The organism is Catonella sp. (assembly GCF_057250765.1).
In genome coordinates this window covers 1-57,671 of sequence record NZ_DBHIEC010000014.1, presented here as the reverse complement: position 1 = coordinate 57,671, position 57,671 = coordinate 1, and the positions used below count along the sequence as shown (strand labels likewise).

Here is a 57,671-nt window from a genome sequence, read left to right as displayed (position 1 = left end):
TGTTCTATACTCATATCTTCACATTCGTTTTTCGTTATAAATATAGGCGAATTAGTGATATTCATCTTTTCTTCTATATTCGGGAATTTATTTTTTAACTCTGATACAGGCCTTTTATTTATCATGGTAACATCCTTTATCATATCAATTTTAACCTGCAATGAACCATTTTTTTAACAGTATCTTCTTGCCTTTACTATTTATCATGTAAAACCTTCCGGTTTCGTCTCCATTATTTGCTCCAAATTTACTTGTAAATACTATCAAGTTATTGCCACAGAGTGCCATCTGTTCTATCTTTTCTCCTTTAAAAACCGCTATAGTTTTATAATGGAATTTCCCATTCTTATAACTTCCCTCCAATACTTTATTTTCATTACCAATTTTAAATCTCTTATTCCTTTTCAAATCATATTCACCAGAAGGAATAATTTTTTCTATGACATTATTGTTACTTAGATCATAACAATTCTTATATGGAACAGAATATTTTGTATAGTAGATTTTGCTTCCCCATTTCCCTATATCATATATTTCATGTGTTTCTTTACTTATTAGCTTCTTTTTATTATTACCATCCAAAGTCATACGATATATTCCCGTAGATATAAAAATATTACCCACACCTTCTTCATTTATCAGTTTGCCTCCTATATAGTAAATGTATTTCCCAATTATTAATGGAGACCCTCCTAATGTCAGCTTCTTAATATTTTTACCATCTTTATCCATTTTAAATATAGAGGGTTTATAGTTCATGCTGCTAGGCTCTGCGTAAGAAAAATAAATTTTGTTTCCATGTATGCTAAGGTTTCTAACCCCAGTCTTCTCTGAGATAACAACCTCTTTGCCCGTCTTTAAATTTCTCTTAATTAAGCCAAAACTCCAGTCAGGACTATAATATAGATATTTGCCATCTGTTACCGAATTGTAATAAAAATCCACAATAGGAGAGCCATCCACTGCCTTGCGGCCTTTTTCAGCTCCCTCTGCTATAATCGGAATAAAGAATCCACTCATCAGAATTAAAACCATAAATACACTTATAACTTTTACTTTCATTTTGTTCATAGTATCACCTCTCATATGTTTTATTTACTTTATGCTGTAGGAATAGAAAATTGCTTCATCATTCTCTCGAACACGCTAACCTTCTATCTTCACCCCCTTAATTGGTCTTAAAAACTCCTCTGGCGCAATGTACAACTTCTCCAGTATTGGAATCAGATCAATGTATTCCTCTTCACTTTCTTTATTATGTTTATACTTAGCCATAACAACAAGATAGCCTTTATCCCATTCCTTTATCGCAGTGTATTTTTCTAACGAATACGGTGCTTTAAATCTTATTACACTATCTCCATAACGAAATATTGTAAATTCTCCCTCATTACTTAGAAGTGCATAATCAAATTGCATAGCGACCTCCCTAACAATCAAACTACTTATCGTAATTTTATCACTATATTGTCATAAAGTATATAACTAACTGCAAAAAACAAGTGATTTGTGAATACTTTGCAAGATAAATTACACATGTCAAAATCCCCCGCCAAAATATTTCATTTCAGCAGGGGATAATTATTCAAATAAGCCTAAATCACACCATTTATGCCATTAGGCCAAATTACATAAGCTTAAGATAAAGGCTCTTGATGTCCTCAAAGGTAAATTCCTTTGAAAAGAAAATGTCCATACCAAATCTATCTCTCCCCTAGCAACCAATCCCTGGCATTTATTATTTTGATGCCTTCTATGTCTCTTTGCGGATCATCGTCTAGAGTAAGTATTACTTTGGGGTAATCATCCTGTAGCATTTGGAGAGGTCTTATTTCTCTTTCCAATGTGGCTTTATCTCTTACAGTCAATGCAACCTGATAGTAATGATTGCCATCTTGATTCTGTGCAACGAAGTCCACTTCAAATGAGTCTACTTTGCCTATGTAGACATCATAACCTCTGCGAAGGAGTTCAAGATAAATTATATTTTCAAGAATATGACCTGCATCCATAGCACGCTTGCCAAGAAGCATATATCGAAGTCCTATATCAACTACATAATATTTGTCTAATGTTTTTAGATATTGTTTTCCCTTTATATCATATCTTTTGGCCTGATAAATAACATAGGACTCTTTAAGGGATGTAAGATATTTTTCTATCGTCTTAGAGTCAATCTTTCTGCCATCAGAAGTCATAGTATCCGCTATTTTTTTTATAGAAAGGGGATTGCCAATGTTATCAAAGATGAATTTTAAAACACTTTGCAACATCATTGAATCTGTTACCTGTTTTCGATTCATAATATCCTTGATTACAATCGTATTATAAATACTTTCCAAGTAATCTCTAACTATATTAAGGTTGGTGCCAAGCTCTAATACAAAGGGGAATGAACTCGTTGACAAGTAGTCTGTGTATTTTGTTGTGGCGTCATTTCCATCCCTTGCAATGCAGTATTCCTTAAATGAGAGTGGCAGCATCTCAATCTGTATATATCTTCCTGATATAAGTGTGGCTATCTCACTTGAGAGCATGTAGGCATTAGAGCCTGTCACATACAAGTCTACACCAGAATTTAACTGTAGGCTGTCAAGCACTTTAGGAAATTTATCTACATTTTGAATCTCATCTAGGAAAATATATGTCTTAACATCTTTTTTCAAACATTTTTTAATATATTTATTTAGACTTCTATAATCGGTTAAGTCCTCATATTCTAAATCCTCAAAATTAATAAAAATTATTTGAGATTCCTTAACACCCTGTTCTATGAGCCAATCCCTAAACTGAAGTAACAATGTGGATTTCCCGCATCTTCTGATTCCTGTTACAATCTTAATTATATTCTTATCCTTAAGCACCTTTAGCTTATCTAAATACTCTTCTCTAATTATCACTTTGCCACCTCCTCTCAATAAATAATAACACTACATTTCTATTTTGTAAAGTCTTTGGAATTAATTCCGAAAATAAGCTTAATTATTTAATTTATTGGATTTAATTCCGAATTTACTACAGGCTGAGCTTCGTGGTTGCCACAAAGTACTACAAGGAGATTTGAAACCATAGTTGCCTGCTGCCTCTGAAGCATAGCAGACGCTATTTCAGGAGCATAAGCCAGATAGGTAATCCTTGCCTCCACTATTTCAAGTCCTGCTATATTCACCTTTTCCTGAACTGCATTTTAATTCAAAAAAATCCCCCACCAAAACATTTCATTTCAGTAGGGGACAATTATTCATAATAAGCCTAAATCATATCATTTATTCCATTACGCTAAATTACTTGAGCTTTAGATACAGATTCTTGATATCCTCAAAGGTAGATTCCTTTGAAAAGAAAATGTCCATACCAAAAGCGGAATGTTTCTGTCCTCATTGACTATAGATAAGAGTGTTGCATTTTACCCAAAACCATTAGCTTTGTACGTTGACTTTGATTAGCAATAATAATATCATCAAAAATAAATATTTCAAAATCATTTACTAAGGTTTGACGCAATATGTTAGAGCAAAATCTTAATTAAATTTTTAGTAGGAGGCAATATGAGAGAATCAAAACTTTTCAGTATTTTACCTGAATATATATGTACGCCTGATGGGATGGCTATAGACAGACATGGAAATCTTGTACTTTCCTGTCCGAATTATGCCGAAGATAACTTGTCCGGAGTTGTTGTACGCCTTGATAAAGAAGGAAATGTAACAAAATGGTTTGATGTTCCGGTTCATCCTGAAACAGGCATAGCCCGCAATATGGGTATAGCCTTTGATGACGATTGGAATGTATATTTATGTGATAATCAAGGTTGGAGTGAACATCCTGATCTTATATATAAAGGACGTGTACTCAAGCTAAAGGTTACGGATGACGGAGAAATTTTGGAGACTACTGTGGTGGCATATGGGATGGAACATCCAAACGGTATCCGCATAAAAGATGGGTATATGTATGTTACACAAAGCTATCTCCATCCTGTGAAGCGTGAGGACGGCAAGCTGGTAAGCTGTGTTTATAGATTTAGAACAGATGAACATGATATACATATAAGCAATACTCTGAAAGATGAAAATATCTTTGCAACCTTTGTAACTGAAAATCCTGATTGTCAGTATGGAGCTGACGGTATTGTATTTGGGCCTGACGGCGCTCTATATGTAGGTAATTTTGGTGATGGTGCGGTATACCGTCTGACTTTCAAAGAAGATGGAAGCCTTGCTGAAAATAAAATATTTGCACAGGATGCTAAAAATTTGCAGAGTACGGATGGTATGATTTTTGATGATAACGGAAATCTTTATATTGCCGACTTCTCTGCAAATGCTATTGCAAAGGTAACTCCTGACGGCAAGGTGGAGCGTATTGCTGAAAGCCCTGACTGCACCGGAGTGGATGGAGGACTTGATCAGCCGGGAGAACCTATAGTATGGGATGGTAGAATTATAGTTTCATGCTTTGACCTTGTTACCGGTCCGGATAAGGTAAATGCTAAGCATGAAATGCCTGCTACACTTGTACAACTGGAGCTATAGAATAAAGTAATACACTAAAAACAATAGTCCATTCCACTATCCGATAAAATACTTCAGACTAAGATACGTACAAAATTAATCCCTATCAAAACCTGATATATTTTCTTTCAGTTTTGATAGGGATAAATTATTTTTTATGTAAATTCGAGCAAAATATTATCTTATAAGTAATTACATAAGCTTAAGATAAAGATTCTTAATATCCTCAAATGTAGGCTCCTTTGGATTTCCCGGTCTGCAGGCATCATCCATAGCGGACTGGGTAAGGAAGTCAAGGTCCTCAGGCTTTACTATAGCCTTGAGGTCAGCAGGGATGCCTACATCTTTAGAAAGCTGCTTTACTGCCTCTACTGCTGCCTTTCTATACTCTTCCTGACTCATCTTCTCTACGCCTTCAACGCCCATTGCGATGGCTACATCTTTTAACTTCTCTCCTGTAGCCTCTGCGTTGTACTCCATTACCGTAGGGAGGAGGATGGCATTAGCAACTCCGTGAGGTGTATCATATACAGCACCTAAGGAATGTGCCATAGAATGAACTATGCCAAGACCGCAGTTAGAGAAGCCCATACCGGTAAGATACTGGCCAAGTGCCATACCCTCTCTGCCTTCCTTTGTATTCTCAACAGCTCCTCTAAGGCTCTTCGCAATAAGCTCGATAGCCTTTAAGTTGAACATATCTGTAATTGTATTTGCACCAAGAGTCGTATAACCCTCGATAGCGTGTGTAAGTGCATCCATACCTGTTGAAGCAGTAAGTCCCTTAGGCATTGAGCTCATCATCTCAGGGTCTACAAATGCAACCACAGGGATATCGTGTGGGTCTACACATACGAATTTACGCTTCTTTTCTACATCTGTAATAACATAGTTGATAGTAACCTCTGCTGCTGTACCTGCTGTTGTAGGAACTGCAAATATAGGTACACAAGGGTTTTTAGTCGCTGAAAGTCCCTCAAGGCTTCTTACATCTTCAAACTCAGGATTGGTGATGATGATACCTATAGCCTTAGCTGTATCCATAGAAGAACCGCCGCCGATAGCTATGATATAATCAGCTCCTGCCTTCTTAAATGCAGCTACTCCGCCCTGTACATTTTCGATTGTCGGATTTGGCTGTATTTCAGAGTAAATCTCAAAGTCCATATTTTCAGCCTTAAGCAAGTCTGTTACCTTGCTTGTAACATTGAACTTGATAAGATCAGGATCTGAACATACAAAAGCCTTCCCAAAGCCTCTGTTCTTAGCCTCTACAGTAATCTCCTTGATTGCACCTGCTCCATGATAAGAAGTCTCGTTCAATACAATTTTGTTCGCCATCTTTTTTTCCTCCATTTTCTCAGACCTTAGTCTGTAACTACACCCTTCTGCAACATTATATTTGCATATAGAGCCTTTTCAGAAGTTGCTATTATGAGATAAGAGGTCTTAGCCTCCTCATAAAACTGAAATCTTTCGATGAAACCAATGGTTTTTTTGCCACGCTCATCGTATTTTGCCACTATCTCCTCAAACTCCTTCCATATAGGGGTTTCTACAGTATCTCCAGGTACCTTCTCCATAAGAGAAACAGACTTTTCAGTATAGGTGTCAAGCGGAAATAGCTTTAGTATAGCATCTAGTACCTCTGGTACTCCATGTCCGTCAAGCCTTATTACCTTAGCATTTTTGCCCATGGTATGAGCCGGGAAATTGCCGTCTGATATTACAAGTCTGTCAGAATGTCCCATTTCGCAGAGTGCCGCCAAAAGCTCAGGCGATAGTATCTTAGGAATATTTTTTAACATATCTTCTTCCTTCCTAATAATCAATTGTTTGTGAATGTTTTAACACATAATCCTTACATAAGGGGGTGCCTAAGTATAAGACACCCCTTGTTGTTATTATTTTACCACATATTTACTCATATAAGCAAGGCTTAATATCGTCTGCGTCCATATTGTCAGCGTTGTACCACTTAGCACCTGTATCTACATCTGATACACTCTTGCCATCAGCTGCTTCTACAGCAAGTTTAACTGCCTGGTAACCAATCTGTACAGGATCCTGTGTTACAGCACCTGCAAATGTCTTAGCTCTAACTGCATCAAGAAGCTTCTTTCCTGCATCAAAACCAACTGCGATTACCTTGTCAGCGCCTAGCTTATCAAGACCTTCGTTAGCTGTGATTATAGCATTTGCTGCAAACTCATTAGAACCGTAAATAGCTATAAGATCTTTCTTCTCAAGTATAGCAGAAGCAACTGCAGCTGCATCTACATCCTTAACTTCTGCAGGGATACCTACATCGATAACTACCTTAGCTCCAGCCTTCTCATTCTTTAAGCTGTCATGTCCCTCTACTGATACATTGTCTGCACCGCAAAGCTCTGTCATCTTCTCAACAAATCCCTTTGTTCTCTCAACGATGGACTGTGAGTTGGACTCTTGCGCTACTACACCGATTCTTACCGGCTCTTTAGCAGCCTTAATCTTTGACTCGATTAACTTATAAAGCTCTTCTGCTGCCAAAGCGCCAGCTACTGCGTTGTTTGTAGAAGCATTAGCCTTGATAGCGCCTTCTGGAGCATCAGGTACACCTGAGTCAAATCCGATAATAGGGATGCCTGCTTCCATAGCTGACTGGATGGATGAGATACTTGCCTTAGTGTCAAGGGCTGCAAGACAGATAGCTGTAGGCTTTTTAGCTATAGCAGTGTTTAAGTATTCTACCTGCTGTGCAATAGCTGATTCATTGTCAGGTCCCTGGAAGGTAACCTCAACACCAAACTCCTTAGCAGCGTTCTGTGTACCAAGCTCAACTGCTTTCCAGAACTGATGCTGGAAGCCCTTTGCGATAACGTCAATGTGCTTTGAACCGCCATCTGTTGTTGTACTTGCTGCTGCACTTGACTTTGCTGAGCTAGCGGTACTTGTTGTGCTTGTAGCGCTTGACTTTGCACTGGTAGCTGACTTTGTTGAAGTAGTTTTGTTACCGCTTCCGCCACAGGCTGTAAGCGCTGATACTACCATAACTGTGCTAAGAAGTGCCGCCATAAGTTTCCTTGTTTTCATCTGTTTTCCTCCTTTATTGTATTAATCCAAATTTTCACACCCTTTAATATTTGAGTGATTTGGAATTAATAGGTTCTAAGTTATTACTGACTATTTTCCTCTCTTTCTGTTAAGTACATCCATATATACCGCAAAGATAAGGATGATACCTGTGATGAAGAGCTGATAATGCGACTGTACTCCTATATAAGGGAAACCAATCTTTAACACTGTCATAATGAAGACACCTACTATAGTTCCAAGTATGGTACCTACACCACCTGCAAGAGATGTACCACCGATAACTACACCTGCGATTGCATCAAGCTCAAAACCATTACCTGTATTTGGCTGTGCTGTTGTAAATACCGCTACATAAGCAATACCTGCAAGTGCTGCGAATAAGCCTGAGAATACATAGGCAAGTGTCTCATACTTAACTACGTTGATACCTGAAAGTCTTGTAGCTTCTTTGTTTGATCCGATTGAAAGGATGTAGCGTCCTGTCTTTGTTTTATTTAAGATAAGAGCCATAACTACCGCAATCACCGCAAGAAGCACAAAACCTGTAGGGAAATTCTTAGGTAAGATTCCACCGTCCTTTGTTATCATAAAGAACTCTCTAAACCAAGCTCCTGCTGAATCTCCCTGTGGGAAAGATATTGTCTTAGTTCCTGATACGATTGAGCCAAGACCTCTTGACATCATCATCGTACCGAGGGTGGCTATAAATGCCGGCAATCCCATTTTCGCAACCATCAGTCCGTTGAGAAGTCCAAAAAATGCACCACTTAAAAGGATCACAAGAAGTACGATACCCATTGGAACACCCTTTTCCATAAGGGTTCCACCTATGAGGGCTGAACAGATTGCTATTGTACCTATTGAGAGGTCTATGCCTCCGGTTCCGATAACAAAGGTAACACCAATTGCCATAAATGCCACATAATATGCAGATTTTGCAATATTGGTAAAAGTTGTTATCTGTAAAAATTTATCAGGTGTAATGGCTGCAAATGCTATACAAATAAGTACCAGTGCAGCTATAACTATTGTACGCTGATTAGAAAATATTTTTTTAATATCCATGGTTACTCTCCCCTTAACGTTTTGTAGCAGACTGCATAATGACTTCCTGATTCGCCTCTGCGATATCCAAAATTCCTGTAATTCTTCCTTCGCACATTACAATTACCCTATCGCTCATACGAAGTACCTCAGGAAGCTCTGAGGATATCATTATTATGGATTTTCCTTCTTTTGCGAGGCTTTCCATAAGTGCATAGATTTCACTCTTAGCACCCACGTCTATACCTCTTGTAGGCTCGTCAAAAATAAGGATATCAGAGTTTTTCACCAACCATTTAGCTATAACCACCTTCTGTTGATTGCCGCCGGAAAGCTTCTTAACTAGCTGTGATACGCTAGGAGTCTTTGTCTTAAGGCTCTCTACATATTTCCTCGAAACTTCCTTGCTCTTTGCCTTATCTATGAAAAATCCCTTTACAAAGTTGTTTAACGAAGAAATAACTGTATTTTCCTCTACTGACTTATCAACTATAAGACCATAGCGCTTTCTATCCTCAGAGAGATAGCCTATACCATGTGCTACTGCATCCTGCGGAGTGTTTATAGCGACTTCCTTGCCATTTATAAATATCTTGCCGGAATCCTTTTTATCTGCACCAAAGATAAGTCTGGCAACCTCTGTACGGCCTGCTCCCATAAGGCCTGAGAAGCCAAGTATTTCACCTTTTCTAAGCTCGAAGCTTACATCCTTAACCGCCTTACCTCTGTTTAGGTTCTCGCATTTAAGCACTACAGGCGCATCTTTTGCTACATTTGAAGCTGTCTTAGGCTCGCCAAATATGGCTCTACCTACCATCAGCTTGATGATATCATCCTTGCAGCATTCTTTTGTAATGAGGGTTCCTACATATTCACCATCTCTCATTACTATAACTCTGTCTGATATAACATTGATCTCATCCATTCTGTGAGATATGTAAACCATGCCGGTTCCCTGCTTTTTCAAGTCTCTTATTACCTTAAAAAGTTCCTCTATCTCAGAGTCTGTAAGAGCTGCAGTAGGCTCATCAAAGATAATTACCTTAGCCTTTGAAGATATTGCTTTTGCAATCTCCACCATCTGCTGCTTTCCTACAGTCAGATTACCGATTTTTTCAGCAGGATTGATGTCTATCTTCAATACCTTGAATAACTCTCTGGCCTTCTCATTCATCTTCTTATCGTCTATTAAAAATCCATTCATTTCTTCGCGTCCAATAAAAAGATTCTGAGCTACTGTCAGGTCGTTCATCATGTTAAGCTCCTGATGAACAATGGAGATTCCTGCTTCCTCAGATTCAGCAGGTCCCTTAAAACAGACCTCCTGTCCCATATACTGTATTTCACCGGAATCTTTTGAATATATACCGGTCAAAATCTTCATAAGAGTAGATTTGCCGGCTCCATTTTCTCCCATCAGGGCAACTACCTCACCCGCCTTTAGGTCTAGTGCTGCATTTTTAAGTGCTGCAACGCCTGAGAAGGATTTGGTAATTCCTTTCATTGAAAGTATTAAATCACCCATATTAACTCCTTAGCAAAAGCTATTCTCTTATACTCTTCTTCTGTCCGTAAGTCTTAAACTTCTCAGCCATAAGTGTCATCTCTTCAGGCGGAAGTACAACAGGATTGCCTATACTTCTTGCCTTTACATAGACTTCTGAGCAGTACTCAATCTCTTCAACTATGTTAAATGCATTGAGGAGGTCATTTGCTCCTGCAAGCACTCCGTGGTTGGCAAGGATAACTGCCTTTCTATCTTCCATTGCCTTACAAGCATTTACAGCAAGTTCGTGTGAACCGTAGGTTGCGTATTCTGCACATCTAACTGTAGGTCCTGCTACTGCTATCATATAGTGAGTTGCAGGAAGCTCTTCCCTGAGGCATGCCAGTACAGTTGTGTACATAACATGTGCGTGGATAACTGCATCTATGTCATCCCTTGTCCTATAAGGCATAAGGTGCATTTCCCATTCTGAAGAAGGTGTGCGTGTGCCCTCTATTGTCTTTCCGTCCAGGTCGATTATTACTATATCCTCAGGCTGAATCTCAAAGAAGTCAATTCCTGAAGGAGTAATAGCCACCATCTTGTTCTCTCTATCAAATACGCTTAAGTTTCCGCCTGTTCCCTTGGTAAGTCCGGCAGTCACCAGCTTCTTACCATATTTCACAAGCTCCTCTCTAGCTTTTTCCATTAACATAACATCATCCTCCGCTGGTCATAAGACCGCTTCTATTTTCTTTTTAGCGTTTGCTATCAAAGCTTTTGACAGCAAACGCCATTTATCTCTTATATCATAAACATCGTTTTATCTGTAGAGCGGTCCGTAATAAGCACAAGCTCTGAAATCCTGGCTCTCTAAATCTGTAGTTCCAAATCCATTAAATGAATGTGGTCTGAAGATTCTATCCTCAGTTACATTGTGGAAAGCAACAGGAATTCTAAGCATAGAAGCAAGAGTTATAAGTCTGTCACCTACGTGGCCATGAACTGTTGCTCCGTGGTTAGCACCCCACTTAGCCATTACATTGTAAACGCTGTCTGCTGACTTGGTTGAAAGATTTGGTGCAAACCAGGTTGTTGGCCAGCTTCTGTCTGTTCTCTCATCGAGTACCTTATGTACATCATCTTCAAGTACACAGGTATAACCCTCAATTATCTGCAAGGTAGGTCCTACACCCTCAACAATATTTGTTCTAATCATAGTAACAGGCATCTCCGCTGCTGTCTTAAAGTGCGATGAGAAGCCGCCTCCTCTGAAGTACTCATAGTTCGCTCTGCACCAGTCAGTAGCCTCTGTAAGAGCCTTGATATCCTCATCTGTAAGGTTCCACCACTCCTTCATGCAGCCTTCGCCCTTTTCATTCTTAGCTGCAGCTGAACCGTCCAAGCAGCTTGCTCCTGAGTTAATAAGGTGCATAATACCGTTTGCGGCCTTACCTGTAAGTTTCTTTCCTGTTACTCTCTCAACAGACTCAGGTGACCAATATGTTCTTACATCACTAAAGATTGCTGCTTTATTGGTTACAAGCCATCCAAGCATCATAGATACACCGTTAAGTGTGTCATTCTCAGTTGCAAATGGAATAGGCTCTCTCTTGCCATTCCAGTCAAAGCCTGAAGCTGTAATAGCCTCTGTAAAGTCAGCATTTGGAAGCCAGTCTGTCCACATTCTCTGTCCCTGGAAACCGCCTGCTATAGCATTTCTACCAAGTGACTCCTCGTGCCAGCCGATTTCTGCAAGCTTTGGATTGCCCTTAAGAATGTCTCTTACTACAAGTGCATGCTTCACGCAGAACTCCCACTGCTTCTCCTCAGGTATCCATCTGGATTTCTTAATAATCTCAGGGAAATCCTTTCCTGCATTGGTATTGTAGCCCTCTTTGCAGTTCTCACGAACCCACTTAAGAGCTCTCTCATATTCTTCGTGGTCGTAGATTTCAAGCTCGATTCTTCTTAGAATCTCAGTCATGTCTACCCACTCAGTTCTCATTCCGAGATATTTCTGGAAGAAATCTACATTTACAACTGAACCAGCAATACCCATAGATACTGAACCAAGGTTTACATAGGACTTATTCTTCATAAGGCCCACTGCAATTGCGCCTCTTGCAAAGTCAAGTATCTTCTTCTTTACATCTTCTGTAATAGTCTCATCATTCTTGTCCTGAACTTCGTGCCCATAAATTGAAAATGCAGGAAGTCCTCTCTGTGCATAAGCAGCCATAACTGCTGCAAGATAAACAGCACCAGGTCTCTCAGTTCCATTAAATCCCCATACTGCCTTTATCGTGTTAGGGTTTAAGTCCATGGTCTCTGTACCGTAGCACCAGCAAGGTGTTACTGTAAGGGTACCAACTACGTTCTGAGTTGAGAAAAACTCATCACATTTAGCAGCCTCGCCGCCACCACCTATAGTACAAGGTGAAATCACACACTGTACAGGTGTTCCGTCAGGATATTTAAGTTCGCTCTCAATAAGCTTTTTAGCTCTATTAGCCATTCCCATTGTCTGGTCCTCAAGCGCCTCTCTAACACCGCCCCAGCGGCCGTCAATTGTTGGTCTAATGCCAATTTTTGGATAACTCATGTCATTTTCCTCCTTAAAATATGTATGTTAGTATGTTTTCATTTCCTGCGATTTATAAGCAGCCTCAAGCCCCTCTTCGATACTCTTAATTTCTCCGAGTGCCTTCAACTGAACTATAATATTACCAAGAGCTGAAGCCTCATAAGGTCCCGCTGTAATGCTTACATCTAGTCTTTTAGCTATCAGCTTGCAAAGAAGTGAAGACTTTGCCCCACCGCCTATCATATGAACCTTCTTATACTTTTTGACCGATATTTCTTCAAGGGCGGTTTTTACTTCAAGGTATTTCTTTACCATGCTCTCATAGATAACTCTGAAATAGTCCATTTCATTCTCAGGAAGTGCAAGCCCCTTTTCTCTAAGAAACTCATCTATTACTTCTTTGGCATCAGCCTCTTCACTACCAAATCTAGGATCTTCCATATCTATCAGATTGGTTATGATCTCTTCCTTCTTAAGCGACTCTTCCACATAGGCTGTAATCTCATCAAACTCAAGCTTTTTTCCAAGCTTTTTCTCGAAAGCACTCTTATATTTTTCAAGCAGATAAAGCCCTGTAAGATTCTTAAATAAAAGCGGAGTAGAATCAAAGCCCAGCTCATTAGTAAGTCCCTTTTCATAGGCTCTCTCAGATAAATCAGGGCTTTCTACCCTTATTCCAAAGAGTGACCAGGTGCCGCAGCTAAGGAACATCGTGTCTGCATCCGTCATTACCTTGGTAAGCAAGACTGCACTAGCTGTATCGTGACCACAGACTGAAACTACATCTACATCCAGGTCTTTTAGTTCATCTATAAGCCCTGTCTTAATATTGCCTGTGATAGAGCCAGCCTTTGTTATCTTTGGAAGCTTGTTTTTATCTAGGCCATAAGTCTCAAGCAGTTTATCGCTATAATCTCCTGTTTTAAGATTAAGTATCTGAGTGGTTGATAGTATGGTTTCTTCACCTGTCATATTGCCGGTTAAGAGATACTGTATCAAATCAGGCATCATAAGCAGCTTATAAGCCTTTTCATAGCCATCCGGATTAAGCTTCTTAAATGCCAATAACTGAAAAAGGGTATTTATACTCATAATCTGAGTTCCTGTTTCAGCAAATATTTCCTTCTCACTAAGGCTCTTTAAGGCTTCCTCATAGCCTTCCTGATGCTTTGGATCCCTGTAACAGACAGGAGGCTCAACCAGCTTTCCTTCTTTATCTACCAGGCCGAAGTCAACTCCCCAGGTGTCTATGCCCACCGAAGATATCTCGTGTCCGTTTTCCTTTATGGTTTCCACGATTTTCCTTACAAGTTCATCAAAATCCCAACGAAGCCTTCCATTTGAACTTTTTATTTCATGAGAGAATCTCATAACCTCTTCAAGCTTTATCTTGCCATCCTCAATATAGCCTATTATCCCTCTTATCGAGGTGGCTCCCATATCTATTGCCAGTGCTTTTTTCATATATGCTCCTTCAATAAATATAAATCCGGTTTATTTTTTACTATATTTTTATGAATTTTTTGAGATGATCTTAAATTTCTTTGTAGTTTTTTACTAATCATCTGAACTGATAATAACATATTATGAATATTTTAGCTATACTTGGAGATTTAGTTGAATTTATTTTTTAAAATATCTGTTTTTGATTCATTTTTGTTCTAAAATGTTCATTTTGATTTATTTTTCCTTTGATTTATGAACAAAAAGTGTTATACTACCTGTAGCTGATATGTGGTAATAAAGTTACACATTTTGAGCATATGTTCAAGATGCTAACCTTTGTGCTGATTATTAGATAACAAATCAGGATATCAGCAGCATTTATTAAACTGGGATATGGAGGCTGATTATGAAATATATTGAACGAAAGAAACAGATTTTAGCCTATCTTTCAAGCGGAAATGGTGTTGGCGACATTACAAATATGTGCAAGAAGCTCTATGTATCAAGGTCCACCTTGCGCAGGGATTTGATTACCCTTGAGGAAGAGGGAATAATAAAGAGGTATCATGGTGGGATAACCCTGGTCTCTCCCAGTTCTTCTGAGAATTCCATTAATATAAGAAAAATGGAAAATACAGATAAGAAGATGACTCTTGCCAAGCGTGCCCGCACCCTTTTGCAGGATAACATGGTCATCTTCCTTGATTCCTCTTCTACTGTAAGCCTTTTCATCCCTTACTTAAAGCCTTACAGCAATCTAACTGTTATAACCAACGGAATCAATATTGCAAGCCAGTTAAATACCTATCCTAATATCAAGTGCTACATCTGCCCGGGAGTGCTAAAGAACAAAAGTCTCTCCATAATAGGAGAGTATGCTTCTGCTTTTATCAGCAATTTCCGTGCTGACATAGCCTTCATATCAAGCAAGGCGATTACAACTCAGGGAATATTTGAGGGTGATGATTCCCAAGCCCTCTGCAAGAAGGAAATGATAAAGAACTCCTTCAAAACTGTGCTTTTGCTTGATAATAGCAAGGAGTTCAAGGAGGGGTATTTTAAGCTCGCTGATTTTTCTGATTTTGATGTGATTGTGTCAAATGGGGCTTTTGGAGAAGGGATTATGAAGGAAATTGATATGTCAGACTGTAAGCTGTTGTTTTAAGTTGTGGGGCACTATAAATCAACTAAGTGACGCTCCTACCTTTAGCCTATGAGCAATGCAAAAAAGTTAGGAGCGTCACTTAATAAGACAAAAGATCACATTAGCCATCTCAAATCACAAAACCAGATAATCCGGTACCCCATCCTTATATCTGCAACTCATTTCTCCCTGGACTAAAGGCCTTAAATACTTCATCATCTCCTCTGTAACTCCATTGTGAGCCTCATTTATCCACTGAAGAGGAACCTTCTTTTCAAGATTAGCAACTTCTGCTATGTCAACTGATGAATATTCCACCTTGTAAGGCTCATCAGAAACCCTTGTAAGTCTTGCCATCTTCCCTGACAGCCCCTCACGGCCAAGTCTTACAGCCACTCTTCCAAGCTCTTCTGACTCCCTTATATCGGTCTCGCTGAGGCAGTGCGATGCACAGCGCTGTACAAGGCTTAGTTCTATGTATCTTGCCTTGTATTTAAGCTCATCTTTTAGGACCTTTTCAAGTATCCTACCATTTCCTGCAAGCTGCTTATGGCCAAAGGCATCTACTTCTCCTTCTGCATCCGCTTCATTTCCACCAGCCTGCTCTATAACCGTACCCTCGCTTAAGGCAACGATTACATTCTTTGACTTCTTCATCACTTCCTTAAGGTCAGCCACAAATTTGTCTACAGAAAGGGTGACCTCGCTTAAGTAAATGAGATAGGGAACCTCGCTGTCCTTTTCAGCTGCAAGTGCCGCAGCGGCTGTAAGCCAGCCCGCGTTTCTTCCCATAATCTCGACTATAAGGATGTTTTCCCTGTCATAGACCTTTACTTCCCTTGCAAGCTCGTGGCACACAGTAGCTATGTATTTTGCAGTAGAGCCAAAGCCCGGGCAGTGGTCTATACCATTTAAGTCATTATCTATGGTCTTAGGAGCACCATTTACAGTAATGTCTGTTATTTTATTTTCGTTAAAATACTCCGAAAGCCTGTAAACTGTGTCCATCGAGTCATTTCCACCTATGTAGACAAAATGTCCTATGTCGTATTTTCTAAATACTTCCACGACCCTCTTAAAGTCAGTCTCATCTTCCTTTGGATCTGAAAGCCTGTAACGGCAGGAGCCAAGAGCTGAAGCAGGTGTACGCATAAGCTTGTCCAAATCATCTTCAGAAAGCTTCGTCAAATCTACAATATTTTCTTTTAATATCCCCTCTACTCCAAATCTTGAGCCATATACCTTTGCTCCCTTATTTTCTTTGCACCACTCCCTTATTACCCCAGTGAGAGTCGCATTTATTGCCGCTGTTGGCCCGCCTGACTGGGCTACTATAAGATTCTTCATTACCCTTAACTCCTTGTCAATGTTTCAAACTTGTATCCTACACCCCAAACTGTAGAAAGCCTCCACTCTGCGTGGTCATTAATCTTCTTTCTAAGCCTTTTCACATGGACGTCTACTGTTCTGGTGTCACCTATGTACTCATAGCCCCAAATTCTGTCAAGGAGCTGTTCCCTTGTAAATACCTGATTTGGGTGAGATGCCAGAAAATAAAACAGCTCCAGCTCCTTAGGCGGCATATCCACCCTTTTATCATAGTAAGTAACAGAATAATTGGTTAGGTTTATTTCCAAATCCGCATAGCGTACTCTGTTAATGTTCGCATCTTCTTCTACTCCTGTAGAATCCTTATTGTCGCTACCGGCTCCTGCATCTGTACTAAATCTCCTAAGTACTGCCTTTACCCTTGCTACAAGCTCTTTTGAGTCAAAGGGCTTAATCATATAGTCATCAGCACCAAGCTCTAAGCCTAACACCTTATCAAAGATTTCTCCCTTTGCGGACAGCATAATGATAGGCACTTTCGAGGTTTTCCTAATCTCCCTGCACACATCATAGCCATCCTTTCCCGGAAGCATAAGGTCTAGCAGGATAAGGTCAGGCTGATACTCCTTAAACAGGGTAAGAGCCACCTCACCGTCCTCTGCCCTCTTTGTATCGTAGCATTCTTTCACGAGATAGAGCGATATAAGCTCGGATATATCCTCATCATCGTCCACTATAAGTATCTTTTGTTTCTCAGACATTACTTTTCTCCTCACTATATTATCTGCCGTTTAGCACATCTCTTCTTTTTTTATAATCAGGCATAATATTTCCTACAACCCTCCAAAAGTCTTTGGAATGATTTGGGTGTATGAAATGCGCCATTTCATGTACCACCACATACCGAAGACATTCCTTAGGTTTGTGAATCAGCTCAAGGTTTAGAGTAATTTTGCCTCCCTTTGGCTTGCAAGAGCCCCATCTGCTGGTCATCTTCCTTATGCTGATACTGGGATATGCAACTCCCATTTCCTTAAAATCAGGATAGCAGAAGTCCACCATCTTCGTAAATACTTCTTTTGCCAGGTTTAATTCCCATTTCTTTAGCAGCCGTTCTTTTTTCTCCCTGTCATTTACATCTTTTACAAAGACATAAATGTACTCACTACTTGCCTTCACGCTTTCTTTAGGTGATTGCACAACCTTGAGGCTTAGATTTTTCCCAAAATAATTTATTTCATCTCCAGTATTATAACTTATTTCTCTGTTATTTTCCGCATTTTTACCATTTTCCTCAAATCTCTTAAAAGCTTCCAGTATGAACTCTTCTTTGCTTTTTATAAATCCTTCAATCACATTCACAGGAACTCTTTTGTTTGCAGATACGTAGATAATCTCACCGAGTTTCACCCTTAGATTTATATTCTTTACGGTTTTTCTTTCCAGGGTGTAGTCATACTCTTTCACACCAAGCCTTATTTTCCTAACTTCAACACTCATATTCCAAATCTCCTACGGCTTTTATTCTACCATAGAAAGTTTATAAATGCATTAATATTATACCCTTATCCCCTTCATTATCTCCCCAATTGGAGCATTGATTGTAAGCCCAGCATTTACATTTTTTCCGGTCTCTGACTTATTTATCACCACAAGGTGCTTTCCGTGAAAATAGTCCACAAAGCCTGCTGCCGGATATACTACCAAAGAAGTCCCTCCTATAATGAGGGTGTCAGCCATTGAAATAGCCATAACAGCCCTTTGGGTTACATTTTGGTCAAGTCCTTCTTCATAAAGCACTACATCAGGCTTTATGACACCGCCACACTCACAATGTGGAACTCCCTCAGAATTCTTTACAAAGTCTGCATCGTAGAATTTACCGCATTTCATACAATAATTCCTATGTATGCTTCCATGTAACTCATAGACCTTCTTGCTGCCTGCCTGCTGGTGAAGCCCGTCTATATTCTGAGTTACTACAGCTAATAGCCTGCCTGCCCTCTCAAGTTCGGCTAGCTTAAGGTGGGCAGAGTTTGGCTTTGCATCCAGATACATCATCTTATCCTTATAAAACTCATAGAAGGCCTCCGGGTATCTTAGAAAAAAGCTATGGCTTATAATCTGCTCGGGAGAATACTTATACTCCTGATGATAAAGCCCGTCAGCACTTCTAAAGTCAGGTATTCCGCTCTCCGTAGACACTCCCGCTCCTCCAAAGAATACAATTCTACTGCTGTCGTCTATTATTTTCTGAAGTTCTTCAATTTCTTTTTCATACATAGTAGGCACCTCCCTTATTTGCAATTATTATCCGATTTCGTCTAAGACCTTAAAATAATCCTTAAAAGTTTTCGCTGAGCAATCTGGATTTTTAATTATTACACCAGCTCTTCTTAGCCCCACAAGCGCAAAAGCCATAGCCACACGGTGGTCGTCATATGTCTCTATTTCTACATCTTGCCCATCCATTTTTTTCGGGAAAATGCTTATCTCACCATCCCCCATAACAGCCCTAATTCCAAGCTTTTCCAGTTCATTTTTTATGGCAAGAAGACGGTCTGACTCCTGCATACGGATATGGGCTATACCGGTTATCTTTGTCGGGCTTTTTGCAAATGCGCTGACCGCCGCAAGAGTGAGACTTTGGTCTGAGAAGCTGTTAAGATTTGCTTCAATTCCCTCATAGCACCCATCCTTAGCTCCGGAAAGTACTATTCCATCGGCCTCCTCTTCAAGTTTTGCCCCCATCTTAGTCAGAAGTTTAACAAACTCTATATCGCCCTGAATGCTGTCTAAATGTACATTTTTTACCTGAACCCTGCACCCGAGAATCTCTGCTGCCGCGTAAAAATAGCAGGCCGCAGATACATCAGGCTCAATCACGTATTCTCTACCCTTATAAGCCCTGCCTCCGCTTAAAATATACGATACTACTCCTTTTTCACAGACTACATCAGGCTTCATCTCAAAGCTTTCCATCATCCTCGCTGTCATGTCCACATAGGGCAGGCTTTCTCTGCCTCCTGCTATATTTACTTTTAGTCCATCAGGCAGTAAAAACCCCGTCATAACTACTGCGCTTAGAAACTGGCTGCTAACGCTAGTATCCAGGCTTATTTCTCCGCCTTTTACACCTCTTGAATCTATAGAAAATGGAAAATGTCCCTCCTTCTCATCATAACTTATGACTGCTCCTAGCTTAGTAAGAGCATATAAAAGCGGTTTCATAGGGCGTTTTTTCATCTGCTCAGAGGCATCTAAGTGATATACTCCAGCACTAAATGCCAAGAGCGCTGTAAGAAATCTGGCTGCTGTCCCCGCACTGCCTACATTTACAGAGGCTTCTCTAACAGGAAGCCTTCCTCCACAGCCCTGTACGGTAATAGTTTCATTTTCTTCATCTATCTCCATTTTTATGCCAAGAATGCTGAGACAGGCAAGCATATTTTTGGCATCATTTGAAAAAAGAGCACCTTTAAGAATAGACTCCCCCTCAGCAAGAGCCGCTATAAGGAGAGCCCTGTTGGTTATACTCTTTGAGCCTGGAACCTTCACCCTTATGGTCTTATTTCGGTCTATCTTGTCAAAAATGCACCTAACTCTATATTTATCCATATTCTCACCCTATCAAGTAATTCCCCTAATTATTCTTAGTCTTCTCTTCCCCACAAAATTCACTTCTTACGCCTTTTCATATAGAAAATGTACTCTTCTACTGCAAGCCACAATTGAATTTTGCACGCTTTTATCTAAAGATATTGATGCCAAAAAATAATAATTTTTTTGACACTTGTATCAATTAAATACATTATAGTCTTATATTAGCCTCTCCTGCAATTGTATTTTAAAATAACCCATCAGGCAAATCTTCACCTGATGGGTTTTTATTATTTCAGATATAATTGTCATGTATTTTGACGCACTAATCCTAGTTATAGACAAACTTCACTTCCTTTTTATCGGACTTTGAAGCCTCATCCCTTTCCTTCTTCGTACCTTCAGCTATATCAATTGCATCGAGCCTTACTCCTGCATCAAAGGTCTTGGATGTTGTATCTGAAAATGCAGACTTTATGCTCTCAGCAAATCTTTCAAGCTTCTTAGCTATGCTATTTCTTTCGGCAGCCATCTTTATAGCATCTTCATTCCTCTTTGCAAGCACTTCACGCAGTTTTTCCCTGACCTTCATTTCTGAGTCATAGTCATTCTTTGATATCTCGCCTTCAAGATAAAGCCTCTTAATATCAGAGTCTGACTTACCTGTAAAAGAAACATCCTCTTTGTCTTCTGACTTTTCGGCTTCCCTTTTCTGCTCTTTTTGAGCCAGTTCTTTAAGGGCTGCATTCCTTTTTTCAGACTTGGCTTTTTCTGCCTTGCGGTCATTTTGCGACTGCTCGGCCTTTAGCTCAGCCTTATTTAGCCTAACGTTACCCAAGGCTTCCTTTTGCTCATTCTCGTCAAGCTTTTCGCTCTTTTTGGCTTCACTTGCCGCATCATACTTAGCCACAGCCTTCTTGCTAATCTGAACAGTGTCTCCGTCCGGCGAAACTGCGACCTGATTCTCCAGTGGCTCACTACTCACGCCTAAGCCACCACTTACACCGCCGGCTCCATTACCGGCAGATACGGAATTACCGGATGTTTTACTGATACTTTCACGACTTAAAGAACCTATTCCTTTACCACCGCCGTACCCGCTATATCCACTTCCTGTGTTTATGCCTTCAATTGCCATAGTCACTACCCTCCTTGAATTGTGACATTTAAAAATATATACATATTTCCATTATAGCATAGATTTCTCATAATTGCAAAGATTTTCTTTAAAATTCTTGAACTTTTTTAAAATCTGCACATTAATCAAACTATTTAAATTAAACCACTAAATATTGGTATCAATCTATGTGATATCCGCATATATAGGATTTTTAAAAATTCACTATTCAGGAGGGAAGCTTCATCTTACCTATTTAAGGAACGGCTCATCTTCATATAGGTATGCCTCTTTCCCCTTATGCAAATTGAAAGCGCCATAAGGTTCTCAGGGTCAGGCACTCTGCCATATCCTCCGTCTCCAAGGTGATGCACATCAAAGCCTATCCTTTTATTGCATAGTCCTATCTGGCGAATGGTATCAGCATCAGCACTTTCCTGACTTGTGCCTACTGCACTTATGGTAATTCCACCCCTAGCCTTTACCTTGGCTACTATCGCAGAAGACTCAGCTTCTCCTATGCCCGGAGCAGTTCCCACTGCGGGTATAAGCACCCCATCAGCACCCCTATCCATAAAGCCAAGTATAACTTCCTCAGAGAGTATTTTCTCAGAAAGCCCTGCTGCGTGCATTTTCCCGGCAAATACAAGCCCGTTAAAATACTTTTTAGCGATCTCGATAGAAGCCATAATCCCTGCGTTTGACACTCCGGTAGCAGGATTACCTGTGAGCAGGATGAAGTCCACTCCCTGCCTCGCCGCCTCTATGAAGGCTTCTTTTGTAGCCCTTCTGCCTGCAGGAAGTGTAATAAGATCTTCCACACCGTCCACATTTTCTTCCACAGGCTCTAAGTTTATACCTACAGGCTTCCCTGTCAAATGCTTAATAAACTTAATCGGTTCTGCCTCATCAAGTCCGTTGATATATTTCGTAAATACATCATATTCATTTAATAAAAGTAAATCTGCTCCAAATGCAGACATCACCTCGGCATTGGTAACATCTTCAAAAAGCGGAGCCGCAGTTACAACTGTTTCTCCAAGTATAGTTCTGCTTTCACTTGCTATGATTGAGTTTTTTAAATCATTAGCCGACATTTTCCTAATATCACTGGCAGTGCAGCTTAACAATCTCTTTTTCATTTTTTCTCCTATGACTATTATGGTGTCAAAAGTATAAAAGTTTTCTTTCAAGCAGGCTTTCGCCTCTCTTACACTTTTAGCGCTTCTGCTGTATGGCTTAGACAATGCACATAAAGAAAGGATAGCACTCGATATGTTCTAAGTCAAGAATAGGGGAAACTTAGATTTTGTTTGAAAAAACATTTTGTCTAAAGTATAATCAATGATGATAGAAATCTGTCGGTGAATTACCAAACAATTGAAATCTTCGTAATTGTTTTACACACCTTTCGCCCTTATTTTTCTTGTAAGGATTTTTAAGGATGCCCTTATTAAAAGGCAGAGTAATAGCATAGCCGACTATCTTGTAAAGGAATTGCTTGAGCTCTTTGTAGAAGTTGCAGAAGCTGTGAATGATGGAAATATGCTTGAACACGCCGAGCCTTTGCCTCATTTTTCAGATTTACTAAAAGAAGAGTATTTATGGTCTGAAGTCTATGATGAAGAGGCGGACGAACTCCGTTATGAAGATGACAATGTCTTCCCGGATGACTTATTTTACAGCTTTTACTACTATTCAAAGGAAGTTCTTCTCACCTGTAAGCCTCTGCTTAGTGGCTTAGAATACGAGGACGCAGGGGTACTTTATGGACTGCTGTAATGACCTCTATTCACAAGATATTTATACTTAATGTTTTCAATAAAAACGGGCTGTCGCATTAAGAGTAATATACACGAAATACAGTGATAATTTGATGATAAATCTACTGTATCTTGTTGTACTTTTTCTTATTGCACAGCCCATTTAGTTTTGTCTTATTTATTACTTTCTACTGCTTATATAACCTTCCCAGTCAAGAGTTAGCTCTGTAGGGCTAACTACAAGGGCAGGAATTCCAATACTTCCGCTACCTCTTATGTTCTTAAATTCATCCCTGGTATCTCTAAGCTTTAAAAACTGCTTCATTGAGCCAAGGCTTTCAGTTATATTGATATATTTGTACTCAATTCCGTTCTCCTCAAGTGCCTTCTTTGCTGCAACGCAGTCAGGGCAAAGGTCGGTTCCATACATCATTATCATAAATAGTCCTCCTTAAATTAGATTGTTTACAACTTAATTGTAGCATTGTTAATAAGAAAATGCAAGTATAATATTTAATTTATAGCATCTACCTTTATTTTCCCCGCAGACTGCAAAAACCGTCTCTTCTTTTCAGTTCTTGATACCTCTTTATTAACATTCGAATCTGTTACACTAGTATTCTTAAAACCTATTACTGACACTGTTTTCATTTTATCAATCATATCTATCAGAACACGTATCCCATCATCAGTCATCTGATCAATCCTACTGTAAGCTTCCTGTTGTAATGTCATAATATCACCTCACTATCTCATAGTACTATTCTATAACAGTTCTTCTCTTGTATGATAAATATACAATATCGGCTGGTTTTTTTCAATAGTTTACGACTTTTGGGCTAAAACGCACAGTATTATCTATTCTATATCTGCTCCAATATATACTCCTTAACCTTCTCAAGCTTTGACTTCTTCCACTCACCTGTCTCTGCCTTATCTGCAAGCGGGCACATAATAAAGAAATCAAGCCCCTCTCCCTCGACTCTACCGCTCCTTTTAGGATTAAAAAAGTTCTCTCTCCACATCCTATCATCTGCATCCTTATATTCAGGCTTAAAATAAATCTGCTGCCTCTTATAAGCCGCAACCAGCATCTTAGCCGCAAGAGGTGCAAGGAGGTTGTATTCTTCTTCCTCCACATTTTCAAATATCCTAGGGAGCTTCTCCTTTACAACCCTCTCACACTCCCTGTCAATCCTAAGTCCAAAGGCTTCCCAAGTGTAATTGTCTTTCGTAAAATTAAGCTTTATAAGCAGTCCAAACTCTGTATTAAACTGAGCCCTCTGGTAATCCGTATCGAAGATGAAGTTTCCTAGCGAATAGAAAATGATTTTCTCTCCGACCTTTTCATAATTCATTGGCACGTGCGGGTGATGGGATACCACAATGTCAGCCCCCATTTCAAGGTATTTAAGGTACCTCTTTCTTGTGTAAGGAGAAGGAAGAGAAGTAAATTCCTCACCACCGTGAACTACCATTACACACCAGCGGCAACTTTTCTTAACTTCTTTTATTTTCTCCTCTATCATTGCCATTTCGTGCCACATAAAGCAGCCAGCCTTATCTACATCCGCAGGCTTACAGCCCCTTCTGTAGCCAACACTTATTAAACCTATTCCGCCTGCTTCATCCAGTATAAGCGCTTTTGAAGCTTCGTCTATGTTCATTCCTGCTCCTATGGTCCTTGCACCGTGTAGCCTGGCAAGCCTAAGCGTCTCACTCACTCCCGCCTCGCCTGCATCCATAATATGATTATTACAAATATTCCAGATATCTGCCCTCATCCTGTCAAGCACCTTAACTGCCTTCGGATTCATAGAATGAAGAAGCTGCCCTACACCTGTAGTATCCCCAAGTGAAGCCCTGTCTATTAAAGCCCCTTCCACATTGGCTATTACATGGTCACCACTATGCAGGAAATCAAGCACTTCCTCAGAAATAAGCTCCTCATCATCCCATTTTCCATCCATATATTTGTCAAACCCAATATCCCCTGTAAATACGAGGGAGGTCTTATCCTTCATGCTATACTCCTTTATTACCCAATTTACTTGTTCAATTATCTTTATATTTATTTTATCTAATTATTTTTTTGGACACTTCCCCATCAAATTTCTTAGGTTAAGGGGGTATAATTTTACATTTTTTCAAATTATACCCTCTTAACTTGCATTTTAAAATCTACTTCCAATCCCTAAGCATCTCTGCTTCATTCTTTAATACATTCTGTTTCTCTAATACTTCAAGCAAATTCTTTCTCTGTTCATCTGAAATATAGGTGTTTCTACCATTTTCCTCCGACAGTTTACGGCATTGCCTTATGGCTATCCCTATATGCGATAAGGTCAGCTTATCTTTTTTCTTTTTAAGTACTTCCGTAAAAATATCCCATACAAATCTCTCTTCATATACCCAGAAAAACGAGGCAATCCCCTGTAACACCTTAGGATTCTTTTGTACTTTACGCAAGGAATTCACATATTCTTTAGCTTTTTCTTCAACATTTTTTTCATTTTCTTCTGTTATTATTTCAGAGTTTATTATAAATAAATAAGCCCCTTGGATATACCTTGCACAAAACTGTTGAAGAGTGTAGAGATGCCGCCAGATATTCTCACTATCTGTTTCATCTTTTACCTCCGTAATATAGTCCTCTATATTCGATACAAACCACTCTTTTACAGGCTTAGTATTAGCTGTACCAAGTTCTGCACAGGCAGCCTTCATAAAAACAGTAGCGGCCGCCCTGCGCTCTTTTACATCTTCGTTTCGTAAACCCTCTAAGGCTTCATCCAGTACTTCTTTTGTGTATTTCATAATATTCTCTTTCCAGGGTTTATAATTTTTCTTAAAAATATACCTCAGTAAATTGTTAGCTTATGTTGCCTATATGAAAGTTCACTTTCAATATAGGCAAATACAGCTAACAATTAAATAGGTTTTTATTATATTATAATCTCCATCAATGTTGCTCTTGTTTTCATTCCCATTTTTTGATAGAATTTCAAGGCATTATCATTTCCTTCCCAAACATTTAATATTACTTCATAACAGTTCATTTTCTTAGCCTCTCCCTTTACAAATTCAAACAGTCTCTGACCTACTTTTTGTCCCTGTGCTATCTTATCCACACAGAGGTCATCTATAAAAATATTTCTATGTGGTTTCATGTTATTTGACACCGAAGTCTCTCTAATTACACAAAATACATATCCAATAACCACATCATCTTCATTAACTGCAACATAGACAGGTTTTGTATTATCCTTGAAAATCTCAGTCAATTCTGCTTTTGTATATTTTGTTGTGCCTGAAACAAAAATATCAGGGCGAATTGTGGCATGAAGCTCTAATACCTGATTTAATAATTCTATTACTTTAGATATGTCTTTTTCTTTTGCTCTTCTAATTTGCATTTTACCTTAACCTCGCTTTTCATTTTGTTCTTAATTGCAGTTGAATTTAATGTTAGTATAATTTCAGTATTTTTGCAAGTTAAATGGCAGGTATTACAACCGTAAAGTCCCGATAGTGGAAAATACATAGCTAAAATGGTATAATGTTGGAAAATTCTAAGTTGTAGGGCTGATGTGATTTTTATATTACTAAGTGACGCTCCTACCTTTTTGCATTGCTCATAGGCTTAGCTGCTTCGCAATGCGCCTCTGAGCAACGCAAAAACGGAGCTGATACCTTAAATTTATGCAAATAATAACCAGAATACTAAATTAAAGACAGCCACTCCAACCTGCCCCCATGTGGCTGATGTGTTTGTTTGCAATCATTCATCAATTAAACAGCCGGAGCTGATAATGCCTAAGCGAGCGCGTTAGGTTTTTCGTCATCATGTAAAAACTTAAAAATAGCACCTTGCAGAAAAACCGGAGCGAGTCTGGACATTTATCAGCGAAGGCGTGACTTAGTCAACAAAAAACACATTAGCCCTACAACTTCAAATTTGTATTTTACACGCAGTACCAGCCAATTAAATTAAGACATAACCACATTAAAGGAGGCCACAAATGACTACAAAAAAATTTGCTAAGTACCTTGAAAAGCAATGTAAAGAAATAATAAACTTTTCACTGGAACCTATCTTTGGAGAGTACGTAGTTCTTGTTTCAGGAAAAAGAGTTGGAGTAATTTATCAGGAAAAGCTCTATGTACTTTACGCTCCTACCTTTGAAAATGTAGAAGAAATGATTCCCGATTTTGAGACAGTTAATTTATTTTCTTGGGCATATCTTAGCTTTATTGAAATCAAGGATATCGAAGATAAAGAGAAACTACAAGACATCATAAACTATGTTTATCATGAGTTATATTTTGCCAAAGACATCGTTATCGACATAGGATTTTTATTTCAAAGCTTTAGGGGCTATCCTGATAGAATATATAAACTGTATCAGGAACACATTACTTTTCTGTACTTTGCTTACGAGAAAAAGCTGCTAAAGGTGGACCCTCTTGATTCTGAGGGAAGAATCATAAAGCTATCGTATACAAATAATGATTTAACACCTTACGGGCAGCAGATATTACACCCATTATATAGAAAGTGGCTAGCTTATACAGACAAAAATGATGCTGATTCCCTGAAAAGAGCCGCAAATGTTAAGCAATTAGAAAAATACTACAACAAGTTAACAGAGGACACAAGCATATAACCCTAAAACATTAGAGCGAATATGTAAAATAATATGGATTTTATTTTGTGAGGAATAAAATGGATTCTATTCCGATACTCCTCATCATCTAACACCCTAATATCCGCATGCAGAAGTTGATGAAAGAAAAGGGCTTTGAGAATAAAGACTATTGGCAAGCATATCAACAATGCATTGAAGGAGGAATTGGATAATTCAACTGTCGCAGAATTTGCGACAGTTCAAAATGAAGAGATGTTTCAGCAAATTGATGAAATGGGGGGGATTCCTGCATCTACAAAATCCCATTTACCCATTTTTTCTTCCAGTTACTCCATCTTTTATAACTGTCAATTTTCCAGCCGGTTTTCTTTTTAACAACAACGAATAAATAGCCTGTATCACCAAATTCTTTAGTTTCTGTCTTAAAGATAACTTCTGCTTTACGCTCATTTTTAAACTCAACTTTTGTTTCGTATGCAGATTCAATCCCTGAATATTCCGGAGGGCAGCCAAAGCTGCGGGGATTTCCACCATAAACGCGCTTTTTATCCGTACAATAAGCTTCAAAAACAGGTTGGTACTGCTTGTTAAATTCCTCAAACCAGTCTTTCTCATCATCTTCGTCTTCTTCTGACTTTAGATAAATATCAGTTTCTATTTCATTCATCTTTGTTGCAAATTCTAAGACTAACGCCGATAAATATTGTTTTAATTCTTTCTCGTCCATCTGCTTCTCCTTATTTACATTTAAGCCAATCCGGTACATACCGCATAAATAGTATCCTTTTTAGATGCAATAGCATACAAATTATCATTTACAATAATCATTTGCTGATATGCGGTTATTATATATTTTTCAAACTCTACCTCCTTAAATAACGAGCCATTATTTCGGTTTATTAAAATAGGTTTATTCTTTTCATTCGATAGTAAGACATAATCTTTATAAAATATAAAATTTGAAGTTCCTCTTGTGTTATAACGATACTTTATACTGCCATCTTGCAAATTAAGAGCGAAGAACTTGCCACCGTTGCCATCAGTTCCAAAATAAATAATACCGTTTTCTTCCTTTACTTCCGTATATAAATATCCGCCTGTTTTTGTTTTCCAGACAATCTCTCCTGAGTGAATATCTCTACAAGCCATAATAAAGGGAGAATGCATATACACTTCCAAGTCCCCGAATCTATAATTTTTACTATCATTATATATTTCCTTTACCGGCTCCGGTGACTGTCCTATTTCAACCAAGGCTGTATCCGAAACTTCAATAAGCTTTGCTATGTGGGGTATATATCCCTTGTACTTCTTTGTATTTAATATAAATCTTCCGCCATCTTCATACAGCAGAGCGTCCAAGGCAGAAAAGTATTTCTCCTGATAATAACATAAATGAGCTTTACTATGTTCCTTAAAATCCTTTGAAAACATATCCAACATAATATAGTTTGGCTTTCTTTTATCATCAGCCGGCTGTTCCTCCGGCACAGAGCCAAATGCATCGTGTAGGACTGCGATCTTTTCTTTTATTTGATAAATACCTATTATGCCATGGTGTATAAAATTAACACCTTCAAGTATAAGTGGATAAGCTCTTACCATATTACTGTCCTTTCATTTAATAGTACAATCATTACTGTGTGTTACCATAATTTTAACACTAATCTTAACTAAAGTCACTATTTATGTACACAAAATGGTATTGCTATGCCCCTTATCATTTAACCACCCAAAAGGAGTAACTACTCCGGGGACAAGCTTTATAATGTCCGTTAACCCTACGACTGGTTATAACATAGAAGATAAAATTCCAGTGATTTTCGAAAATCTTTTAAATCAATCCTTTTATTTAATTACGAAATGTGATATAATTTACTCAATGAGTAAAGGAGGTCTGCTATGGAAGAAAAGACATTTCAGAATAGGATGAGAGAACTGCGGGAATCTACAGGGCTTAATAGAAAAGAGTTTTGTGAGCAATTTGATATTCCTTACAGAACAGTGACAGAATGGGAGTTAGGGCATAGAAATGCTCCCCCGTATGTATTTAGATTTTTGGAATATTATATCCGCATGCAGGAGTTGATGAAAGAAAAGGATGTTGAGAAAAACATAAGATAGCGACATATGTGCGTGGAGTGACAGGTTTCAATAAATCTTAGTATAAGTAGGTGAATTTATGATTACTGGTGTTGATTATATCTTATATACGAATAAAAGCCAGGATGCTTTTACCAAAAAAATTAAAGAGAGTATTCCGTTCTGGAATAATCCATACATTGTTATTGATAATGAAGATGAAACAACGGATATTTTTATTTCCCGAAATGAAGAGATGTTTCAGCTAATGGATGAAAGGGGTTTTTATATTGATAAAGCGTCTGGTGAAGGCCCATTTTTACTGATTTTTAATAGTGGTTATTCATTAACCGTAAGCCGGATAACATTAGTACTTCCTGAGGAAATTGATGAGTCGAAATTTGCCAAGCAAGTGTACGATTGGATTAAGTCGATTCTTTAAAAATATATCAATAATATTCAACCTCCTGTTTACTCCTTTACTGTCATTTTACAAAGCACAAGCTTCTCCGTCTCATCACTGATAAATACACTGTTTTCTAAAACATCCATTATCCTGTATTTTGTAAAACCCCTTGGAAATGTAACATCAAGAAGTTCATTGTCAGATAGTCTAAGCAATTTTTGTTTTCCCTTCCATTCGTCTGTCTTAAATACAGGTGATAAAATAAGATATTCTTTATCAGCACTGAATTTCCCTCTCATGCCATGCTTACCGGGAAGCTTTGCAAGTTTTTCATTTCCCCAGATTTTCTTTTTGTAAATCCCGTCTTTAGTAATTTCCACATACCAATAAAACTTAAACTGAGATAGACCGCAAGGATTAATTATATCAGCTTCTATGAAGGCATAAATCGCCTCATCCTTTATCATAAGGCTGCCTATCTGCGGATAAGAGTAGTTAAAATCCATTTTATGATAAACACCATCTGCCTTTTCAAAGGATTCCATAAATCTCTTCCGTACTTTTTCCTCTGTAAACACAGGAGTTAAGGTACTATCCCAGCAAAGTGTATTGGTTTCACTGTCATAATTAAAAAATGTAAAGCTATTTGCCGCACAAACATCTCCACCCACCCTGCAGATAACAGGGAATTTCCCTTTTTCTGAAAGCGTGGAAATTTCTGTTATATACTCACCTGCACATTTATTCTTACTTTCTACCTTATGTATTTCTCCCGAATCAGATAATCTAAGAACTTCTCCATCTTCTCCGCAGGCAATTAAAATGTCGGAGCCTGCATCAAGCAACAAAGGATTGTTCCATTTTTTCTTTTGTACAGGAGAAGGTATAAATGTACTCTGCTCACCCTTTATCAGGAGAATACCATCGTTTCCTCCATCATTGCTGCACCAGATAACAAATTCATCTTTTCCTCTTGCAAAGTGATTTTTGGCATTTATAGGTGCGTACTGATATGCCAGACTTCCCAGCTTAAATCCCGGTAATGTCCATTCAGAAATCTTGTCTAAGTTTATCTTCATATTATTCTACCCCTGTCTCCTATTTGTATTGTTATAAAATAACTTAGCCTTCTCCTTTGAAAGCAACCCCTCATCCACGAGCCTGTTTACAAAATTATCTTCATATCTTTCAAAATCCTTTACCCCGATACCAATTGTATCCCAATGTTTTTCTTCATCATTCTCACGCCACAATCCTATAAATCCTTTCATAGTTTTGGTCGAATTTATGATAACATAATTTTATAGTTTTGTGTACTTTTTTTCTCGTTTATACTGACACTTTATTTTACCATTTATAACAAAACGATATTTTCTCACCTTAGTTTTTTTCTAGACTATCACATCATTATTACTGCCTGCATACTCCCGAAATACTTCGCAGACCTATAAAGTCTGATTTTTTAGTATCTTTACCAGTTAAGAGGTATAATTCTGACAAAACTTAAAGGACAAGTTTCAAGTACTTTCCAAAAAGATTTTAAATCAGCCCTTTCATTTGATTACGAAATGTGATATAATTTACTCAATGAGTAAAGGAAGCTGCTATTGAAGAAAAGACATTTCAGAATAGGATGAGAGAACTGCGGGAATATTATATCCTTATGTAGAAGTTGATGAAAGAAAAGGATGTTTAAAAAATGTAAGTGAGGAGGATGCAGAAAATGAAAGACAATAGTAATATAGGTAATGAGCTTATTCTATTTGAAACAGAAGACAGGGCTGTAACATTGACAGTACCAGTGAATCAAGAGATGGTTTGGCTGAGCAGAAATCAAATGGCTGAGCTATTTGACCGAGATATAAAGACTATTGGCAAGCATATCAATAATGCATTGCGGGAGGAATTGGATAACCAAGTGGTTGTCGCAAAATTTGCGACAACCACTGAACATGGCGCTATTGAGGGCAAAACACAAACACATATGACAGATTTTTATAACCTCGATGTTATCATCTCAGTCGGCTATCGTGTAAAATCTAAGCGTGGTGTGGAATTTCGTAAGTGGGCAAACTCCGTGTTAAGACAGTATATATTGAGGGGATATGCGGTGAATAATAATCGTATTGCACAGCTTGGCGAGGTAATACAGATTATGAAGCGTACACAGAATTCTTTGGATAGTAAGCAAGTGCTTTCAGTTATTGAGCGGTACAGTACTGCCCTAGATTTGTTGGATGCTTATGATCATCAGAATATGTCCAGACCAAGAGGCAATGCAGCGACATATGTGCTTACATATGAAGAATGTATGGATATAATTGCAAGTATGAGATTTGGTGATGAATCAGACATTTTTGGAAAAGAAAAAGATGGCTCATTTGAGGGAAGTATTGGCAATATCTATCAGTCTTTTGCAGGACAGGATTTATATCCGACTCTGGAGGAGAAGGCCGCGCATTTATTATATTTTGTAACAAAGAATCATAGCTTCTTAGATGGAAATAAAAGAATTGCTGCTACAGTATTTTTGTATTTTCTTGACAGAAATGGAGTGCTATTTATTGATGGCGAGAAAACAATTGATGACCATACACTTGTAGCCCTCACGATTATGATCGCTGAATCAAAACCGGATGAAATGGAAATGATGATTACAGTTATCATGAATTGCATGAAAAAGCTTTGCTAAAGATTTTAAGCAGTTAGAAAATGCTACGCCTGCTACATCCTTCCATCAGGAAATATAATCTGTCTTACTATATTGGTATTTGCCTCATATTTCTTATCATACTTAGAAGCCAATTCCTCAAACTCTTTGTTCTTCTTAGAGCTGCTTGTAAAAAATGCACATTGCTTGGTCTTAAGATTTAGCATAACAGGAAGTATGGTATCTGCACCACCGTTTCTAACGATTTGCTTTATTTCACCAGTTGTTAGCTTTCCTCTAAAATCAATTCTATCTTCTGAAAACAAAACTCCCATCACATCTACCCCTGTCTCCTATTTGTATTGTTATAAAATAACTTGACCCTCTCCTTTGAAAGCAACCCTTCATCCACGAGCCTGTTTACAAAATTATCTTCATATCTTTCAAAATCCTCTGCACAGCCTATATTTTGGGCAAGAAGTAATAGAGCAGCCTCTATCGTTTCTGATTGTAAATTATTCCTAAGCTCTTTTTCTATGTATTCGCATAAGCTGTCCAAAACCTTATAATTTTCTATGTCCGCCTTTTCAAAATCAGCGTTCCAGTCTATTGATTCAAGCTTTTGTTTTAAATAAAATAAATCAGTATTATTCATAATTATAATAATCCTTTACACCGATACCAATTGTATCCCAATGTTTTTCTTCATCATTCTCACGCCACAATCCTATACTTACATTTAGAAAAGAATAACAAAATCCTGCCTCGCTATCATCAACTTCCCTGTCATGTTCTGTAATTATCTCAATCAATTCATCTGCATCTGTTTCAAAAACTGATATGCCATAGATATACGGTCTGAGAATACCCTCAATTCCTGCAAGAAACTCAATGAATTCCAGTTTACCAGCTTTATCAAAATCGAGTCCTAATTCACTATTAAAATAAAAATGCCTATAGGAATCTCCCCCATAATTCTGAAAAATACTGTCTGGTTTCCCAAGCAGCTCCTGCACCTTATCTGCTTTCATTCCAAGTAAAATTTCTTTGTCATCAAGCTTTATCTTCTCAAGTGGAAATACTTCAGCTCTCATTCTGCTTCCTCCTATACTATCTCGCAAAGCTCGTGCAAATTTTTGATTATATAAGTTGGCTTAAGATTGGTATCATTTATATCTTCCTTAGGGTTGTACCAACAGGTGTCAATGCCTGCATTAACACCACCCTGTATATCACTTGTAAGCGAATCCCCTATAATAACCGCCTGACTTATATCATCTATTCCTGCCTTAGCTATTACCCTCTCAAAAAAATGAATGCTAGGCTTTTCATAGCCAACTTCCTCTGATATAAAAATGTTGTCAGCTATTTTATCAAGACCTGAACGCTCTAACTTCTTTTTCTGAGCAACGGCGGTCCCATTGGTCACAATGATAATTTGATAATTCTTCTTCTGAGCCTTTATTATTTCGAGGGCATCATCATTAAATGCTATAGTATCTCCGAGGGCAAGCTGATATGCCTTGTTAAATTCAGAGGCAACATCAGTCCTTATTCCCTCTTTTAAGAAGAATTCCTCGAATCTCTCCACCAGAATCCTCTCCTTTTCCATCTCGCCACATTCTAAGAGTTTCCAGTATTTTTTATTGATTTCTATGTAATGCGATAACATTTCATCTGTACACTCACCGAGGTTAAACTTCTCAAACAAAGTCCTTATCGCCCTCTTCTCTGCTTTTTCAAAGTTAAGTATGGTACCATCTATATCCCACAGCAAATATTTATATTTTGACATAAGCTTACTCCATTTAATTGATGTATTTAGGATAAATGTTTACCTTTGTAACTCAGCTACTTACTTTCATATCCTTTATCAGGTAATAAGTATCCTTAAACCTAAGATGCCATATTTTTTTATCAGCCGTAATTTCCTCGTATATATCATCCAGGGTATGTGCCGGTGCCAACATACCCAAAATATAGTCCTCCAATACAACTTCTCCTATTTTGTAAAGCTTATCAAGTAAAAGCCCCAAATCCTTGTGATTAAACCAACAGTCAGTATCAAGTGCATATTTTGTGTTACACATCTTACAGGCAATTTCGCTGTTAAAAAAATCCTCCATAGTCGGTTTATCCTTTTGCAAAAGCCTTGTGCAGGCAAGGTGATATTCTATCTTTCGAGGACTCACATCAACATCTGAAACAAAAATCACTCCGTATTCATTTTCAAATTTAACTGCAAGCACATCTCCTACCTTAAAATACGGCTCTCTCTTTATTTTTGTCTTTGGTACTTTAAGAGGCTTTGGATTCTCGCTTTGCAGCTGAACAGCCAGTTTATCAAGTACTTTCTGTCTTTGATTTTTTGCCTTACAGTCAATTTCAAGCCAGAACTCATCTGCTCCATTTTCTACTATTTTAAGAGCCTTAGTTTTTATTTCCTCCGGTAAATGCCCTATCTTCCACAAAGAATAAGCAAAGGCTGTCCAATAAATCTCTGTATAAAAGCTATCTGTGCAAAAATTTTTCTCATCATTTAACACATCTTCAATTATCTTCTCGACATCTTCTCCATTTTTATATCTATCTACAATTGTATTGTAAATATCATAACCGTCATCACTGTCAATTATCTTTACCCCATCGATTGCCATAATAACCTCCTGTCCACTCAGAAATCTTATCTGATTTTATCTTCATAACAGCTCCCCTATACCTCAATCACTGTTATCTCATGCTTTGTAAAAGGTATGTATTTCTCCAAAACATCTGAAGTTTTAAGCTTCATATAGCTGGTTGTAGTGCTGTCGGTGCAGCCATACCACTCATTTTTAAGCACCTCTTTGTCAAATACAATCCTCACCTTATTTTCTGTGTCAATAATACTGCTAAGCACCGTTGTTGCCCCAATCTTTGTGCCAAGCATACTAAAGAGCAGCTCTTCCGTGGCAAATGAAACCCTTGATATTCCAAGTGCAGAGCTAAAATCCTTGGTTACAAAAGGCTTACCGTCAAGGGTTACAAATAAATAAAAATTAGTCTGCTGCCTATTGCATAAAAACAGGGTTTTAACTGTCTTCATGTCAAGCCTCTCGTTGATTAGAACACAGTCCTCCATTGTGATAGCAGGGTCATTGTCCACCCTCTCAAAGTGAATATCAAGGTCTGCAAATGTCTCATAAATCCTTTGCTGAAGCTCACTCTGAAAATTCTCCGGCGCCTTGGTTTTTACTTCACTCACATAAAACATAATCCATCTCCTATATTATCCCACAAGCTATAGTCGTCCTGTACTATATTTTAAATGAAATGCGTAGAAGTTACAAGATAAAATTGTCTAAGGAACAAGTATTTCCTGCTCTACACTTTTTTCAAAAATCTTATTCCGGTTATAATTTAGTTATTTTTGTGTTTTACAATGCACACATAGAAAAGGAGGAAATAACATGAGTATAATGCTTGAAACAAAGGGACTTACCAAAAAGTACAAACATCAAACAGCCCTTAACAATGTATCTATTCAGGTGGAAAAAGGCAGTGTATACGGTCTGCTTGGTCCAAACGGAGCCGGTAAGTCCACGCTCTTAAAGCTGATAACGAGGATGATTCCTAAAAGTTCTGGCAGTATTTTCTTTGAAGGACACGAGCTAAATACTAACGATTTACTTAAAATAGGTGCAATAATCGAAGCTCCAGCAATTTACCTAAACTTAACAGCTTACGAGAATTTGGAGGTTCTTACTACCCTGCTAAACCTTGATAAATCAAGGATTAACGAGGTTCTGAATCTGGTAGGCTTAGAAAATAACAGTAAGAAAATAGCAAAAGAATTTTCTTTGGGAATGAAGCAGAGGCTTGGTATCGCTATGGCACTAATAAACTCCCCATCCCTTCTCATCCTTGATGAGCCTACCAACGGACTTGACCCCCTTGGCATACAGGAGCTTAGAGAACTCATCAAATCTTTAGCAGGGCAGGGAATTACAATTATTTTATCAAGCCATATTTTGAGTGAAGTCTGGCAGGTAGCAGACAGAATCGGAATAATCAACAAAGGGCATCTAAGTTATGAGGGCGAGAATCATACAGACAGCAATACCTTAGAAGCTTTATTTATGGAAATTATAAAAAAGGATGTGAGTAATGATGATTAATTTGATTAAAGCGGAATTTATCAAGGAAAAAAGAGGGGCAAATTTCAAGCTTATATTCATTGTACCTGTGGTGTTTGTAGTATTTAACCTGCTTATGGTAAGCCTTATGGGACAAAGCCCTGAAGGAAAAAGTTATATCTTAGCTACATCATTTAACTGGTATCCTGTTATGATTCTGCCTATTGTCCTAAGCCTTTTAGCTGTAAATATTATGGCTAAAGAGAAGCCTGAACATCTTGGTAGGTATAACAGTATGAATCTAAGCATAGGCAAGATGATGATAGCAAAGAATATCGTAGTTTTTTCAGAGCTTTTTGCCATACTTTTTATCTCATCTTTACTCATATATATTATAGGGAAGATGGTACTTGGCGAAACAATCTTCATTCACACGCTTATTATAGCTACACTTTGTCTATTTGTTGGAAGCCTGCCCATTGCCACCTTATCTCTCCTTATATACAGGCTGTTTAACAAAAGGCTTCCCGTTATTATAATCAACTTCCTGTTCACCTTTCCATCTGCGGTAATTGCAGTTACTAACCACTGGGAGTTCTTTCCCTGGGCTTACAACCTTCGTATACTAAGCCCCATTATAGGAGTGCATCCAAACGGCACCTTCCTTAACCCAGATTCTCCTATGATGGAAATAGGAGCGGTTTACACAGGTTTATTAATCAGCATTGCTGTTTGGCTGGTCACAGATATATTGATTTTGATTAAAGAAAGAAGAAAAATCCATGCTTAATATTTTAGTCTCCTACTTTAAGAGAACCAAAAGGACTCCTGTCAGGGTAGTGGTATTTCTCTGCCCCCTGCTGTTTTCCTTTATTTTCAACGCCTACCTGCAGACCTCTGCCCTCTTAAGAGGAAAGGAAATCACATCATTTTATGCGGTATTTACCATACTTGCCTGCTTTTCAATAAGCTTCTTTGTACCAATGCTGTATGATATTGACAAAAAGGCAGGAAGCTATGCCAACGACTTAAGGTGCGGTATTGGCAGAATTAAGCTGTTTCTTACCAGATTTCTCTTTATCCTCCTGCTTGTAGTAGTAATCGAGCTAATTGCCACCCTGCCTTTTTTGACATTTTTATTACTTAGGGGTATAACTGTTTCCGGCATTCATTTTATCCTGTGTGCGAGCATTTGTCCGGTAACTTTTATGTGCCTTATCCCCATTTATCAGTTCGTTAGCCTCAAATACAGCTATTCCGGAAGCATACTTGTGGGAGCCATCTCTACACTCACAGCCATTTTGCTTGGAACAACAGACCTAGGGCAGGGTATCTGGTATTTTTGCCCCTTTGTCTATCCTGTTAAGCTGATTTTTGGGTATATAAGGAGGCAATTTACACCAACGGAGGTACTGCTTTTTCTTGCCTTAGCCCTTTTTATAGCCTTAGTGGCTTTACCTCTGCTTTGTTTTTGGTATAATAATTGGGACGGCACTACTAAGATGGAGGAATGAGATGAGACTTCTGATAATTGATGATGATAAGGATTTGCTAAAGCTACTTAAGCTGACTTTTGAAAAGGAGTACGAAGTTGATACCGCTCCTCTGGCAAAGTCTGTGAAGCCTGAAGTGCTTGGTAAGTATGACCTTATTATTCTTGATGTTATGATGGAGGAAATGAGCGGCTTTGACTTCCTTGCAAAATACAGGAGCCTAGTAGACGCCCCCATTATCCTGCTTACAGCAAAGGATTTTGAAAAGGATAAGCTTGAGGGGCTTGCCCTGGGCGCGGATGATTACCTTACCAAGCCTTTTTCTCTGGCTGAAATCAGAGCAAGGATAGCCGCCCATATAAGGCGTGAAAACAGGGAAAGGCACTCAAGGCTGGTGGATTATCCTATATCCTGCGATTTGCTTTCTAAGAAAATCTTTTGTGGTGATATGGAAATTGAGCTTACAAACAGTGAGTATGAAATCTGTGAGCTCCTCTTAAAGAATAGAAACTCTGTATTTTCAAAAGAGAAAATCTATACTACAATTTATGGTTATGATGCAGAGGGCGACAGCTCTACTACCATAACCGAGAGAGTCAAGCTTATAAGGAGTAAATTTGCAACATTTAATATAGATCCGATAAAAACTATATGGGGAGTGGGTTATCAATGGGAAATAAAAGAAGTTTAACATATTTAGTCTGGAAATATGCGGCTCTTGAGCTTGCTTATACCTTTGGAGTCATTATACTTTTCTTTGCAGGCCTTAGTTTACTTGCAGTTAACGGCATCATCTACCCTGCCAACTATGCAAGTTCAAATGCCTCCATCATCGAAAAAGAGTTTAACGGGGGCAGCCTGAATGTGAGTGATATCCCGTTTTATTATGATTATCTGTATATGGAAAATGGCAGAGTAATACAGGATACCATAGGAGATAATTATAAGGCAGAGGTAGAAATGGCCTTAAAAACAGGCTCCTCATCCACCAATACAATCATCGGAGCCAAGTATTTCAAGGCTTATACAAAGGGTGGTAAAACTCTGGTAATAAAATACCGTGTCAGTGCAATATTTGCAATCAAAGGCCTGTACAAGCTTGTGAACAATTTCGAGAGCCTCTACATCCTTTTCACCTTGTTTATATGGATGGTTGGCTTTGTTCTGCTGATTATAAGGCTGTCAAAGCTGTTAAGAAGAGAAATTAAAAAGATTGCCTCTGCCAATGAAAATATTAAAAAGATGGATTTGGATTACACAAGGGAGTCTTCTAAATACAGGGAAATTGACGGTGTGCTGACCTCCATTGATGTGCTGGCAAATAATCTGAAAGTCTCACTTAACAGGCAGTGGGATATACAAAATGCTCAAAAAGAGCTGATAGACTCAGTTGTCCATGACATCCGCACTCCTATCACCCTGATAAAGGGCAATTTTGAGCTTTTACAGGAGGAAAACCCTGACCTTTCATCTGAGAGGTTTGCAGATATTACAAATGGTATGACCAGGCTTGAAGGCTATATTCGTAAGCTAACGAACTTTTCATATCTAATAGAGGGTAAGAAGGATACAGTAAGCGAGAGTGTTATTGATTACTGGATAGATGTAATTTCAGCCATATGCAGGGCAAATGAGTTTAATGTGAATATAGTGCAAAGGAACTCTTCAGCGGTAAAGCTTGATAAGGAAGCAATAGCCGTAGCTTTGCAAAACATTGTAAACAACTCTGTAGAACATTCCACAAAGGGCAGTGATATTTCAGTTGCATTTAACGACACTGTAACTCAGTTTGAAATAGTTATAAGGGATGAAGGAAACGGCTTTGATGAGAGCCTAATCCCTGTACTTACCGAAAAATTCATATCAAGCAAGGAGACTGATGAAACTTCAAAACACGGTATCGGTCTGTCAATCGTAAAAAGGATAGTTACTGCAAATGATGGAGATTTGTACTTAAAGAATTATTCAGATATAAAAAGCGGCGCCGAGGTAATAATGGTTTTTAGGAAAAATCTCAGTTAACAGGAAGAAGAGGACCACCTTTAGTCATATTGACTTTTTTTATCAATAAGTTAGATTTTACTAACTGTTATATTGCATTTATTCTGTCTACTTGTTAAACTAAAATTTGCACTTTTAACAAAGAGAAAGGAAGACAGTAAAATGAAAGTCAGAAAATCTACCAAAGCACTATCAATATTTCTTGTATTATTCTTGGTGATTTCTATCTTTCCTATGAATCTATTCGCGAAAACAGATTCCTCTTACTTGGATAAGATAGAAAAATCACTTCAAAAAGTCCCTGCTTCAAAAGAGGTCGAATTCATAGTCACCTTGAAGGCAGAGGCAGACTTAACTAAGGTAAAGCCCGAAGATGTCGTGGATACCCTAAGGGATACAAGTGAAAAAAGCCAGGAAAGTCTTATTTCATTTATTGAAAGAAAAGTAAAAGACGGAGACATATCCGAATATAATTCATTCTTCATTATAAACAGTATCTACATCAAAGGAAGGGCAGAGCTCATAGAGAAAATCGCCCGCAGGAGTGATGTAGAAAGCATTCGCTTAAATCATACCATCGTTTCTGATAAAGAAGAAATTGTAAAAAGAAAAAGCAGCCTATCTGAAGCCACTTCTTATGTTCCTTGGAACCTTGAATCCATTCAGGCAGACCGCGTGACAAAAACCGGCAAGAATATTGTAGTCGGTATTATCGATTCCGGTGTAAATGCAAATCACCCCGAACTTCAGGATGCCCTACTTCCTGGAGGCTTCAAGGACTTTGTTGAACCTTCCAATACTGTGCCAAAAGATGAGACCGGGCATGGTACCCATGTTGCAGGCACCATTTTAGGGCGAACTATAGGTATAGCAAAGGATGCAAAGCTCGTCGTTGCCAGAGTATTTAACAAAGAAGGAGAGGCAAGCGATGAGGGACTTCTTGCTGCCGGACAGTGGATACTTGAGAAAAAACCTCAGGTGGTTAACAACTCCTGGGGAGGCAACAGAGATGACAGCTTTTACGATGACATTGTTAAGAAATGGAAGGCAGCAGGAATAGTCCCTATCTTCTCCTCTGGTAATACCGGAGAGTACAATGCGGGCGGTGAGGGCTCCATCGGAAGTCCCGGCTCTTTGGAAGACTCATTCTCAGTAGGAGCATTGACCAAAGATGACAGATTGGCTAAATTTTCTCTCAGAGGACCATCTAAGCACACCAACAAATTTAAGCCTGAGATATCCGCTCCCGGAGTAAATATCTTATCTGCTGACTACAAGGGTGGTTATGTGCTTAAAACAGGAACCTCTATGGCTGCGCCACACGTTACAGGAGCAGTTGCCCTTATCTTGGAGGCAAACAAGAATCTTAGTGTGGATAAGGTTGAGGACATCCTTAAATCAACCGCCACTCCGCTAACTGACGACCATTACATAAGTTCTCCAAATATGGGCTATGGCTACGGTAAGTTAAATGTGTACAAGGCGGTGGAAGCAGCTCTTGGAAAGGATGTAGACAAGTTTGCTGCATTTACGGGACAAACCCTTATAGCAGGCACAGACAATGTCCTCCCTGCTATCGAAGCGACTACACCTAAGAAGCTGTATAACGCCTATGACTACGAGTTTGAGGCTAAGGTTTCAGACAATGTAGGCGTTAAGAGCGTGACTCTTTACTACAAATCAGGCGTGGCTGAGACATTTACATCAAAAAGCTTTGAACTATACTCAGGTAATAAAAAGAGTGGAACCTATACCGTTACCATCCATCCTTCTGATTTACCTGTGGGAAATGCAAGCTACTACATTGAGGCTGTCGACTACTCCGGTAATAAATATAAGACCGATACCATCTCAGCTACTGTTGAAACAGGCATAAAGCCGGGATATTTCAATGATTTTGAGAATGGTGCAGACGGCTTTGTCTTTGGTGGAAAGACACCTATGTGGGAGGTTGGAGTGCCAACCTATGGACCAACATCAGCACCAAGCGGTTCAAATGTAGTAGGTACAAGGCTTAAAGGCAAATATGACGGTCTTATTAACTCTTTACTTATCAGCCCTCCTATCGACCTAAGCGATGTAACAGATGATGTAGAGCTAAGCTTTAAGGACTGGTCAGAGCTTGACAACTATATGGGAGGCTTTGAAGATACAGCTGAGGTTTGGATTGGGGAGATAAACGAAAATGATTCATCAGTAGACAAAATTTCATACCCTAAGGAGCCTGCGCTGATTAACCGTTACAGCAAGCGTACCTGGGAAGAGCGCCATATCGACCTCTCTCCTTACAAGGGTAAAAAAATAGTTGTGATGTTTGCCCTCAGGTGGTCAGGTTACAGTGAAAGAAAGGCGGCTGGCTACTATATAGATGATTTCAAGCTTGAAACCCTTTCGGGCAAGGCACCTCTTCCTCCAAGTAAAGGGCTTTATGCAGAGAACTTCGTTGGCTCAGGAAAGGTGAGGGTTCATTTTGAAAAGATAAACGATCCTGCCATCACAAAATATGCCCTTTACCGCTCCAAAACTAAAGATGGCAAGTATGAAAAGGTAAAAGAACAAAAACTCTCTGCTTATGCCACCAATATCGAGGATATCCCTCTTCCACAGGAAGGCAGCTACTATTATAAGGTTGCATCGATTAAGGGAAGTGTAGAAAGTGCACTTAGCGAGGCGGTTTCCGTAACATTTACAAAGGGTGATAAGTTCAAGTTCTATGACTTTGAAAGCGGTGAACAGGGCTGGACTTCGCCTTCAGAGGCAAAGTGGGAAAGGGGAGAGACCAGTGACGATTATTCTGATGGTCCAACCACCTATTCTTCAAAGACCAAAAATCCAAACAGCCCTAACGTCTTTATGACGGGCCTCAATAAGAATGCTCTGGGAGGCAAGACCTACGAGCTGGTATCTCCTGTCATTGATTTATCAGGACTTACAAAGGCAAACCTTTATTATCAGAACTGGTACAACTTTAGCAGCGATACTTCCGACACCTATGAAATCTGGTTTAAGAATGCCGAAGGTACTTGGGATAGGGTGTTTAGCCTGAATGAGAATATGGATAATCTCAATATAAACGGACATAAAAGAAGCAGGTATTCCTGGGTAATTGACGGCATTGCCATTGATTCAAAGTACTTAACCAAAAACTTCCAAATGAAGTTTAAGCTAACTACTGCAAAATACTCCTCAGACCCGGGCTGGTACATAGACGATGTAGCTATTTTCGATACATCCAATGTTACAGAAGCATCTGTAGCAGATAATGGATTACAAGCTACAAACGAAAAAGCAGCTATAGCCACTAATAAGGCAAACGCTATAAACGAAGAAGCAGCCTACAATGCAGGCGGTGAGTATGCCTCTGATGAAACTATTAAAAACCCTGAGACTATTACTCCTATAGATATTTCAGGAGAGAGATTCACCCTGCTTGGAACAAAGTTCTATGAAGCAAGTGAAAATACCACTACCACCTCTACCATCCCTTCTGCTGCCATCGTGAAGATACTTGAGACCAATACCTATGTAAGAAGCGAGGCAGGCAGTGGAAGGTTCTTAATAAAGCACCCTGCAGGCACTTACACAGTGGTCGCATATAACGATAATTACAAGTCTAAGCCTGTTAAGATTACTCTCAAAGAGGGAGAGGTGCTTGAGCAGGACATCCTTATGGCTTCACTTGAAACCTATGGTTTATCTTTTGATATTAAAGATAACGAAGGCAACAGCGTGAAAAGTGATGTGAAGATTTATGAAAAGGGAAGCAATATTCCTAAGTACATCTCTTCCTCCAAATCAACTGTCATACTCACAAATATTCCCGAGGGTGAGTATAAGGTCATCGTTTTGGTATCAGGATATAGGACCTACGAGAAGATGGTAACTATTAAAGATAATACCTCCCTTTCTACAATTGTCCTAACCAAACTAACTACAAGCGGTGAGAAGAAAGAGATAGCAAATGATGGCGGAGACTTCGCTAATGCTAAGATTCTGGCACCTCTAAAAAATGGTGGCAGCGTTGCGGTAAAATATCATTTTGACGAGGAAGTCATCCTGAAAAAGCTTCGTATAGGGCTAAAAAGGGCAACTACAGAAAGTATAGTAGGAAAATCCTTCACATATAGCATTTATGGTGAAAATGATAAAGATGGTTATCCGGGAAACATTTTACTTGGCCCTGTTACAACTACTGTGGCATTGGATAACGACTTCACCGACATAGTCATCCCTGATTTATTTGTAAAAGGAGATATCTATGTAGCCTACACTCAGGTTGGCGAGGGCGATACTGTACCTAGAATAGCAGTTGATGAGAGCACAAGGGGAGAAGATAAGATATTTAAGCTTATAAATGGTGCTTGGTATGAAGCAGGCGAGCTTGGAATGTATATGGTGAGGATAGAAACTGAAGTAGTTTCATCTTCTAAGCAGCCTGAAACTCCACCTGTTACACCTCCAACTCCTTCAATCCCTTCAACTCCACCCGCTCCTTCTTACAATCCCGGCTATTCTTTCATTCCACCTGTGAGTGTAGCTACTAGTGGGGAGAAGGCAGGAGAAAATAAAGACGATAAAGCTGTAAACAAATTAAAGGAAATGGAAGATAAACTTGAAAAGCAGATTTCCATAATTGATGAAAAGTCTACTCCTCTTGGTGCTTTTGATAAGAGACTTAAGGTTCTGGAAAAAATTGAAAAGAAGCTAAAAGCCCTTGAAAATATCGAAAAGAAACTTAATGCCCTTGACAAAAAGGCAAAGAAGAAGGACATAAAAACCTTCATAAAGAAGGCGTATAAGAAACTTAAGATTAATCTTGGTTCCTTTAAGGTTACTAAAGATATTGATAATATTAAAATCAGTATCAAAGGACTAAAAGAAGGAAGAGATTATGAGGTATTCTTTAGGAAGATGAAGGACAAGATAAAAATCATTATCCTCGGAAAGGGCACGTATAAGGGAAGTTATACAAAAACGGTGAATATTAAGAAATAAGTAAGGTAAGCACTGACCATTGATAATTACAGTAATGTTCACGCATTTACCAAGTAAAAGTTACTATAGTGATTGTCCTAATTTCACTAAGTTGCTTTACAAGCAAAGAATTTGAGATAAACTGCCAAGATAAAGAACAGGGGCTAACGGTCAAACGTCAGGCCCCTGTTCTTTTCATTGAATACTTCTTAGTGATACTGTGCGCCTTACAGCACCTCTTTTTTTAGAGTTAATTTTTAAGTGATACTATCTGCATTTACATTACCTCTTGTTTAACGTACGTACATATTTTAGCCTATTACATATTCATTAGACTGCAGCACACATCTTACAAGTCTTGATACACAGGCCTCAAGGTCTGCCTTTTTAAGAGTTCCTGAGGCAAGTTCTGTGGAAAGATTTACCTGGTCATTTTCACAGCCCGGCATAACCACATCATTTCCTGCTCTCATACAGCCTGCTGCGGTACAATCAGGTCCATTGTGGGTGGTAGTCCAGTCTGTCATTATCATTCCCATAAAGCCAAATTCATTTCTGGCAGCATTGGTACAAAGGTCGTAGTTGTTGGCAGCGTGGATGCCGTTAATCTTGTTGTAGGAGGTCATAATGGCCATAGGCTGTGCCTCTTTGATAGCGATTTCAAAGCCCTTTAAGTAGATTTCTCGAAGAGCCCTTTCTGAAAGTATGCTGTCACAGCCCATACGGTTATCTTCATTGTTGTTGCAGGCAAAGTGCTTGATAGTAGTTCCACAGCCCTTTACAGACTGCACTCCTTCTGTCATGGCAGCAGCTATCTTACCGGTAATGAACGGATCTTCTGAATAATACTCAAAGTTTCTGCCACAAAGCGGATTCCTCTGGATATTCATGCCCGGTGCAAGCCAAAGAGTCACTCCAAGCTCTACCATTTCTTTTGCAACATGATTTCCTACCTTTTTTACAAGCTCTTCATCCCAAGTCTGTGCTAAAACAGTACCCACCGGAAATGCAGTACAGTTCTGGAAATATTGCTCTCCTTCGGTTTTGTCCGCATCAGGTACAAGGAGGCCTCCCTCAAGGCTGAACATAAATGACATAGGAACCATTTTCCCATCACGCACAAAATAATACCTGTTAAGTCTTAGTCCTGCAGGACCGTCAGCCAGCACAATTCCTGCTATTCCCTTATCCTCTGCGCAGGATGAAGTTTCTGCCGCTGAGCCCGGAACACTGATTCCTGCAGCACCAAGGGCTGATTCTTCCTGTGCCCTTCCCATATCTCCTGTAGCAAGCTTCTTTAGCTGCTCTTCAGTAAGAGATTTGACTATTTCCATCTCTTTTACTGCCGCAAGCTCTTCATTGCTAAGATATTTTATCTCTTTTACTGCTATGCTTTCAGCCTTTACACTAACTACAGGAAGAGTGCCCGCTAATCGCTTTATTTCTGCCCTTCTTCCCTCTACAAGCTTAAGGTCAGCCTTATACTCTTCTACAGGCTTTTCAGGCTTACAAATATGCATTGTTCTTTCAGTTATTACATCTTCATCTAACTCCATTAGAGCCTCACAAGAAGAGCTTTCCAAAGAATTACCCACATAGAAAGCGTATAATCCCTTCTCCAGATACCAGCCTGACTCATTCTCGCTGTAAGAAGTAAGCCTTTCAAATGGTACATCCAGTGAGAGGCATATTTCCTCGCCCGGAGAGAGCAGCTTCGTCTTCTTAAATGCAACCAGCCTTCTTCTTTCTTTCGCAAGTTTTTCATCCGGGCAGGCTGCATAGACCTGAATTACCTCACGCCCTGCTACCTTGCCTGTATTTTTAACATTTACATCAAGTATAACTCCTCTTCCCTTATCTTCCTGAATACCCATAAATTCAAGGGAAAATTCTGTATAAGAAAGTCCAAAACCATAACCGTAGCGTACAGGTATGCCAAAGCTGTCAAAATACCTGTAGCCTACATATATTCCTTCGTTATAATATTCTTCGTTTACATTGCCGTTGTTATGTGAGAATTCAGCTGCATTTGGATAGTCTCCATACTTAAATGCCCAGGTTGCAGTAAGCTTACCCGATGGATTAACAGCGCCTGATACAATGTCAGCAAGTGCATTGCCTCCCTCCATGCCTGCCTGCCCGAGATTTATAATTCCGTAAATATTAGGATGTTTATCAAGAGGGGATACATCCATAACTCCTCCCGCATTTAGCACAACCACTACCTTCTCATACAGGCTGCAAATGTCTGCAATTTCCTTTTCCTCTGCATCCGTAAGCTGGAAATCACCCTTCTTATTGTGGCGGTCCGCACCTTCTCCGGCTATACGGCTGATAACATAGATGGCGGTATCAGTGTCTGTCTTTGTAATCTCCTGATTGTTTTCAGGTAGTGTAAATGGATTGGTTGAGTAAATGATGAAAAATTCTGCTCCGTCCTTTCCCTCAGATTTCTTAAGGATGTCATCTCTCCAGTCTTCTCTTGCCTTATTGTAGAGCTTTACACTATCTCTTACCTGCTCTTCATTGGTGATGATGAAGCCTGCATTCTTAAGACCTTCAAACACACTCACGCTCTGCCTTTCATTGACATCACCTGAACCTGTGCCTCCCTTAAAGGTATTGGCGGCACCTATGCCATAGAGTGCAATCTTACTGCCTTTTTCAATCGGCAGAACATTATTCTCATTTTTAAGAAGCACAATGCCTGCTGCCGCTGCCTCCCTCGCAATCTCCATCCCAAGCTTCTCACGCTCAGAAATGGCTGTGTCTGTGGTTCCTGTAAAGGTTCTTTTTTTGATTTTTCTCATAGTGGCCTCCTGTGACTTACATTAGTTGATTATATTAATATTCTTTGTACGTTTTCCAGTGATTTTTAGGGCATAAGATGACACTTTTCCAATTACTCTTCTAAAATCTGTACGATCTCGGTGTCTGCAGGCAGCCAATCAACTGATGATAGAGATGATTGGTCAAGCCATCTTGCCGCCTCGTGTTCCTTCAATATAGGAGCTCCTTCCTCAATTTCACACATAAAGCAATCCATCGAAAGATGAAACGTAGGATAGTCATACTCCACAGTTTTAATTCTATCTCCTACCGAAATTTTCATATCAAGTTCTTCGAATATTTCCCTTTTTAATGCTTCTTTAGCTGTTTCACCCTCTTCAATTTTCCCTCCAGGGAATTCCCATTTGTCCTTAAATTCACCATATCCTCTTTGGGTTGCAAGAAATAGTGTATTACCTTTTTCATCTACTCTCTTTATTATGGCTGCTACTACCTTAATTGTTTTCATACTACACCTCACTGACTATATATTCATATATGTCATCTCTAACAGGAACATCTAATTTATATTTTATTTCAAATGCATTATCACCTGTTTTGTCCATAATAATTGGAATTGGAGCACCTTCAGCATATATCTCACCAAGGAAATAAAACTCTTTAGACTCCTTATCATCTTTATTTTTTCTTACAAAAAGATAGATTCTGTTTTCTTTGTCAGCTTCTGTCCTCTTATAAAAATGGTCTGCATCTTTGGAATGAATGGTTCTTGGATGTTTTGACAAAGCAATCATGCTGTCTCTTGTGACAAACCTGTCCTCGTAAGCTATAGCATCTTCTGCTTTATCATAATTTATAAATACCGGCAAGGTTTTTGTATCAGAGTCGTAGAAGTATCCTCCTATATTCTGAGCATTTAAATTCTTTTGCCAGTTTAACAAACGACACACATTCTCGTATGTATACTTTTTATATAAGCTAAAATCTGTATTCTTATATGAGTCTGCGTAGTTTTCAATATAGTTTTCAATCCCGTATTCAATTATCTCTTTTACCATATCAGCGAACTCTGAATTAGAATTTAACAGTGTTCTAAAGTTGTCGCTTAACTCGAAACCTTCCGAGCTTTTCTGTATGAGAACACAACTCCTATACTTTTTACGTTCTTCTTCTTTAGGAAATTCATTAGTCAGGTTTCTAAACATTGACTCTTCTACCACTGGGGGTAGTTCTTTATTATAGTCCTTTTTCAGAGTCTTTTTAAATGCATTATAATAGGCGATAATTCTTTCATTTCTTGCTATTAACTGTTTTAATAAAGCTAACTCATGTATCCTCTTCATCCCTGTTACTTTTTTTGATATGAATTCAACTATAGTCTCTTCATCCAAATTTAGTCTTATCTGATACTCATCAGAATAATATTTCACCAAAAATGCATAATAAGAGCCAAATTTATCAAAAAATTTACTTACGCTAATAGAGCCATTCCTCTTAAAATCTAAAAGGGATGGTATACGCCCAAGCCTAAATTTCAATTGTTCAAATGACTCCTTTAATAGTTTAACATCATTAGTCCTTGCACTATCAATAGACTTTAGTATTCGCTTTAGAGAAATCTCATCAAAGTTGATTGTGGAAGCCCCTGGTATAGTCTTTGTGCCTTCTAGGAGATATCTCCTTATAAAATCCTTATTGTAGCTTTTGTCTCCAGACAAAGCAATTGGTATCATATAGTTGTTTTGATAATTACCAATAAAATCAATTATCACTACATACTCCTTGTAATTGGCTTTTCTAAGGCCTCTGCCTAATTGTTGAATAAAGACTATTGGTGATTCAGTCGGTCTTAACATCAATACCTGATTTATCTCAGGTATATCCACACCCTCATTAAAGATATCTATTGTAAAGATATAGTCTAAGTAAGGCATTTGAGTACATTCAGCGGGTATGTTATTTTTTATATTAGTATTATGTTTCTCAATCTCATCATCTCTGATTTCTTTTACCAGCAATTCAATACAACTTTCTCTCTGTTTCTCTGTATTTTCACCTGTCAATACAGCAGTATAATATCCCCTTTGATTGAACTTTTTAGAGAGTTCCTTGGCCTCTTCTTTATTACTGCAAAACACAAGGCCTTTAAGTCTGTCTCCACTATAACCATAGTATTCTGACTGCTTGAGTATGTGATCAACCCTTATATCCGAAACCAGACGCGAAAATACTCTCACATCACTACTATCGTTAATTGGCTCACCATCTATTTCAATATCTGTTATACCAAAATAGTGAAATGGACAGAGCAAATCTTCTTTTAATGCATGCTGTAAACGTATTTCATATGCAATATTGTGATCAAACAGCTTAAAAATATCAAATCCATCCGTTCTTTCCGGACTAGCTGTCATACCAAACCAAAACTTAGGTTTGAAATAATCCATTATTTTTCTATAACTCTCGGAACCAGCTCTATGAACTTCATCAATACAAATCCATTCAAACTCATCAGGACTATATTTATCAAGTGTATCCGTCTTTGCCATAGTTGACATTGTTGCAAACAAAATATCTGCATCATATTCTTTAGAAGTACCCGATAAAAGCCCAAGCTTTTTTGAACTACCAAATACCTTTTGATAACTATTAAATGCTTGTCTGGCTATTAATTCACGATGTACTACGAACAGCGCTTTCTTAGGAGCTTCGCTTTTCATTGCAAATGCAGAGGCAAAAGTTTTTCCTGTTCCTGTTGCACTTATTAACAATGCTTTTTTCGCACCCTGTTCTATAAGTTCATGGAGATTATAAATAAACTCTTGTTGCATTTTATTAGGCCTTAACCTATATATGTCATAATCAACTACATCACCATTAATTGCAGTTTTATGCTGTTCCCTAATTAACTTGTCAATTTGCTTCTTGCTCTCATACCTTTTTCTATATGAGTCAATAAACTCAGCATATTGTTTTGCTGCTTCATCTTCCCAAAGCATTTCGAATTCATTAACAATGTCCTGTGCCATCTTTCCCTTTGCAGTACTGACAAGTTTTACATTCCACTCCTTATTTGTCGAAAGAGCTCCTGCCGTCATATTTGAGCTTCCTAAAATAAGCCTATGTATCCCGTCCTTTTTAAATAAATAACCCTTTGTATGAAAGCCAACCTTAGCCTCATCTACATGATACATTTTGAGCTCTATGTTGTTTAGATTTGCCAGTTTTTCCAGAGCAGATGGCTCACTAAAGCATAAATAATCCGTTGTTAAAATTCTTCCCCTAATTCCTCTTGATTCTAATTTTCTAAAAGTTTCAGCAAGTCCTATAAACCCGCTTTCAGTAATAAAAGCTACACTTATGGCAAATTCTTCACAACTATTTAGTTCTTTATCAATGTGTGTCAGCACCTTTGAAGCCTCAAAATTATCATCTTTAAGCTGTTCTTTACGATTAGTTATAAATTGAGGTTGGCAATCCTCTGTAGATTCTACCGCACTATCAATAAATGCAGTATGTAGACCAAGTTTAATTGCTGAAGTTGAGTAGTTGTCCATAATCATACTTCCTTTTATATTTTATCTTACTTACATTTTACCCTTAAAACTAGTAGTTCTAAGCCTCCTCTTTCAAACCAATCCTTACACATGCCCCACTTTTTTCATCAAAGATTTTTATAGCACTACCACCATTATCTACCTCAAAAGTAGTAATATCCAGTAGATTTTGTTCAAATGAATCCCGATTGTTGATACTAAATTCAAGAGTTTCATTTTCTAAGGTTACAAGTAAGAAGCCACCTTCTGCCTCATCAATTCTAGCCCACTTCTTCGTAGGATCTACACCTAATGCACAAAGGCAAAGGAATTTCTTCAGTTTATATTCATACATACAATTATCTTCATACATTAGTGGATTAGATTCTTGTAATAGCCATATAAGCTTTCTACATTCTTTAATCCCCGTCTGATGCATAGCAAAAAGCAGGTTATCAATAATTGTCGGCAAGCCACTATCAATCAAAACCAGATTGTGTTTGAAAATAGCTGGCTCAATTACGCAGAATTTAATATCCTCGATACCACTTTGTACGTTTTCCAATCTTTTCTCCCCCTATTTTGACACTTTTCCATATTTTAATACCAATCAGGTAGCAATACAACCCTAATTTGGCTCATATCCGTCATCATATCCACTCCCATCGCAGGATATAAACTTAAATCCATTCATCTTGCACCATTCTTCTACACAATCATCAAGATAAAAATCTTCTACAGCAGGTTCATAATACTCTTCACAGGTACAGTATTCATTAAACTGATCATCAAGATAATTCTCAAGTTTTTTCTCAAAATATTCACGTATTGCTTTCTTTTTTAAAAATGGATTTGCTTCAAGCATCTGCGCAAGTTTATTATCTTTGATCACATCTTGGGTCGGAGATAATACTATTTCTGCTTGGTAATGGCAGCCCATGCTCACATTACTCACATACCAAGTCGTAAACCCAGTCCATTTATATGTAAATTCATCATGTAAAAACTGTTTTAGTCCTTCTTTTTCTCTGCTTTTCCATTTTTTTATATTCTCTTTTGAGTACAAATTAACAAATATCGCTGCTATACTATGGGATATATCTTCATTAAAACCACATTCATTCTGTATTATTTTAGTTAATTCAGTGATATCGTTATTGGAATCCAAATACTTAGATAGACCATTTACCAAGAAACACAGTATTGCACCTGCTGTCTTTTTGTCTACAGTACCATCTTTCATCAGTTCTGTATATGTCTGATATGGATTTTTACCTAAGAAATCCGGTCCGTTGGTGTTAATAATCTTCTTTAACTTGGTTACTACATTGCCTTTCTCTTCCATAACTTACCTCATTATCAAATACTTTTATATGATACACTATGGATATCGCTCACGCATCTTGTTACTATTAAATGGAGTCAGTAATGCGTAATATTAGTCTACATTATTATTTATTATAAATACTGATCCATCTAATCACCGTGTACATATATACATCATTTACATGCTTCTGTTAATAACTCTATATCCTATACCTCCCCACCCTTATATCAGCAAACTCCATCGGTTCATCTTTCAAAAACATAACCATATAGATAGGGAGATAATTAAGCTTCCCATCTATTTTAACATTATCATTCGTGAAGATAAACGCCTCTTCAATCCCATATTCCTTTACATCTAGCAGATTGTTAAGGGCAGAGTGTTTATTGTAAGCTTTACCGCTTTTTACCTCAATTGGTAAAGATTTGCCATTCTGTTCAACAATAAAGTCAATCTCTCCCAGTTTTTTACTGTTATAATAATACAGAGGATATCCATGTGCATGAAGCTCCTGTGCTACCACATTTTCAAATACTGCGCCCTTGTTGATGTCGCCTTCTTTATTTACAATTTTTAGTTTACAGGACTTGCCATAGATTGTGGTAAGCAGACCGACATCCGATATAAATAGCTTAAATAAAGCACTTTTTTCATTAAGCATGAGTGGAATCGTAGGTTCTGTAGTATTAAATACTCCCAGTGCTACGCCAGACTTCCATAACCAGACAAAACTGTCTGATATACGGTCGTAGCGGAGATTTTTATTAATATCTGCTATCATAAACCGCTTATTTTTCTCGTTTAGTTCTGCTGGAATAAGCTCATATATATGAGTAATAATTAGTTTACGATTTTCCTCCTCATACTGTGTAAAATCCAGCTTATACTGTTCTATAATAGCCCTGTGTTCTTCCATTACTTCATCTATATTTTCAGTATTACGATACCTTTCAACCGCCGCAGGCATGCCTCCAATTATCATATAGATATTAAACATTTCCATAATTTTATTATGGATAATCTCATCTACCTTCGTTTTGGTTACAAAGCAATTTCGCAGGTTATTTATAATAGTCTCGTCAACGCTAAATATCTGCAAGAACTCTTCAAAATCCATAGGATACATATTTAGAGTCTGCAAATACCCAACAGGTGCTGATTTGAGATTAACTATTTCTACTCCAAGTAATGAGCCTGATAAAATATATCTAAACCTTTTATCTTCCACGAGGAATTTAATCTTGGTCACAATTTCTTTATATCTTTGTATTTCATCAAAAAAGAAAATGGTCTTTCCCGGAATTATCTTCTTCTCACTGTATAATGACAGCTTTATTATCAGGTCATCTATTCCTGTTGAATCTCTCAAAATCTCCACAAGTTCAGGCTGATTAATAAGATTAAATTCAATATATTCGCATTCATTTCTCTTCAAGCATTCACGAATAATAAATGTCTTTCCCGCCTGGCGTACTCCGTACACAAGGAGGGCTTTCTCACTATTATCAAGCCATTTTTCTATATCTTTTTCAATTTTTCTCTTTAGCATAATATTCCTCCACACCACTTTGTGCGTTTTCTGGTATTATTATACTCTAATTCTGTGCGTTTTCCAATACTTTTATCCCCCTATTTTGACACTTTTCTATTTTTATTGCGCCAATCAGGCAACAATGCAGCTCTTATTTTGCTCACATTCACCATTCCGTGTCTGCTTTTATATTAGCATCACCCTCTAATATTCATCACGAAAAACACCACCACTGCCTGCATTATCATAATAAGCGGTACTCCTACAGTGAAATAGTCCACCTTAGTCTTATGCCTTAAAGTGTACATTCCAAGTAAGGCTCCTGCTGAACCTCCTACAAAGGCAAGCCCCAGTAGTGTAATTATCCTTATTCGTCTCTTGCCTTTTATAGCGTGAAGCTTATCAATAGCAAAGGCTAAAAAGGTAATAACATTTATAATTCCCAAATAAATCATAAGAATTTTATTCCTGCCAAAAAACTCCCAGAAGGCAATATTTATCTCTTCTCCATGGAAGCCCTTGATAAATAGCATGGCTATAATCTGAATTATTAGCACACAGATTATAAACACCCTAGACATCATATTTTCCTTGACTGACTTTCTGTCAAACAACACTATGAAAATAAATATTACGAGTGAGCCACCCGCCAGTGCAAGTAGTGTTAAAATCACATCTATGTTGGCAGACTTGGTATATTTATAAAGCAGGAAATTTATAAAATACATAAGGAAGCCTATGATATTTATTGCTATCAAATATTTTTCAATTGTATTCAAGCTTATCCCCCTACTTATCAGTGATAAATATCTTTAAGTGCTATCAGTTCAAGCTTTTCATCACTAAAAGTGTCAAACCAATCTGTAAAACCTGATAGAGAGAATAAAATTAGTTTTACTACTTTGTATTTTGCAGGTATCACTTTTATTCTCCGCAGTAAAGTGTCATATATAGCTTTATCTACTTTCTCATTCTTAAATTTACACTCACCTATTACTGCTTTTTTTTCAAGTTCTGAGAGTGCGACCACATCAATATCCGCGGATTGTACTGCTTTCTCACCATTATCAGTTATTACTGTCTCCGTTCCCCACCAGCTGCCTACTGTAGTAATAAAGCAATCAAAACTTCCTGTAATTCCCTGCTTCAAAGTATAGTATTTACACATATCTTCAAATACCTGTCCCATATATGTGTGTATAGTAGGTTTAACCACCTTATTATAATACAATTCTCCCTGCCCCATCTCTATCACGCTAACGGCCTTAGGGATAAATTTATACCAAAACTTAAACATATAGTCTTTCAAGACATATTGCGTTTTTTTCTTGTTCTTTTCTTCGGTGATGCATTTTTTCTTTTCCACCAAGCCAACAGCTATTAATTTTTCGATGGAGTACAAAATGGTTGGCTCCTTCTCACCTATCTTATTAGCTATCACATTAATGGTATTGCTGCCTGATGCAATCTGCTCGATTATGTTATTAACAAGCGTTATATCTGAAAATTCCTGTATGAGTAGATTTCTGGTTTCATCATACATATATCCGTTTGTTCTAAAGAACAGGCTTATTATATTTTCATCAATATTTTTTGACGGATCAATCATTGATAAATACTTTGCCACTCCTCCTGTGATTCCATAGCATACTGCTTTATCTTTATATGAATAGTCAGGGACAAATTTTGCTGAATCAAGATAATCAAAAGCTTCCAGTTTAATCTGTGAATCTCTTCTGCCAAACAGCGGGCTCTTTTCACTAAGTACTTTATTTTCCATAAAGCTTAACGCAGAACCACAGAGTATTATTTTCAGATTTTTATCCTTCCAGACTGTATCGATATACTTCTGTAAGACAGAAAGCAGAGCTTCATCTTTTTCAGCCCAATAAGGCAGCTCATCTATTACCAGTAATAGTTTTTCCTCTGTCATATTCCTGTCAATAAAGTCAAATACAGCCTCATCTGTGTGAAAGCTGATATTTTCGATACCTTCAAAGAACATCTCTGCTACCTGCTTTGAAAACAACTCCAGATTTCTCTCCTTACCAACCTTGGTTGCAGTATAAAAAATCACTTTTTTATCTTTTATAAATTCCGTGATTAAGGTAGATTTACCTATACGCCTACGTCCATATATTACAGCAAGGCCAACTCCCGGTTTCCTGTAAAATTCATCTAAATAAGCTAATTCCTTCTCTCTTCCTATAAACATATCTGTACCCTCGTATTTAGTTCAAATCAGTTTTATTAAAATCAATTTGAACTAAATATATCATGTTTTTTCATATTCTTCAAGCCCATAAGGCTATCTCTCACATTATCCCACGATGCAAAAAGCAGTTTGGAATCACACCTTTGGAGTACAGGACTCAGTCTCCTCCATGATATTTTCAACCAACTCTGTAAGACTTCCTGTCATGTACACCACCTCATCAGGATCATGGATGTAGCAGATAATCTGCCCTTCCTTCCCCTTTACCCCCGGGTCAAAGTCAAGCATAAGATAGCAGCTGTCACAGTATTCTGCAAAAGGAAACCATTTTTTATTGAAAAGATAAGGCTTTATCCTTTCATCCTTCATTTTCTCAATATCTTCTTTAGTAAAATAATCAGGAAAATCTGTTAAAAGTGCATCCTTATTTTGAAAATATCCCTTTGACTTCTCTACCTGCTCAAGGCTCATAAGGTTAAATGCCATATCTCTTTCACCAATAATACAAGGAAAGAGAGCGAAAAACTTACTTCCGTTTTTATACCTATAGAGCTCTTTTACATCCTCTGGCAGGCTTATCCCAAACTTCTCCTCAAAGTTCTTTATATCTTCATCTGTTGCTCCACAGATTTCTTCATAATCATCTATATAACCCTCTTCAACAGGATCATCCATATCCAGTTCCTCAAAATTCTCGCAAATGTAGTCTGCTATCTTTTTTAATTTATCTTCTATCTTCATAGTTTCACCCTTGTAATATTTATTCGTATTCTCCCTCAACTATGTTTTGCATA

56 protein-coding genes and 1 pseudogene (1 of these 57 running past the window's edge) are annotated in these 57,671 nt (G+C 38.2%); 13 read left to right on the top strand and 44 right to left on the bottom strand.

Annotated elements, in window-relative coordinates; all coding sequences use genetic code 11:
* The 5 genes and pseudogenes from ACO6HM_RS08515 to ACO6HM_RS08495 form a co-directional block, all read right to left on the bottom strand.
* Positions 1-125, bottom strand: the 5' end (the start) of a protein-coding gene (locus ACO6HM_RS08515; protein WP_485390643.1) for a type II toxin-antitoxin system Phd/YefM family antitoxin. 127 nt of this gene lie to the left of the window's left edge; the window shows 125 of its 252 coding nt (coding positions 1-125); the start codon lies at positions 123-125; its stop codon lies beyond the left edge, outside the window.
* A 25-nt stretch (positions 126-150) separates the two neighbouring features.
* The gene (locus ACO6HM_RS08510) at positions 151-1,071 is read right to left on the bottom strand and encodes a DUF5050 domain-containing protein (RefSeq protein ID WP_485390642.1); all 921 of its coding nucleotides are present in this window, start codon (positions 1,069-1,071) and stop codon (positions 151-153) included.
* 75 nt (positions 1,072-1,146) lie between these two features.
* The gene (locus ACO6HM_RS08505; RefSeq protein WP_485390641.1) at positions 1,147-1,419 is read right to left on the bottom strand and encodes a DUF7724 family protein; all 273 of its coding nucleotides are present in this window, start codon (positions 1,417-1,419) and stop codon (positions 1,147-1,149) included.
* A 284-nt stretch (positions 1,420-1,703) separates the two neighbouring features.
* Positions 1,704-2,900, bottom strand: coding sequence for an ATP-binding protein (locus ACO6HM_RS08500; protein ID WP_485390640.1), 1,197 nt, complete (start codon positions 2,898-2,900; stop codon positions 1,704-1,706).
* A gap of 86 nt (positions 2,901-2,986) precedes the next feature.
* Positions 2,987-3,181, bottom strand: a pseudogene (locus ACO6HM_RS08495) (SPFH domain-containing protein); the annotation flags it as partial.
* A 367-nt stretch (positions 3,182-3,548) separates the two neighbouring features.
* Here ACO6HM_RS08495 and ACO6HM_RS08490 point away from each other — a divergent pair.
* Positions 3,549-4,535 (top strand): SMP-30/gluconolactonase/LRE family protein, encoded by a 987-nt coding sequence (locus tag ACO6HM_RS08490; protein WP_485390639.1) that lies wholly within the window; start codon positions 3,549-3,551, stop codon positions 4,533-4,535.
* Between the two features lie 171 nt (positions 4,536-4,706).
* On the opposite strand, the gene fucO is transcribed toward ACO6HM_RS08490, so the two are convergent.
* The 8 genes from fucO to ACO6HM_RS08450 all read right to left on the bottom strand — a co-directional run bounded on the left by fucO (position 4,707) and on the right by ACO6HM_RS08450 (position 14,173).
* Positions 4,707-5,855, bottom strand: coding sequence for a lactaldehyde reductase (gene fucO, locus ACO6HM_RS08485; protein ID WP_485390638.1), 1,149 nt, complete (start codon positions 5,853-5,855; stop codon positions 4,707-4,709).
* 26 nt (positions 5,856-5,881) lie between these two features.
* Positions 5,882-6,322, bottom strand: coding sequence for an RbsD/FucU family protein (locus ACO6HM_RS08480; protein WP_485390637.1), 441 nt, complete (start codon positions 6,320-6,322; stop codon positions 5,882-5,884).
* Between the two features lie 112 nt (positions 6,323-6,434).
* Positions 6,435-7,589: a substrate-binding domain-containing protein gene (locus ACO6HM_RS08475; protein WP_485390636.1), complete on the bottom strand. Its 1,155-nt coding sequence runs from the start codon at positions 7,587-7,589 to the stop codon at positions 6,435-6,437.
* A gap of 90 nt (positions 7,590-7,679) precedes the next feature.
* On the bottom strand, positions 7,680-8,657 hold the full coding sequence (locus tag ACO6HM_RS08470) for an ABC transporter permease (protein ID WP_485390635.1): 978 nt from the start codon (positions 8,655-8,657) through the stop codon (positions 7,680-7,682).
* Between the two features lie 13 nt (positions 8,658-8,670).
* Entirely contained in the window at positions 8,671-10,161 is a 1,491-nt protein-coding gene (locus ACO6HM_RS08465; protein ID WP_485390634.1) for a sugar ABC transporter ATP-binding protein, read from the bottom strand.
* A gap of 19 nt (positions 10,162-10,180) precedes the next feature.
* Positions 10,181-10,837, bottom strand: coding sequence for an L-fuculose-phosphate aldolase (locus ACO6HM_RS08460; RefSeq protein WP_485385649.1), 657 nt, complete (start codon positions 10,835-10,837; stop codon positions 10,181-10,183).
* Positions 10,838-10,945: 108 nt separating this feature from the next.
* Complete coding sequence (locus ACO6HM_RS08455; RefSeq protein WP_485390633.1) at positions 10,946-12,727, bottom strand: L-fucose isomerase; 1,782 nt, start codon at positions 12,725-12,727, stop codon at positions 10,946-10,948.
* 27 nt (positions 12,728-12,754) lie between these two features.
* Positions 12,755-14,173 (bottom strand): rhamnulokinase, encoded by a 1,419-nt coding sequence (locus ACO6HM_RS08450; protein WP_485390632.1) that lies wholly within the window; start codon positions 14,171-14,173, stop codon positions 12,755-12,757.
* Positions 14,174-14,561: 388 nt separating this feature from the next.
* Here ACO6HM_RS08450 and ACO6HM_RS08445 point away from each other — a divergent pair, with 388 nt between their 5' ends.
* Positions 14,562-15,320, top strand: a complete 759-nt coding sequence (locus tag ACO6HM_RS08445) for a DeoR/GlpR family DNA-binding transcription regulator (RefSeq protein WP_485390631.1) — start codon at positions 14,562-14,564, stop codon at positions 15,318-15,320.
* A gap of 114 nt (positions 15,321-15,434) precedes the next feature.
* Here ACO6HM_RS08445 and ACO6HM_RS08440 read toward each other — a convergent pair whose 3' ends face one another.
* The 7 genes from ACO6HM_RS08440 to ACO6HM_RS08410 all read right to left on the bottom strand — a co-directional run bounded on the left by ACO6HM_RS08440 (position 15,435) and on the right by ACO6HM_RS08410 (position 22,487).
* Positions 15,435-16,646, bottom strand: a complete 1,212-nt coding sequence (locus ACO6HM_RS08440) for a 6-phosphofructokinase (protein ID WP_485390630.1) — start codon at positions 16,644-16,646, stop codon at positions 15,435-15,437.
* Positions 16,647-16,651: 5 nt separating this feature from the next.
* Positions 16,652-17,389, bottom strand: a complete 738-nt coding sequence (locus ACO6HM_RS08435) for a response regulator (RefSeq protein WP_485390629.1) — start codon at positions 17,387-17,389, stop codon at positions 16,652-16,654.
* A 19-nt stretch (positions 17,390-17,408) separates the two neighbouring features.
* Positions 17,409-18,128: a M48 family metallopeptidase gene (locus ACO6HM_RS08430; protein WP_485390628.1), complete on the bottom strand. Its 720-nt coding sequence runs from the start codon at positions 18,126-18,128 to the stop codon at positions 17,409-17,411.
* A gap of 57 nt (positions 18,129-18,185) precedes the next feature.
* On the bottom strand, positions 18,186-18,911 hold the full coding sequence (locus ACO6HM_RS08425; RefSeq protein WP_485390627.1) for an NAD-dependent protein deacylase: 726 nt from the start codon (positions 18,909-18,911) through the stop codon (positions 18,186-18,188).
* Positions 18,912-18,938: 27 nt separating this feature from the next.
* Positions 18,939-20,246 (bottom strand): 3-phosphoshikimate 1-carboxyvinyltransferase, encoded by a 1,308-nt coding sequence (aroA, locus tag ACO6HM_RS08420; RefSeq protein ID WP_485390626.1) that lies wholly within the window; start codon positions 20,244-20,246, stop codon positions 18,939-18,941.
* Between the two features lie 313 nt (positions 20,247-20,559).
* Complete coding sequence (locus tag ACO6HM_RS08415; protein ID WP_485390625.1) at positions 20,560-21,366, bottom strand: hypothetical protein; 807 nt, start codon at positions 21,364-21,366, stop codon at positions 20,560-20,562.
* 227 nt (positions 21,367-21,593) lie between these two features.
* Complete coding sequence (locus ACO6HM_RS08410; protein WP_485390624.1) at positions 21,594-22,487, bottom strand: DUF7916 family protein; 894 nt, start codon at positions 22,485-22,487, stop codon at positions 21,594-21,596.
* A gap of 253 nt (positions 22,488-22,740) precedes the next feature.
* Between ACO6HM_RS08410 and ACO6HM_RS08405 the strand changes: the two genes are divergently transcribed.
* Positions 22,741-23,127, top strand: coding sequence for a hypothetical protein (locus ACO6HM_RS08405; RefSeq protein ID WP_485390623.1), 387 nt, complete (start codon positions 22,741-22,743; stop codon positions 23,125-23,127).
* Between the two features lie 162 nt (positions 23,128-23,289).
* Here the strand turns inward: ACO6HM_RS08405 and ACO6HM_RS08400 are convergent, their stop codons facing one another.
* The 5 genes from ACO6HM_RS08400 to ACO6HM_RS08380 form a co-directional block, all read right to left on the bottom strand.
* Entirely contained in the window at positions 23,290-23,547 is a 258-nt protein-coding gene (locus ACO6HM_RS08400) for a glutaredoxin domain-containing protein (RefSeq protein WP_485390622.1), read from the bottom strand.
* A gap of 74 nt (positions 23,548-23,621) precedes the next feature.
* The gene (locus ACO6HM_RS08395) at positions 23,622-23,843 is read right to left on the bottom strand and encodes a hypothetical protein (protein WP_485390621.1); all 222 of its coding nucleotides are present in this window, start codon (positions 23,841-23,843) and stop codon (positions 23,622-23,624) included.
* Between the two features lie 128 nt (positions 23,844-23,971).
* Entirely contained in the window at positions 23,972-25,132 is a 1,161-nt protein-coding gene (locus tag ACO6HM_RS08390; protein ID WP_485390620.1) for a CapA family protein, read from the bottom strand.
* Positions 25,133-25,289: 157 nt separating this feature from the next.
* Complete coding sequence (locus ACO6HM_RS08385) at positions 25,290-25,925, bottom strand: hypothetical protein (RefSeq protein ID WP_485390619.1); 636 nt, start codon at positions 25,923-25,925, stop codon at positions 25,290-25,292.
* Positions 25,926-26,053: 128 nt separating this feature from the next.
* Positions 26,054-26,524 carry a GNAT family N-acetyltransferase gene (locus ACO6HM_RS08380; RefSeq protein WP_485390618.1) on the bottom strand — a complete coding sequence of 157 codons (471 nt, stop codon included), beginning with the start codon at positions 26,522-26,524 and terminating at the stop codon, positions 26,054-26,056.
* Positions 26,525-27,130: 606 nt separating this feature from the next.
* On the opposite strand from ACO6HM_RS08380, the gene ACO6HM_RS08375 reads away from it, so the two are divergent.
* On the top strand, positions 27,131-27,775 hold the full coding sequence (locus ACO6HM_RS08375) for a hypothetical protein (RefSeq protein ID WP_485390617.1): 645 nt from the start codon (positions 27,131-27,133) through the stop codon (positions 27,773-27,775).
* Between the two features lie 274 nt (positions 27,776-28,049).
* Here the strand turns inward: ACO6HM_RS08375 and ACO6HM_RS08370 are convergent, their stop codons facing one another.
* Both ACO6HM_RS08370 and ACO6HM_RS08365 read right to left on the bottom strand, forming a co-directional pair.
* Positions 28,050-28,484, bottom strand: coding sequence for an NTF2 fold immunity protein (locus ACO6HM_RS08370; protein ID WP_485390616.1), 435 nt, complete (start codon positions 28,482-28,484; stop codon positions 28,050-28,052).
* 20 nt (positions 28,485-28,504) lie between these two features.
* Positions 28,505-29,362: a LamG domain-containing protein gene (locus ACO6HM_RS08365; protein ID WP_485390615.1), complete on the bottom strand. Its 858-nt coding sequence runs from the start codon at positions 29,360-29,362 to the stop codon at positions 28,505-28,507.
* Positions 29,363-29,659: 297 nt separating this feature from the next.
* Here ACO6HM_RS08365 and ACO6HM_RS08360 point away from each other — a divergent pair, with 297 nt between their 5' ends.
* The gene (locus ACO6HM_RS08360; RefSeq protein WP_485390614.1) at positions 29,660-29,881 is read left to right on the top strand and encodes a helix-turn-helix domain-containing protein; all 222 of its coding nucleotides are present in this window, start codon (positions 29,660-29,662) and stop codon (positions 29,879-29,881) included.
* 58 nt (positions 29,882-29,939) lie between these two features.
* Positions 29,940-30,281 (top strand): hypothetical protein, encoded by a 342-nt coding sequence (locus ACO6HM_RS08355; protein WP_485390613.1) that lies wholly within the window; start codon positions 29,940-29,942, stop codon positions 30,279-30,281.
* Between the two features lie 29 nt (positions 30,282-30,310).
* Here ACO6HM_RS08355 and ACO6HM_RS08350 read toward each other — a convergent pair whose 3' ends face one another.
* Positions 30,311-31,324, bottom strand: a complete 1,014-nt coding sequence (locus tag ACO6HM_RS08350; protein WP_485390612.1) for a hypothetical protein — start codon at positions 31,322-31,324, stop codon at positions 30,311-30,313.
* Positions 31,325-31,330: 6 nt separating this feature from the next.
* Complete coding sequence (locus tag ACO6HM_RS08345) at positions 31,331-31,498, bottom strand: hypothetical protein (RefSeq protein ID WP_485390611.1); 168 nt, start codon at positions 31,496-31,498, stop codon at positions 31,331-31,333.
* A gap of 470 nt (positions 31,499-31,968) precedes the next feature.
* Here ACO6HM_RS08345 and ACO6HM_RS08340 point away from each other — a divergent pair, with 470 nt between their 5' ends.
* The gene (locus tag ACO6HM_RS08340) at positions 31,969-32,937 is read left to right on the top strand and encodes a virulence RhuM family protein/type II toxin-antitoxin system death-on-curing family toxin (RefSeq protein WP_485390610.1); all 969 of its coding nucleotides are present in this window, start codon (positions 31,969-31,971) and stop codon (positions 32,935-32,937) included.
* Positions 32,938-32,969: 32 nt separating this feature from the next.
* Here the strand turns inward: ACO6HM_RS08340 and ACO6HM_RS08335 are convergent, their stop codons facing one another.
* From ACO6HM_RS08335 to ACO6HM_RS08310, 6 genes are read right to left on the bottom strand one after another with little or no spacing between them, the layout of a single operon-like run.
* Positions 32,970-33,230, bottom strand: a complete 261-nt coding sequence (locus tag ACO6HM_RS08335) for a hypothetical protein (RefSeq protein ID WP_485390609.1) — start codon at positions 33,228-33,230, stop codon at positions 32,970-32,972.
* Positions 33,231-33,235: 5 nt separating this feature from the next.
* Positions 33,236-33,550 carry a hypothetical protein gene (locus ACO6HM_RS08330; RefSeq protein ID WP_485390608.1) on the bottom strand — a complete coding sequence of 105 codons (315 nt, stop codon included), beginning with the start codon at positions 33,548-33,550 and terminating at the stop codon, positions 33,236-33,238.
* Positions 33,543-33,989 (bottom strand): hypothetical protein, encoded by a 447-nt coding sequence (locus tag ACO6HM_RS08325; protein WP_485390607.1) that lies wholly within the window; start codon positions 33,987-33,989, stop codon positions 33,543-33,545. Before ACO6HM_RS08325 ends, ACO6HM_RS08330 begins: the two co-directional genes overlap by 8 nt.
* An 11-nt stretch (positions 33,990-34,000) precedes the next feature.
* The gene (locus ACO6HM_RS08320; RefSeq protein ID WP_485390606.1) at positions 34,001-34,690 is read right to left on the bottom strand and encodes a YjjG family noncanonical pyrimidine nucleotidase; all 690 of its coding nucleotides are present in this window, start codon (positions 34,688-34,690) and stop codon (positions 34,001-34,003) included.
* Positions 34,691-34,742: 52 nt separating this feature from the next.
* Positions 34,743-35,552: a hypothetical protein gene (locus tag ACO6HM_RS08315; RefSeq protein WP_485390605.1), complete on the bottom strand. Its 810-nt coding sequence runs from the start codon at positions 35,550-35,552 to the stop codon at positions 34,743-34,745.
* A gap of 56 nt (positions 35,553-35,608) precedes the next feature.
* A complete protein-coding gene (locus ACO6HM_RS08310; RefSeq protein WP_485390604.1) occupies positions 35,609-36,148 on the bottom strand; it encodes a prolyl-tRNA synthetase associated domain-containing protein in 540 nt (179 codons plus the stop codon).
* 196 nt (positions 36,149-36,344) lie between these two features.
* Here ACO6HM_RS08310 and ACO6HM_RS08305 point away from each other — a divergent pair, with 196 nt between their 5' ends.
* From ACO6HM_RS08305 to ACO6HM_RS08280, 6 genes are all read left to right on the top strand, one after another.
* The gene (locus tag ACO6HM_RS08305; RefSeq protein ID WP_485390603.1) at positions 36,345-37,052 is read left to right on the top strand and encodes a lantibiotic protection ABC transporter ATP-binding protein; all 708 of its coding nucleotides are present in this window, start codon (positions 36,345-36,347) and stop codon (positions 37,050-37,052) included.
* Positions 37,042-37,800, top strand: a complete 759-nt coding sequence (locus tag ACO6HM_RS08300; protein WP_485390602.1) for a lantibiotic immunity ABC transporter MutE/EpiE family permease subunit — start codon at positions 37,042-37,044, stop codon at positions 37,798-37,800. Before ACO6HM_RS08305 ends, ACO6HM_RS08300 begins: the two co-directional genes overlap by 11 nt.
* Positions 37,793-38,524 (top strand): lantibiotic ABC transporter permease, encoded by a 732-nt coding sequence (locus tag ACO6HM_RS08295; protein ID WP_485390601.1) that lies wholly within the window; start codon positions 37,793-37,795, stop codon positions 38,522-38,524. The genes ACO6HM_RS08300 and ACO6HM_RS08295 overlap by 8 nt, the downstream gene beginning before the upstream one ends.
* 1 nt (position 38,525) lies before the next feature.
* A complete protein-coding gene (locus tag ACO6HM_RS08290) occupies positions 38,526-39,194 on the top strand; it encodes a response regulator transcription factor (protein ID WP_485390600.1) in 669 nt (222 codons plus the stop codon).
* Positions 39,173-40,525 carry a sensor histidine kinase gene (locus tag ACO6HM_RS08285; protein ID WP_485390599.1) on the top strand — a complete coding sequence of 451 codons (1,353 nt, stop codon included), beginning with the start codon at positions 39,173-39,175 and terminating at the stop codon, positions 40,523-40,525. Before ACO6HM_RS08290 ends, ACO6HM_RS08285 begins: the two co-directional genes overlap by 22 nt.
* A 141-nt stretch (positions 40,526-40,666) precedes the next feature.
* Entirely contained in the window at positions 40,667-45,499 is a 4,833-nt protein-coding gene (locus ACO6HM_RS08280; RefSeq protein ID WP_485390598.1) for a S8 family serine peptidase, read from the top strand.
* A 290-nt stretch (positions 45,500-45,789) separates the two neighbouring features.
* Here the strand turns inward: ACO6HM_RS08280 and ACO6HM_RS08275 are convergent, their stop codons facing one another.
* The 9 genes from ACO6HM_RS08275 to ACO6HM_RS08235 form a co-directional block, all read right to left on the bottom strand.
* The gene (locus tag ACO6HM_RS08275) at positions 45,790-48,288 is read right to left on the bottom strand and encodes a glycoside hydrolase family 3 protein (RefSeq protein ID WP_485390597.1); all 2,499 of its coding nucleotides are present in this window, start codon (positions 48,286-48,288) and stop codon (positions 45,790-45,792) included.
* A 92-nt stretch (positions 48,289-48,380) separates the two neighbouring features.
* Complete coding sequence (locus ACO6HM_RS08270; RefSeq protein WP_485390596.1) at positions 48,381-48,776, bottom strand: (deoxy)nucleoside triphosphate pyrophosphohydrolase; 396 nt, start codon at positions 48,774-48,776, stop codon at positions 48,381-48,383.
* Position 48,777: 1 nt separating this feature from the next.
* Positions 48,778-51,825 (bottom strand): DEAD/DEAH box helicase, encoded by a 3,048-nt coding sequence (locus ACO6HM_RS08265; RefSeq protein WP_485390595.1) that lies wholly within the window; start codon positions 51,823-51,825, stop codon positions 48,778-48,780.
* A 58-nt stretch (positions 51,826-51,883) separates the two neighbouring features.
* Positions 51,884-52,369, bottom strand: a complete 486-nt coding sequence (locus ACO6HM_RS08260) for an HpaII family restriction endonuclease (RefSeq protein WP_485390594.1) — start codon at positions 52,367-52,369, stop codon at positions 51,884-51,886.
* Between the two features lie 63 nt (positions 52,370-52,432).
* Positions 52,433-53,149 (bottom strand): hypothetical protein, encoded by a 717-nt coding sequence (locus ACO6HM_RS08255; protein WP_485390593.1) that lies wholly within the window; start codon positions 53,147-53,149, stop codon positions 52,433-52,435.
* 181 nt (positions 53,150-53,330) lie between these two features.
* Entirely contained in the window at positions 53,331-54,680 is a 1,350-nt protein-coding gene (locus tag ACO6HM_RS08250) for an ATP-binding protein (RefSeq protein WP_485390592.1), read from the bottom strand.
* A gap of 179 nt (positions 54,681-54,859) precedes the next feature.
* Positions 54,860-55,441 (bottom strand): DUF1294 domain-containing protein, encoded by a 582-nt coding sequence (locus ACO6HM_RS08245; protein WP_485390591.1) that lies wholly within the window; start codon positions 55,439-55,441, stop codon positions 54,860-54,862.
* Between the two features lie 17 nt (positions 55,442-55,458).
* Positions 55,459-56,877 (bottom strand): ATP-binding protein, encoded by a 1,419-nt coding sequence (locus tag ACO6HM_RS08240; protein ID WP_485390590.1) that lies wholly within the window; start codon positions 56,875-56,877, stop codon positions 55,459-55,461.
* A 135-nt stretch (positions 56,878-57,012) separates the two neighbouring features.
* Entirely contained in the window at positions 57,013-57,618 is a 606-nt protein-coding gene (locus ACO6HM_RS08235; RefSeq protein ID WP_485390589.1) for an SMI1/KNR4 family protein, read from the bottom strand.
* Between the last annotated feature and the right edge of the window lie 53 nt (positions 57,619-57,671).

What these genes read in the sequence shown, in the direction of transcription:
- ACO6HM_RS08510 (WP_485390642.1), bottom strand. Translation starts at nt 1,071, where the DNA reads ATGAACAAAATGAAAGTAAAAGTTATAAGTGTATTTATGGTTTTAATT.
- ACO6HM_RS08505 (WP_485390641.1), bottom strand. Translation starts at nt 1,419, where the DNA reads ATGCAATTTGATTATGCACTTCTAAGTAATGAGGGAGAATTTACAATA.
- ACO6HM_RS08490 (WP_485390639.1), top strand. Translation starts at nt 3,549, where the DNA reads ATGAGAGAATCAAAACTTTTCAGTATTTTACCTGAATATATATGTACG.
- fucO (WP_485390638.1), bottom strand. Translation starts at nt 5,855, where the DNA reads ATGGCGAACAAAATTGTATTGAACGAGACTTCTTATCATGGAGCAGGT.
- ACO6HM_RS08480 (WP_485390637.1), bottom strand. Translation starts at nt 6,322, where the DNA reads ATGTTAAAAAATATTCCTAAGATACTATCGCCTGAGCTTTTGGCGGCA.
- ACO6HM_RS08475 (WP_485390636.1), bottom strand. Translation starts at nt 7,589, where the DNA reads ATGAAAACAAGGAAACTTATGGCGGCACTTCTTAGCACAGTTATGGTA.
- ACO6HM_RS08470 (WP_485390635.1), bottom strand. Translation starts at nt 8,657, where the DNA reads ATGGATATTAAAAAAATATTTTCTAATCAGCGTACAATAGTTATAGCT.
- ACO6HM_RS08465 (WP_485390634.1), bottom strand. Translation starts at nt 10,161, where the DNA reads ATGGGTGATTTAATACTTTCAATGAAAGGAATTACCAAATCCTTCTCA.
- ACO6HM_RS08460 (WP_485385649.1), bottom strand. Translation starts at nt 10,837, where the DNA reads ATGTTAATGGAAAAAGCTAGAGAGGAGCTTGTGAAATATGGTAAGAAG.
- ACO6HM_RS08455 (WP_485390633.1), bottom strand. Translation starts at nt 12,727, where the DNA reads ATGAGTTATCCAAAAATTGGCATTAGACCAACAATTGACGGCCGCTGG.
- ACO6HM_RS08450 (WP_485390632.1), bottom strand. Translation starts at nt 14,173, where the DNA reads ATGAAAAAAGCACTGGCAATAGATATGGGAGCCACCTCGATAAGAGGG.
- ACO6HM_RS08445 (WP_485390631.1), top strand. Translation starts at nt 14,562, where the DNA reads ATGAAATATATTGAACGAAAGAAACAGATTTTAGCCTATCTTTCAAGC.
- ACO6HM_RS08440 (WP_485390630.1), bottom strand. Translation starts at nt 16,646, where the DNA reads ATGAAGAATCTTATAGTAGCCCAGTCAGGCGGGCCAACAGCGGCAATA.
- ACO6HM_RS08435 (WP_485390629.1), bottom strand. Translation starts at nt 17,389, where the DNA reads ATGTCTGAGAAACAAAAGATACTTATAGTGGACGATGATGAGGATATA.
- ACO6HM_RS08430 (WP_485390628.1), bottom strand. Translation starts at nt 18,128, where the DNA reads ATGAGTGTTGAAGTTAGGAAAATAAGGCTTGGTGTGAAAGAGTATGAC.
- ACO6HM_RS08425 (WP_485390627.1), bottom strand. Translation starts at nt 18,911, where the DNA reads ATGTATGAAAAAGAAATTGAAGAACTTCAGAAAATAATAGACGACAGC.
- aroA (WP_485390626.1), bottom strand. Translation starts at nt 20,246, where the DNA reads ATGGATAAATATAGAGTTAGGTGCATTTTTGACAAGATAGACCGAAAT.
- ACO6HM_RS08415 (WP_485390625.1), bottom strand. Translation starts at nt 21,366, where the DNA reads ATGGCAATTGAAGGCATAAACACAGGAAGTGGATATAGCGGGTACGGC.
- ACO6HM_RS08410 (WP_485390624.1), bottom strand. Translation starts at nt 22,487, where the DNA reads ATGAAAAAGAGATTGTTAAGCTGCACTGCCAGTGATATTAGGAAAATG.
- ACO6HM_RS08400 (WP_485390622.1), bottom strand. Translation starts at nt 23,547, where the DNA reads ATGATAATGATGTATGGAACCGACCTTTGCCCTGACTGCGTTGCAGCA.
- ACO6HM_RS08395 (WP_485390621.1), bottom strand. Translation starts at nt 23,843, where the DNA reads ATGACATTACAACAGGAAGCTTACAGTAGGATTGATCAGATGACTGAT.
- ACO6HM_RS08390 (WP_485390620.1), bottom strand. Translation starts at nt 25,132, where the DNA reads ATGAAGGATAAGACCTCCCTCGTATTTACAGGGGATATTGGGTTTGAC.
- ACO6HM_RS08385 (WP_485390619.1), bottom strand. Translation starts at nt 25,925, where the DNA reads ATGAAATACACAAAAGAAGTACTGGATGAAGCCTTAGAGGGTTTACGA.
- ACO6HM_RS08380 (WP_485390618.1), bottom strand. Translation starts at nt 26,524, where the DNA reads ATGCAAATTAGAAGAGCAAAAGAAAAAGACATATCTAAAGTAATAGAA.
- ACO6HM_RS08375 (WP_485390617.1), top strand. Translation starts at nt 27,131, where the DNA reads ATGACTACAAAAAAATTTGCTAAGTACCTTGAAAAGCAATGTAAAGAA.
- ACO6HM_RS08370 (WP_485390616.1), bottom strand. Translation starts at nt 28,484, where the DNA reads ATGGACGAGAAAGAATTAAAACAATATTTATCGGCGTTAGTCTTAGAA.
- ACO6HM_RS08365 (WP_485390615.1), bottom strand. Translation starts at nt 29,362, where the DNA reads ATGGTAAGAGCTTATCCACTTATACTTGAAGGTGTTAATTTTATACAC.
- ACO6HM_RS08360 (WP_485390614.1), top strand. Translation starts at nt 29,660, where the DNA reads ATGGAAGAAAAGACATTTCAGAATAGGATGAGAGAACTGCGGGAATCT.
- ACO6HM_RS08355 (WP_485390613.1), top strand. Translation starts at nt 29,940, where the DNA reads ATGATTACTGGTGTTGATTATATCTTATATACGAATAAAAGCCAGGAT.
- ACO6HM_RS08350 (WP_485390612.1), bottom strand. Translation starts at nt 31,324, where the DNA reads ATGAAGATAAACTTAGACAAGATTTCTGAATGGACATTACCGGGATTT.
- ACO6HM_RS08340 (WP_485390610.1), top strand. Translation starts at nt 31,969, where the DNA reads ATGAAAGACAATAGTAATATAGGTAATGAGCTTATTCTATTTGAAACA.
- ACO6HM_RS08335 (WP_485390609.1), bottom strand. Translation starts at nt 33,230, where the DNA reads ATGGGAGTTTTGTTTTCAGAAGATAGAATTGATTTTAGAGGAAAGCTA.
- ACO6HM_RS08330 (WP_485390608.1), bottom strand. Translation starts at nt 33,550, where the DNA reads ATGAATAATACTGATTTATTTTATTTAAAACAAAAGCTTGAATCAATA.
- ACO6HM_RS08325 (WP_485390607.1), bottom strand. Translation starts at nt 33,989, where the DNA reads ATGAGAGCTGAAGTATTTCCACTTGAGAAGATAAAGCTTGATGACAAA.
- ACO6HM_RS08320 (WP_485390606.1), bottom strand. Translation starts at nt 34,690, where the DNA reads ATGTCAAAATATAAATATTTGCTGTGGGATATAGATGGTACCATACTT.
- ACO6HM_RS08315 (WP_485390605.1), bottom strand. Translation starts at nt 35,552, where the DNA reads ATGGCAATCGATGGGGTAAAGATAATTGACAGTGATGACGGTTATGAT.
- ACO6HM_RS08310 (WP_485390604.1), bottom strand. Translation starts at nt 36,148, where the DNA reads ATGTTTTATGTGAGTGAAGTAAAAACCAAGGCGCCGGAGAATTTTCAG.
- ACO6HM_RS08305 (WP_485390603.1), top strand. Translation starts at nt 36,345, where the DNA reads ATGAGTATAATGCTTGAAACAAAGGGACTTACCAAAAAGTACAAACAT.
- ACO6HM_RS08300 (WP_485390602.1), top strand. Translation starts at nt 37,042, where the DNA reads ATGATGATTAATTTGATTAAAGCGGAATTTATCAAGGAAAAAAGAGGG.
- ACO6HM_RS08295 (WP_485390601.1), top strand. Translation starts at nt 37,793, where the DNA reads ATGCTTAATATTTTAGTCTCCTACTTTAAGAGAACCAAAAGGACTCCT.
- ACO6HM_RS08290 (WP_485390600.1), top strand. Translation starts at nt 38,526, where the DNA reads ATGAGACTTCTGATAATTGATGATGATAAGGATTTGCTAAAGCTACTT.
- ACO6HM_RS08285 (WP_485390599.1), top strand. Translation starts at nt 39,173, where the DNA reads ATGGGAAATAAAAGAAGTTTAACATATTTAGTCTGGAAATATGCGGCT.
- ACO6HM_RS08280 (WP_485390598.1), top strand. Translation starts at nt 40,667, where the DNA reads ATGAAAGTCAGAAAATCTACCAAAGCACTATCAATATTTCTTGTATTA.
- ACO6HM_RS08275 (WP_485390597.1), bottom strand. Translation starts at nt 48,288, where the DNA reads ATGAGAAAAATCAAAAAAAGAACCTTTACAGGAACCACAGACACAGCC.
- ACO6HM_RS08270 (WP_485390596.1), bottom strand. Translation starts at nt 48,776, where the DNA reads ATGAAAACAATTAAGGTAGTAGCAGCCATAATAAAGAGAGTAGATGAA.
- ACO6HM_RS08265 (WP_485390595.1), bottom strand. Translation starts at nt 51,825, where the DNA reads ATGGACAACTACTCAACTTCAGCAATTAAACTTGGTCTACATACTGCA.
- ACO6HM_RS08255 (WP_485390593.1), bottom strand. Translation starts at nt 53,149, where the DNA reads ATGGAAGAGAAAGGCAATGTAGTAACCAAGTTAAAGAAGATTATTAAC.
- ACO6HM_RS08250 (WP_485390592.1), bottom strand. Translation starts at nt 54,680, where the DNA reads ATGCTAAAGAGAAAAATTGAAAAAGATATAGAAAAATGGCTTGATAAT.
- ACO6HM_RS08240 (WP_485390590.1), bottom strand. Translation starts at nt 56,877, where the DNA reads ATGTTTATAGGAAGAGAGAAGGAATTAGCTTATTTAGATGAATTTTAC.
- ACO6HM_RS08235 (WP_485390589.1), bottom strand. Translation starts at nt 57,618, where the DNA reads ATGAAGATAGAAGATAAATTAAAAAAGATAGCAGACTACATTTGCGAG.